Origin of the sequence: Vibrio hepatarius (assembly GCF_001274785.1) — a bacterium.
In the GTDB taxonomy this organism is placed as follows: domain Bacteria; phylum Pseudomonadota; class Gammaproteobacteria; order Enterobacterales; family Vibrionaceae; genus Vibrio; species Vibrio hepatarius.
The window spans coordinates 115,344-173,014 of the sequence record NZ_LHPI01000016.1; the positions used below are offsets into that span (position 1 = coordinate 115,344).

Here is a 57,671-nt window from a genome sequence, read left to right on the forward strand (position 1 = left end):
GGTCGCATCACTGACCCCAGTTGTTTCTCACCGAGTCCCGCTTGTTGCAGCTTAAACAGCTCTAAACGGTGTACAAAGCCAACAATGTTGTCATTGGATTGGCTGTAGACTAATGGTCTTGAGAACGGCGTATCCTTATGATCACGCAAAAACTCGTTGATACTCATTTCAGCGTTAACGCGAAACACAACAGGACGCGGTGTCATGACTTGTGTTACCGGAACATCTTGAATTCCGAGTAAGTTATCGAGAATCTTGGATTCACCCTCGGCAAACTCACCACTCTCTTTCGCCAGCACCGCCATTGCAGACAGTTCATCTCGCATCTTTGGCGCTTCGTGGCCGCGCGCTAGTCGCTTGGTGATCTGTTCTGAGAACCAAACAAACGGCGTCAATGCCCACACCATCCAACGTAGCACAACTGCTGAAGTCGGTGCCAACTGTCGCCAGTACGTCGCACCTATGGTTTTTGGCACAATTTCCGAAAGCACCAAGATCGCCAATGTTAATACCGCAGAAAATACCCCTAGCCATTGGCTACCAAACACAACTGCGGCTTGTGCACCGGCACTTGCAGCGCCAATCGTATGAGCAATCGTGTTGAGTGTCAGAATAGACGCTAACGGTCTATCAATATCTGACTTCAGCGCTGATAGCTTCTCAGCTGACGGATGGTTTTGTTGGCGCATCTGCGCTAAATAACTTGGGGTAATACTCAGTAATACCGCTTCTAAAACCGAACAAATAAACGATACGCCAATAGAAATACTGACGTACAAAGTTAGCAGCAACATAAAGCTCCCATTGAGTTGAGTTCATCGCTTATATCAACAGCGTAGTGTTTGATACAGCAATCACAATTGTATTGCCGTTGATATAAACTTCACAACCGAACTTTGCATGTTACCTATTGGAACGTGTCATTCCTGTTAGGTTCAATCATACCTGGGCATTATTGGTGTGATAATTTTTTAACGTAACATTCCTGCAATATCAGGCTTCGCAGGCCGTTATCGGCTAAATAAATAAGGTCAGAGCAAGATAAAAACAAGCGCTTTCTGATGTTCAGATAGTAACAAATTGTGAGTTAATACTCAGATTATGGTTAAAAGTACGTCATGAAAGCCAAAGATCGCCTACAAACCTTTGCCAGATAGGGCATTTTTGTTTTAGAGTGAGCTGAATTCGATAACCTATGAGAAGGGAAACCTAATGAACAAGACCCAATTAATCGACTTTATCGCAGAGAAAGCAGACCTATCTAAAGCACAAGCGAAAACTGCTCTTGAAGCTACTCTTGAAGGCGTAACTGGCGCACTTAAAGAGGGTGACCAAGTTCAACTAATTGGTTTTGGTACATTTAAAGTTAACCACCGTGCAGCACGTACTGGTCGCAACCCTAAGACTGGCGCTGAAATCCAAATCGCTGCAGCAAACGTTCCTGCATTCGTTTCAGGTAAAGCACTGAAAGACGCAGTAAAATAATCTAAATAAGCAAATCCAGCGTTTTTCTCTGGAATAGTTTAAAATACGCCAAGGTAGCTCACTATCTTGGCGTATATTTTTATTATGAAAAAAATTTTATTACCGTCACTGCTGGTCACTTTACTGGTCGGTTGTTCTTCAGGTCCATCTAACTCTAAGCTAGAGCAGTTTACCGAGTACACCGGCGGCCAAACGATGGGCGACACCACGAGCCTTTACTGGTACACAGAGAAACTTGTTTCACCATACACCGCAGCCGATTATGTAGCGGCTGGGGATTACGGCTGGTATCAAACCGACTACCGTTGGGCGGACGGTGAGCTACGTGAGCTTATCCGCGAGGGTGAGCAAATCAAAGACAACCAAAAGCTTGTGCCTTACCGAATCCACGTTCGATTCAGTAAAGAGGGCGATGCGGTATACCAGCAATATCGTCTTGATGGCAAAGTGCTCCCACTGACTCAGAACAAGCTCAGCTGGTTGAAGCAAGAAGCAACTGATATTACTAGACTCACCAAAGAACAAGACGATCAGGATTTAAGACTGGTTCAGGGCTATTGGGATGGTAGCGAGTTTGAAACCTGCGCGGGCAGAACATTTGACCAGGTTGAGTTTAACCAGACGTTACCAAGCTTTGTTGTGAATCGCTTAGCGCTGGTAGACAGCTATGTGGCTTTTCTTGGTGCAGAATACAGCGATAAAGTGGTGGTTGAAGAACTGCTAATGTTGGCCGAAGATGACCATGACTGCATCGAGCGTCCGAGTTTGATTGAAGAATAACGCTATCCGTTGATATATCCCCAATGTAAAATAAAAAAGGCGCTCACTGGAGCGCCTTTTTACTCATCACGATACACGTTACTTTTGTTGCTCGCGCTCAATCGCACGGTAACCGATGTCGTTGCGGTGGAACATACCATCCCAACTAATTTGTTTTGCAAGCGCGTATGCACGTTGCTGGGCTTCAAAAACGGTGTTGCCAAGCGCTGTTGCACAAAGTACGCGGCCACCGTTTGTCACGATATCGCCATCTTTGTTGTCAGTGCCTGCGTGGAAGACTTTCTCGCCTGCCACTTCTTGCTGAGGAAGGCCAGAAATCACGTCACCTTTATTGTACGCCGCTGGATAGCCACCCGCAGCCAGTACGATACCGATTGACGCTTGTGGTGCCCACTTTGACTCTACTTGGTCTAGCTTCTTGTCGATGGCGGCCAAGCATAGTTCCACAAGGTCAGATTCCATACGCATCATGATAGGTTGCGTTTCTGGATCACCGAAGCGGCAGTTGTACTCGATGACTTTTGGTGTGCCGTCTTGGTCGATCATCAGACCTGCGTATAGGAAACCCGTGTAAGGATGCCCTTCTGCTGCCATTCCTTCTACCGTTGGGTAGATCACTTCCTGCATGATGCGGTCGTGAATCTCAGGTGTGACTACAGGAGCTGGGGAGTAAGCACCCATGCCGCCCGTGTTTGGACCCGTATCTTTATCGCCGACGCGTTTGTGGTCTTGGCTAGTTGCCATTGGCAGAACATTCTTGCCATCCACCATCACAATAAAGCTTGCTTCTTCGCCGTCTAGGAACTCTTCGATCACTACTCGGCTACCCGCATCGCCAAATGCGTTACCTGCTAGCATATCTTTGATCGCGTCTTCTGCTTCTTGCAGTGTCATTGCCACGATAACGCCTTTACCCGCGGCTAGGCCGTCTGCTTTCACTACGATCGGCGCGCCTTGTTCACGAACGTAAGCCAATGCAGGCTCGATTTCAGTGAAGTTCGCGTAAGCAGCCGTTGGGATATTATGGCGTGCTAGGAAGTCTTTAGTGAACGCTTTAGAGCCTTCTAGCTGAGCCGCTGCTTCGGTTGGGCCGAAAATAGGTAAGCCAGCCGCTTGGAATGCATCAACCACACCGATAACCAATGGCGCTTCAGGGCCAACGATCGTTAGCTCGATGGCTTTCTCTTGAGCGAATGCAACTAGGCCTTTGACGTCTTCAACGTCGATGTTTACGTTTTCTAACTTTGGCTCTAGAGCCGTACCAGCGTTACCTGGCGCAACAAAGATGGTTTCAACATTTGGGTTTTGTGCCACTTTCCAACCAAGAGCGTGCTCACGACCACCAGAACCAATAATTAAAACTCGCATAGTAAAATCCTTAATTTCTAAATTCGGTTGCTCAAACTCAGATATTTCTCAAAGACCTGAGTATGGTCTCTCTAATTCAGTGGGACGAGGACAAGGCGACAAGTGACCTTATTCCTATGAGCATAGTGCGCTATGTGATTAGGATAAGTGAACGCCGTCAACGCAGTTATCGTCCCAGTGAAGACGAGAGGATTAGTGGCGGAAGTGACGCATACCGGTAAAGATCATCGCCATACCATGTTCATCTGCTGCAGCGATAACTTCGTCATCACGCATAGAGCCACCTGGTTGAATCACACATTTGATACCAGCCTCTGCAGCGGCATCGATACCGTCACGGAATGGGAAGAATGCATCCGATGCCATCACGCTACCTGCAACTTCAAGGTTCTCGTCTGCCGCTTTGATGCCAGCAATTTTCGCTGAGTAAACACGGCTCATTTGGCCTGCACCCACACCGATAGTCATATCACCCTTTGCGTACACAATCGCGTTAGACTTCACGTACTTCGCGACTTTCCAACAGAATAGTGCGTCTTTTAGTTCTTCGTCAGTTGGTTGGCGTTTAGACACGACTTTCAGGTCGTCTAGGCTTACCATGCCTTGGTCACGGTCTTGAACCAGTAGACCGCCATTCACGCGTTTCACGTCAAAGCCTGTTGTCTTAGTTGACCACTCGCCACACTCAAGTAGGCGAACGTTCTTCTTCGCGGCAACCACTTCAATCGCTTCTGCCGACACTTTAGGGGCAATGATAACTTCTACAAACTGGCGCTCAACGATAGCCGTTGCTGTTTCTGCATCTAACTCTTTGTTGAAAGCGATGATGCCGCCGAAAGCGGACGTTGGGTCTGTCTGGTAAGCGCGGTTGTATGCTTCTAGGATGTCTTTACCTAGTGCCACACCACATGGATTAGCATGCTTAACAATCACACACGCAGGCTCAACAAACTCTTTCACACACTCAAGTGCTGCGTCAGTATCTGCGATATTGTTGTAAGAAAGCGCTTTACCTTGGATTTGTTTCGCTGTTGAAACAGACGCTTCTTGTGGGTTTTCTTCCACATAGAAAGCTGCGTCTTGGTGGCTGTTCTCACCGTAGCGCATGTCTTGTTTCTTGATGAACTGTTGGTTGAACGTGCGAGGGAACTTCGATTCTTCGTCACCTTCTTTGTTCTCGCCGTAGCTAGGAACCATAGTGCCGAAGTAGTTAGCAATCATGCCATCGTAAGCCGCAGTGTGCTCAAATGCCGCGATAGCTAGGTCAAAGCGAGTTTCTAACGTAAGAGACTTAGCGTTTGCATCCATTTCTGCAATCACACGGTCGTAATCGTGAGCATTCACGACGATAGTCACATCTTTGTGGTTTTTCGCTGCTGAGCGAACCATTGTTGGACCACCGATATCGATGTTTTCTACCGCGTCTGCCAATGTGCAGCCTTCTTTCGCAACGGTTGCTGCGAACGGATAAAGGTTTACCACGACCATATCGATAGGGTTGATGCCGTGTTTTTCCATCACGTCATCATCTTGGCCGCGACGACCAAGCACACCACCGTGAACTTTCGGGTGAAGCGTTTTTACACGACCATCCATCATTTCCGGGAAACCCGTGTAGTCAGATACTTCCGTTACAGAAATGCCTTGCTCAGCCAGCAGGCGAGCGGTACCACCAGTAGATAGGATATCAACACCGCGATCAGCCAGAGCTTTTGCAAACTCAACAATACCTGTTTTGTCTGATACGCTGATTAGGGCGCGGCGAATAGGGCGAGCGTTACTCATGCTTCCATTTCCTCTAAGTCACAGAGTTAGATTAAGATAAAGATATTTGCCAAAAATGAACTTGTTCTTACAGCGAGTAGTAAGATATTGGCCAGTTTTGGTAAAGACCTTTTGACCGACTAAATTTGCTCAATTAGTCGCCTCTGAACTTGACGGGGTGCATTCTAACCAATTTATTACAAAAAAGCTCGCGCAATCGTTTGGCATCGCAAAAATATTTGCAAAAAACTCTATTTTTACCTTTAAAAGTAACGAGATGGTTAATAAGGAAGGTTATGTTCCAAATCGGTGAACTAGCAAAGCGTTGTGGTGTGACGGCAGACACGCTGCGCTTCTATGAGAAAAACCAGCTAATTCGTCCTGCTGGTCGCAGTAAGTCTGGCTATCGGCTCTATGATGAAAACAACCAAAAGCAGGTCGGTTTTATCCTAAAAGCTAAAGACCTTGGGCTCAGTTTAGAAGAAATCAAAGAGCTACTAGAAATCAAATTGGAGGCGACAGAACACAGCTGCGCGGAGGTAAAAGCCATTACTTCGGCCAAGTTAGAGCTAATAGACGAGAAAATTCTCGAATTGACCCGAATTCGCAATGCGTTAAGAAAAATCAATGACGCTTGCTGCGGACATGTGGATGACGATGCCAGTCATTGCTCCATTCTTGGTGCTCTGGCCAATGAGTGAGGCAAAGCATTAGATAAAGAAAAAGCCGAGTCCAAATTGAACTCGGCTTTTTCACAACAGAATGTACGTATGAACGTATTAGTTCATGCCGTATTTCTTAAGTTTTTTGCGAAGAGTACCGCGGTTGATACCCATCATAGTTGCTGCGCGAGTTTGGTTACCGCGAGTGTACTGCATGATAGTATCTAGTAGTGGTTGTTCAACTTCAGCTAGAACTAATTCGTATAGCTCTGTGACTTCCTGGCCGTTCAATTGAGCAAGGTAGTTTTTAAGAGATGCTTTAACAGAGTCACGTAAAGGCTTCTGAGTGATTTGGTCTTGTGACGTTACTGTCGTTACTGTTAATGCTTCTGAAGTCAGATTTTGTTCGAACATATTCGGTCTAGCTCTTCTCTTAATTATGATGCAACGTTATCAAAATAACCCTCTAGCGCCTCGAGTTGCAGTTCTGCCACATCGATAGCGTTGAAGGTACGGCGAAACTCACTCGCTTGCTCATGCTCTTTTAGGTACCAACCCACGTGCTTACGCGCGATTCGTGGACCTAGATACTCACCATAGAAACTATGCAGAGCATTCACATGGCCAAGCATAATGCTTTTTACTTCCTCAGCGGGAAGCTCAGGCATTGTGGTGCCGTTTTCCAAAAAGTGGTGGATTTCCTGGAAAATCCACGGACGACCTTGGGCAGGACGTCCAATCATCAAAGCGTCTGCACCGGTATACTCCAGTACAAATTTGGCTTTCTCCGGGCTATCGATATCACCGTTTGCGATAACCGGAATGGATACGGCCTGTTTTGCCGCTTTAATGCTGTCATATTCGGCCTCACCTTTGTACATACAGGCTTTTGTTCTACCGTGTAGCGCAAGAGCTTGTATGCCGCAGTCTTCGGCTAATTTAGCGATTTGGACGCAGTTCTTATTGTCTGTGTCCCAGCCAGTACGGGTTTTCAACGTCACGGGAACGTCTACTGCATTTACTACCGCTTTCAGAATATCTTCGATAAGTTCTGGGTACTGAAGTAAAGCAGATCCGGCTAGCTTCTTATTCACTTTTTTTGCTGGACAGCCCATGTTGATATCGATGATTTGAGCACCGTTCTCAACACTAAACTGAGCAGCGTCGGCCATCAGCTGTGGATCGGAACCCGCAATTTGTACAGAACGAATGCCCGATTCGCCTTCATGTACCATGCGTTGTTTCGACTTAGACGTTTTCCATAGCTTAGGATTTGAGGACATCATTTCACTGACGGCCATACCCGCACCATAGCGGAGGCACAACTCTCGGAACGGTCTATCGGTCACACCTGCCATAGGGGCAACGATGAGATTATTCTTAAGTTGGTAGTTTCCAATTTTCAAAACGTCTTCACAGTTCTGTACCAGCAAGGGCGCGCATTTTACGCATTTTTTCACTGCGTGAAAAGACTAATATTTGAGCATTTACAATTTGTTTCTGTAAATAGTATGAAATTCAGTCAATTAGAGCTGAAAGTCTTATCTAGCCTTGCTTGCGACCCGAGATGCGACACCATTCGTTCTGTTCAACGATAGGGTCAATTTGAACTTCGTCACGGTAATAGTTAGCGACATCTTCTGCTTGAGTATCCAAAACGCCAGACATCGCAAGCTCGCCATTTGGCTTAACCAGAGACTTAATAATGCCTGAAAGCTCACGTAGTGGACCTGCAAGAATGTTAGCAACAACCACGTCCGCCACCAATCCTTCAGGTTGGTCTTGAGGAAGGTATACTTCTAGTTGATCCGCCACTCCATTACGCTGTGCGTTGTCTTTTGACGCTAGTAGCGCTTGAGGATCGATATCGATCCCGATCACTTTCTCTGCGCCCAGTTTGATCGCGGCGATCGCCAAGATGCCAGAGCCACAACCGAAGTCGATAACGGTTTTGCCTGACAGATCTAGACTTTCTAGCCACTCTAAACACAGTGATGTGGTTGGGTGAGTACCGGTACCAAATGCTAAGCCAGGGTCAAGCATTACGTTGATCGCGTCAGGTTCTGGTACTTCACGCCAGCTAGGGCAAATCCATAAGCGCTCGCCAAACTTCATTGGGTGGAAGTTTTCCATCCATTCGCGTTCCCAGTCTTTGTCTTCAAGTTGCTCGACTTTGTAAGCGAAACCTTCCGCCAGCATGTTGCTCGCTTTGATTTGCTCGATAACTCGGTTGCTGTCGGTTTCAGCGTCATACAGTGCCAGAATGTCAGTATCACCCCATAAACGAGTTTCGCCCGGTAGAGGCTCGAATACAGGGGTATCTTGCGCGTCTAGAAAGGTAACAGACAGTGCACCAGTCTCTTCCATGAGCATATCGCCGATTGGTTCAGCGTTTTCATTGGTCGCGTTAAGTTTGATTTGAATCCAAGGCATGAGTATGTGCTCTCTTAGATGGTGAAATATTGATTGGCGGTGAGTGTAGCAGAACTCGTCACGTTATTTGAGTGTAGTCTCTGTTCAAAACAAAAAATGCTCACCGAAGTGAGCATTTTGATTCGAACATTGGGTCGATTATTGCAGACCGAGTTTCTTCTCAAGGTAATGAATGTTTGTACCACCGTGCTGGAAGTTCTCATCATTCATAATAGAAACTTGTAGAGGTACGTTGGTCTTAATACCTTCAACAATCATCTCACCAAGTGCATTCTTCATTCGTGCAATCGCTACGTCGCGGTTTTCACCGAAAGTGATCAGTTTACCGATCATTGAATCGTAGTGAGGCGGTACTGTGTAGCCTGAGTAGATGTGCGATTCCCAACGAACGCCCATACCACCTGGAGCATGGAAACGTTCAATCTTACCTGGTGAAGGTAGGAAACGCTCAGGGTCTTCTGCGTTGATACGACATTCGATTGCATGGCCGCGAATCTTGATATCGTCTTGAGTGAACGACAGAGGCTGACCTGCTGCTACGCGTAGCTGTTCCTTGATTAGGTCAACGCCAGTCACCATTTCTGTTACTGGGTGTTCAACCTGAATACGAGTGTTCATTTCGATGAAGTAGAACTCACCGTTTTCGTATAGGAACTCGAACGTACCTGCGCCGCGGTAACCAATCTCTAGACATGCACGAGTACAACGTTCACCGATGTACTTACGCATCTCTTCAGTAATGCCCGGAGCTGGAGCTTCTTCCACAACTTTTTGGTGACGACGCTGCATTGAACAGTCACGCTCACCTAGGTGGATTGCTCCGCCTTGGCCATCTGCGATTACCTGTACTTCAACGTGGCGTGGGTTCTCAAGGAATTTCTCCATGTATACCATGTCGTTGTTGAACGCTGCTTTCGCTTCAGCACGAGTCATTGCGATAGCTTGAACTAGTTCGGCTTCGCTACGAACGACGCGCATACCACGACCGCCGCCGCCGCCAGACGCTTTGATGATTACTGGGTAGCCGATGCGCTTAGCATGAGCTTTGTTTTTTACGTCATCATTGTCTAGTGGGCCGTCAGAACCCGGTACACATGGCACGCCCGCTTTTTTCATTGCGGTGATCGCTGACACTTTGTCACCCATCATGCGGATAGTGTCCGCTTTAGGGCCAACAAAGATAAAGCCGCTGCGTTCTACCTGTTCTGCGAAGTCTGCGTTCTCAGACAGGAAGCCGTAACCTGGGTGGATAGCCACAGCACCAGTCACTTCTGCTGCAGAAATGATGCGTGGAATGTTTAGGTAGCTGTCGATACCACGAGCAGGACCAATACAAATTGATTCGTCTGCTAGTAGTACGTGCTTAAGATCGCGGTCAGCAGTTGAGTGCACTGCCACGGTCTTAATGCCCAATTCTTTACAAGCGCGAAGGATTCGAAGTGCAATTTCACCTCGGTTCGCGATGACTATTTTATCTAGCATAAGAGAAGGCCTCTATTATTCGATAACAACAAGTGGTTGGTCGAATTCAACTGGTTGACCATCTTCAACTAGGATTGCAGTTACCACGCCAGACTTGTCAGCTTCGATTTGGTTCATCATCTTCATTGCTTCAACGATACATAGTGTTTCGCCAGCTTTAACAGATTGACCTACTTCTACGAACGCTTTTGCGTCTGGGCTTGGAGAACGGTAGAAAGTACCTACCATTGGAGAAAGAACTTGGTGACCAGCTGGAACTGCTGGAGCCGCTTCAGCTGCTGGAGCAGGTGCTGCTGCCGGAGCCGCTGGAGCAGCAGCTACAGGTGCTGGCGCCGCTGCGTAATGAACAGGAGCAGGTGCTACAGCAGGGCCACTACGACTGATGCGTACCGATTCTTCACCTTCAGAGATCTCTAGCTCAGCAATGCCAGACTCTTCAACTAATTCGATAAGCTTCTTGATTTTACGGATATCCATCTTGTCTTTCTCTTTTATCTTGTGAATAAGACAGCCCTCAAGGGCTGCAGAGTGTATGTGTTACTTTGCCTGTAGCTTTTTAATCGCAGCAGACAGAGCGAATTCGTAGCCTTGTGCACCTAAGCCGCAGATCACGCCTTCTGCTTTATCAGAAAGGTAAGAGTGATGACGGAAAGGTTCACGGGCGTGTACATTTGAAAGATGCACTTCGATAAATGGGATCGCGACACCCAAAAGAGCATCACGCAGAGCGACACTCGTGTGAGTAAACGCTGCTGGATTAATAATGATAAAATCCACGTTGCCATAGGCTGCGTGGATCTTCTCGATCAGTTCGTACTCGCGATTCGATTGTAAATGCTCTAGTTCTACGCCAGCGTGCTGGGCTTGTACCGCGAGTGAATCGATAATCTGTGTCAGAGTCTGAGAACCGTAATGTGCTGGTTCACGAAGACCTAACAGGTTGAGATTAGGACCATTTAAGACAAGAATGCGTAATTTTGTTGTCATTGTGTCGCTATCTTCCTATTTCATGATACGAACTAAAATATTCCCATATTATCGCTGATTCAGCATGGTTTCTTTGTGAAATTTAGACTGAATCTTTGAAATAGACCAAGATTATAGCTAATTCAGCGCATTTAGCAGCAATTTACTGGTCTTATCACTTTTATTTTGTGAAAAAAGCGTACAAGAAATGGGAGCAAGGGCACAGTGTCGATCTCCCTGTCACCATTTTCATCGCTCGAAAACTACTCAAAGGTCAGAATTTGCTGATATTGATGAATATTTGCGCTAAGTAGAGTGTGAAGTAAGCGGTGCTCCACTATAGTGACGCGCAATATTGCCGCTTATCTTATCGCCACTTTTCCCAAACGGCTTAAAAGTTGAGTCAGGCACAATCCACGCTTTCTAATTTAGGTGCCTGTATATGAAGGTAGCGACCTTAATCACTATCGCTTCTCTCTCTGTGACTTGTTCAGCAATAGCCGCGAAACCTGCCGTGCAAGCTAATCATGAAAAACTGGCTGACGACCCGACCAAGGTGATTACCAAAACTGGTATCTCTTACGCCAACAACTATGACTTTGATGATGCTAATGTGTCATTTTCTGGCTCTTTAGCGTTAGACGCGGCGAGAAAAATCAACGTGCGCCTGAATGAAGACGCCAGTGAATGGCGTGTCGGCGGCTCTTGGTTGTTTCCAATCGGGATCCTAAATTTCAACTTTGGCAAGAATGAATACACCAATGGCGCCAATCAGACCAACTACAGCGTTGGGACCTTTATGCCACTCAGCTACTTTGGTATTGAGCCTGCAGGAATTCAGCTGTTTCCCATGGCGGGCTATACCTACAATGATGGTGAGTCTCCACGCTGTGCTAAAGGCTCAAAGTGCGACGATATTGCTTTCCAAGGAGTTCCGAGTGCAGAAAACGGTTTCTACATGGCGGAATCGGCTGGCAGTAGCGGCTATTTGGGTACATTTGGCTTGAAGTCGCTGACGCCAGAGTTGACGATGATGGGTTTTGCCGCGGCCACTTACGGTTCAGAAAACGATGAGGGAGAGAATTACAAAGGCTTCTTCGCCGGGTTAGGTGCAGGATACCTGGTGAACAAAAGCCATTCGTTTAATTTGATGACCTTTATGATGGATAACAACACCTATCTCGACGACCCAGATAAGCGTGTAATTGCTTCGTATACCTATCAATTTCACGGATAGAAAAACGCCCCTGACTTCAGGGGCGTTTGTTTGCTTAAACCAATTCTGCTTTTTCCGCGATGAGCTTATCAACTACGCTTGGATCTGCCAGCGTTGATGTATCACCTAGGTTGCTCGTATCGCCAGTGGCAATCTTACGTAGGATACGACGCATGATCTTGCCTGAACGTGTCTTCGGTAGAGAGTCTGTCCAGTGCAGTACGTCTGGCGTTGCGATTGGACCAATCTCTTTGCGCACCCAGTCTTTCACTTCTTTGTGCAGCTCAGCGGATGGGAACTCGCCATCGTTTAGCGTGATGTACGCGTAGATCGCTTGGCCTTTGATGTCATGTGGAATACCGACAATCGCCGCTTCCGCAATCTTATGGTGTGCAACCAGTGCTGATTCGATTTCTGCGGTACCCATACGGTGACCCGAAACGTTTAGTACGTCATCGACACGACCTGTGATCCAGTAGTAACCATCTTCATCACGACGAGCACCGTCACCAGTAAAGTACATGCCTTTAAAGGTTGAGAAGTAAGTTTGCTCGAAGCGGTCATGGTCGCCGTAAACTGTACGCATCTGACCAGGCCAAGAATCGAGAATAACCAAGTTGCCTTCGGTTGCGCCCTCAACAACGTTACCCATGTTGTCGACTAGAGCCGGCTGTACACCAAAGAATGGGCGAGTCGCTGAACCTGGTTTTAGGTCTGTCGCGCCTGGTAGTGGCGTGATTAGGATGCCGCCAGTTTCGGTTTGCCACCAAGTGTCAACGATAGGTGATTTCTCGTCACCGATGGTTTTGTAGTACCACTCCCAAGCTTCTGGGTTGATTGGCTCACCCACCGAGCCCATGATGCGTAGACTGTCACGAGACGTCCCTTCAATCGCTTCATTACCTTTTGCCATCAGCGCGCGAATCGCTGTTGGTGCTGTGTATAGAATGCTTACTTGGTGCTTGTCTACCACTTCGCTCATACGCGCTGTGGTTGGGTAAGTCGGTACGCCTTCAAACAGGATAGTTTTCGCGCCGTTAGATAGCGGACCGTAAACTAAGTAAGTGTGACCGGTAATCCAGCCCACGTCCGCGGTACACCAGAAGGTATCGCCTGGCTGGTAGTCGAAGACGTATTTAAACGTCATGGTCGCGTACACTAGGTAGCCACCTGTGGTGTGAAGTACGCCTTTAGGTTTGCCGGTTGAGCCTGAAGTGTAAAGAATGAACAGTGGGTCTTCTGCTTTCATCTCTTCTGGTGGGCAAACATCAGACACTTTTGCTGTTGCTTCGTGCCACCAAACGTCACGGTGTTCGTGCCATTCGATGTCGCCGCCAGTGCGTTTCAGTACTACTACTTTATTAATGGTTTTCACTTCTGGGTTCGTCAGTGCTTCGTCGACGTTTTTCTTCAGTGGCACTGCGCGGCCGCCACGAACGCCTTCGTCTGCAGTGATAACCACTTTTGCGTCTGAGTCGATAATACGACCCGATAGTGCTTCAGGTGAGAAACCACCAAATACCACAGTGTGAACCGCACCGATACGGGTACACGCCAGCATAGCGACTGCCGCTTCCGGAACCATTGGCATGTAAAGACACACAACGTCGCCTTTACGCACGCCTTGTTCTTTTAGTGCGTTTGAGAAACGACAGACTTCTTTGTGCAGTTCGTTAAACGTCAGTGTTTTATCGTCTGCTGGGTCATCACCTTCCCAGATGATGGCGACTTCGTCACCGCGCTCTGCTAGGTGGCGGTCGATACAGTTTTCAGAAACGTTGAGTGTGCCGTCTTCGAACCAGCGAATATCTACGTGGCCAGTATCAAAAGAGGTGCTTTTCACTTTAGTGAAAGGCTTAATCCAATCGACAATCTTTCCGTGCTCGCCCCAAAATGTTTCTGGGTCTTTCACCGATTGCTCGTACATCGCTAGGTAGGTGTCATTATCCGCATGCGTATTCGTTTTGATGTTTTCTTTTACCGGATAAATATGGGCTTCACTCATTGCTTTTCTCCTTGTGCCTAATTCCGTTGTTATGGGGTCGGAATTAGCAGTGTCCGTTTAAAACAACCGACGTTGTACAAAATCCCTATGCCTATAACTTTCAAGCACAGGGCTGGATTCGACAATTAGACTTTAGGATGAGAGGGAAGCTTCTGCTTAAAAATTAGATTGTTATGTTTGAAATTGAGAGTTAGATCAGCACTTATGCTAGCGGGTATAAGGCAGATTTAGACTAGGTAGATCACCTTTTGTCAGTCTAACGAACACCAAGGCGGCGGCGATCGCGTCTTGCAGAGCGTCGTGTTTGTTGCGGATAGGGATGTCGAGATGCTTGCAGATCGCGTCTAAGCTCAGGTCAAAATAGGCGTTGGGTAAGTGCTGCTCGAGTTTGTCATGGTAGATCTGACTGACTTCAATCAGCGGGTTGGGCAGCGGAAAACCTAAGTGACGACGACACGCTAAGTCGAGAATCTTCTTATCATAACGAATATGGTAGCCAACCAGAGGTCGGTTACCAGCAAACTCAAGCAACTGGATCAGTGCCTGCTTTTCATCGATGCCATCGATCAAATCCTGATGACGAATCTGGTGGATTTTGACTGAATTTGAGTCAAGCGATTGTGGCGCTCTCAACCTGACTTCAAACGGTTTACTGGTAATGATGCGGTTGTCGATGATTTTGGTCGCTGCGATGGTCACCAATTCAGCGCGATTCGGGTCAAGGCTGGTGGTCTCGCAGTCGAGAGAGACGTACTCATCCTTTTTCACCCCAGCAAATAATGCTTGGTAAGGTGAACCTTTGAGTTTATGGAACCAGTAAAGCCTTTGAATCCAGTTCATACTCGTGGCCTTAATCGCGGATCTGATAGTGGTAGCCGAGGAACTGCTTAAACTTCTTCACCACATGTAAGCTGTGACGAAGTAAGTCGCGTTCGGTGCGCTCCAATAGTTTCAGGTCGATTCGGTTGTGACTGTGTTGGTTAGCCAATTGCTGGGCGAGTCGCAGCTTAAAGAAAAGCTTGAGCGCTTCGCTTAAATTGTCCGCGGTATCGGGTTCTAAGATGCGTTTTTTACGCAGTAGCTCAATGCGTTCAAAGGTGTTGTTTTCATCAACGCCGTACTCTAGGGCGAGAGTGCGGATACCGTGCACGATTGGGAAGATGCCGCCACTTTTCAAATCCACGCCTTGCTTATCTTGTTTGACATTACCAAACAGCGTCAATGGCAGACTAAATTGCAGCGCAGGGCGACAAAAATCTTGTAGCGCCAGCATGTTGTTTAGCATGTGGCTGTAGAGATGTTGTCTGACTGGCTCGAGCAATTCTTTGTTGCCAGCCACGGCATGGGCGTCGGTGAAAATCGCCAAATCCATCACCTGTTCAGACGAGGTCGCTTTTGCCCAGTGGGTGATGGTTTTCTTCCAATCGGTTTGTGACTTGACCCATTTCGGGTTGTTGACCATCACGTTGCCCGGGCAGAGTGGATAGCCCAACTGCTGCAACGTATGGGTGAGTTGATTCATCACTTGCTCGCATTGGTGCCAGTGCAAACCATCTTTAATGATCAATGCGTTATCTTGGTCGGTCTTAAGAATTTGTTCGCCACGCCCTTCTGAGCCGAGCACGACTAAACAGCAGTGATCGTGCAGCGCGGGTGGCACGACTAATTCAAACGCTTTCTCGATGATCTGTTCGTTAACCGCTGAAATCAGTTCCATGATAAAGCGGGTACGAATACCGTTACTCAACAGGCTATCGACCAACTGACGCTGACGGTTAGAGGCTAATGCCAGCTCTTCGATGCTCGAGGCACGCGCAATACTCAAAGTGAGTACATGGGAATGTGTTGAGAAGGCGCTGAGGATTTGTGTCATGTCGAGCATGCCGACCGCTTGCTTGCCATCAGCGACCATCACGCGTTTCATGCGATTTCGCGTCATCTTTATCATCGCATTGAACAAGAAATCACCGTCTTCCACATGAATGACTGGGAAGGTTGCGATCTGACCGACAGGCGTATCGAGTGGGTGGTCATCCAGCATCACCGCATGAAGCATATTGGTTCGAGTGATAATGCCGTAGGGAAGCTCGTGGTGTTGGCTGAGCAGTCGCGGGTCATCGTCGTTTAACTTGACCAGTGCCGAGTCAATGCCGTTTTCTTTCAGCGTTCGAGTCACTTCATTCAATGGCTGATCAGGCTGAAGGATCATCGGTGGGTGGTAGATGTCGCTGTCCACTTTGGTTAGGATAAATTCGGCAAGGTTTTGCTGTTGCTGTGCCGCTTCGATTAGCTCTTGCCTTTTGGCGAGGTTGTTATCGAAGTACGTGGCGAACTGACCGTTCTCATTATAGAGTTCGAGGAAAACGTCTTTTGGCAGCAAGTAGGCGAGGGTATCTTCTAGCGCGACATAGTGGTGGCGGAGCTTGTCCTCAAACAAAGCGCGTACATCAAATAGATCGTCATTAGCGTAATGAGCAAAAATCTCACTGCCGTTTTCCGATCGCTCTTCCACCGCTCCCTTGATCAGAATATGTAGATACTTGGCCTCAGAGCCAGTCGACAAAATGGTTTCTTTACCTCTGAAGTAGGCGACGTCGAGTGAAGAACGCAGCTTTTTCTGCTGGCTTTCATCTAGGCGATCGAAAGGGGGAGAGTGCATGTTAAATTTATCAGGCATGAATCACCTACAAGTACAAAGAGACCATAGTGCTAGTGTGACAAATTCTTTGGGAAGTGCCAGACGACTTTGGTCGAACGGTTACCAAACACTGGATGCGTATCAATAGGGAAACATTGTGGTGAAGAATATTCCCTTTTTATGCAGCGTAAAAAAGTAGATACTAGGCGCGCTTTTTCATATGCATTCGAGGTTTTTATGCTTACCCCATCTCCTTATGGGTGGATTTCCCAGTATTTTGGCGGCTTTTTCTTTGCATACGGCGTTTATCTTCCGTTTTGGGCGTTATGGTTCGAAGAACAAGGCGTTTCGCCGACCGATATCGGTTTACTGGTGGGGATTGGTTTTGCTACGCGCTGCGTCGCGAACATGACGTTAACGCCTCGAATTCATAAAGTGGAACACCTGATGCCAGCACTACGTTGGTTGAGTTTCGCTGCTCTGGTGTTTGTGGCTTTCCACTTCTTTACTGGCGGCAGCTTTTGGTTAATGGCGATCGCGACCATTCTGTTTAACTTGTGTTGTGGGCCGATTGTGCCGCTTTCCGATGCCATGGCGAACTACTACGCACGTTTAAAAATGTTGGATTACGGCCGCACACGACTATGGGGTTCGATTGCGTTCATCGCAGGTTCTACCGTGGTGGGCTTTTTGGTCGCGAAATTCGGTTCTGACATGATCATCTATACCGCGCTGGCGGGTGTGTTTGCCTCGTTACTATTCAGTCTTCGCCGCACGACGCCAATGCCTGTGACCACCGAAGAAGAACACGCAGAGCGCCCTAAACTCTCTGAGTTATTGCGTGAATTGTCTGTCGTGAAGTTCTTGGTGTTGGTTGCGCTGATTCAAGGGAGCCACGCGGCGTACTACAGTTTTAGTTCGATTTACTGGAAAGAAGCGGGCTACTCAGAAGACATCATTGGTTACTTGTGGAGCTTGGGTGTGGTCGCTGAAGTGGCGGTGTTTGCTTTCAGTAAGCGTTTGTTTTCTGGCTGGACACTGCGCACTCTGTTTGTCGTTGCCTCTTTAGGTGTCGTAGCGCGTTGGGGCTTGACCGCTTCGACGACGGCACTCGTCGCATTGGTGATGATCCAACTGCTGCACGGCGTGACGTTTGCGATGGCGCACATTGCAGCGATCCAATACATCCAAAACTCAGAGCAGCGTAAGATGGTGGCGTTACAAGCGCTATACAACGCGATTCCTCTAGGCGCGTTTATTGCGTTAATGACTGCATTAAGTGGTTGGGGTTACGAGAACTGGGGCGCGAATGTGTTCTGGGCGATGGCCGCGATGGGCGTATTGGCGTTGTTTATTCGTGTTGAGCCTAAACGTCAGTCGAAAGAACAGGTTATGAAAGCTGAACCACAGAATTAAACCGAACGCATTGAGATAAGTGATTATCCTTAGTTAAATGAAGCCTCTCCAAATGGAGAGGCTTTTTTATGGACGCGACTCAAGATAAGGATATCTGATGCAAGGTTGGCTGGTAATCGTGGTGCTGCTGATGTACCTCGGGCTGCTGTTTCTCATCGCATGGCACGGCGACAAACACCCAAAATGGTTGGCGAAATGGCGTTCGTGGATTTATAGCCTGTCGATTGCGGTTTACTGTACCTCATGGACGTTTTACGGCACGGTCGGACAAGCGAGCGATAATCCTTGGTCTTTTTTGCCGATCTATCTTGCTCCGATTTTGGTCTTTACGTTTGGCTGGCGCATTCTCGCGCGCTTAATCATTACTGCCAAACGGGAACACATCACGTCGATCGCCGACTTTATTGCCGCGCGTTACGGTAAGTCACAAGGGTTGGCGGTGGTCGTTACGCTGATCGCGGTTGCGGGTATCTTGCCTTACATCGCTTTGCAGCTGCGCGGGATCACCATGGGCTTAGAAATCATCGCCCCAGACCTGTCGCAGAGTTTTGCCAATAACGGTTCAGATGTGTCGTGGTTTGTCGTTGGTGCACTGGCGGTGTTTACCATGCTGTTTGGTACGCGTCATATCGATAATACCGAGCACCACCGCGGCATGATGATGGCGATTGCGTTTGAATCCTTGATCAAGCTGGTCGCTTTTTTGGTTGTCGGCTGTTTTATCCTTTATCTCGCGCTGGGTAGCCGCGATATCGAGCTAGTCGAGATCGCCGCACAAACCTATGAATCTCCCAATTTACCCACGCTCGCGATTCACACCTTGTTGACCATGATGGCGATTGTCTGTCTGCCACGTCAATTCCATACCATGGTGGTGGAGAACGAACGCGCGCAAGACTTGCACACCGCACGTTGGCTATTTCCGATTTATCTGGTGTTGATGGGGATTTTTGTCCTTCCGATCGCGTGGGTGGGGCAAAGCCTACTCACCGACGTGAGCCCAGATACCTTTGTGATCAGCTTGCCGATGGCGGTCGGTGCGACCGATATTGCGTTGCTGGCGTTCTTAGGCGGCACATCGGCGGCGAGTGGCATGGTCATCGTTTCGACTATTGCGTTAGCGATCATGGTCTCGAACGACTTGGTGATGCCGCTTATCTTGCGCCGGATGCGTTTATCTCATCGTAACCATCGTCACTTTTCTGGTTTATTGCTGATCATTCGCCGCGCGCTGATCCTGTTGCTACTGTTTGGCGCTTGGGGTTTTTATCAAGCATTGGGCTCGATTCATTCGCTCTCGGCGATTGGCTTTTTATCTTTTGCCGCGATCACCCAGTTTGCGCCAGCGATTCTTGGCGGGATGTATTGGCGTCAAGGCAACCGCAAAGGCGCGTATGTCGGCTTGGCGTTCGGTTTTACCATCTGGTTGATTACCTTAATGAGCCAGACCGATATGCTGGCGGGCGATGCGAGCAACAACTTCCTGTTGTGGATTGTCACGCCGCCAGACTACTTAGAAGCGGCCGGTATCTCAGGTTCAGACTGGGGCATTGTGCTGAGTATTGTCGGTAACGCGATTTGTTATGTGCTGGTCTCTATGCTGACTCGAGCCAGCCTGAGTGAGCGCTTACAGTCGGCGTCATTTATTGGTACGCCGCTGCCAGAAAACGAAAACATGAGCCTGTACCAAAGCCGCGTGACCGTAGGTGAGTTGGAAATGCTGGCGTCTCGTTTTGTCGGCAGGCCACGAGTTCGCACTGCATTTAAGCAGTATTGGGCGCAGCAACACGAAACCATGATGCCAAACCAGCAGGCGCCGTCGACGTTAATTCGACATACCGAGCGCGTGTTGGCGGGTGTGTTTGGTGCCTCTTCGGCGAAGTTAGTGCTAACGTCGGCGCTGCAAGGGCGCAATATGCAGCTTGAAGAAGTGGCAACCATTGTCGACGAAGCATCGGAGCTGTACGACTTCAGCCGCGGCCTACTCCAAGGGGCGATTGAGCACATTGGCCAAGGTATCGCGGTAGTGGATAAACAGCTCAGGCTGGTGGCATGGAACCAACGTTATCTAGAACTGTTTACTTTCCCGACTGGATTGATTCAGGTCGGCCGTCCAATCGCCGATGTGATTCGTCACAACGCGCAGCAAGGCTTATGTGGGCTCGGTGACCCGGAAGACCATGTACGCCGTCGTATTTACCACTTAGAGCAAGGGACGCGCCATACCTCTTCTCGCGTTCGCCCAGACGGACGAGTGATCGAAGTGCAGGGTAACCCGATGCCAGGTGGTGGCTTCGTGATGAGTTTTACCGATATCACCGTGTTCCGTGAGGCGGAGCAGGCGTTGAAAGAGGCCAATGAAACGCTGGAAGAACGTGTACACGCGCGAACCGAAGAGCTGGAAAAGCTCAATAAGAAACTGGTGTCGGCGACCCAACGTTCAGAGCGCGAATCTCAGTCTAAATCTCGCTTCTTGGCCGCTGTCAGCCACGATTTAATGCAGCCACTCAATGCGGCACGCTTGTTTGCTTCGTCATTATCGGAAGTGGCAAAAGACGATGAAACCAAAAAGCTTTCGCACCATATCGAAAGTGCGCTTGGCGCCGCAGAAGACCTTATCGGTGATTTGCTGGATATCTCGCGTCTCGAGTCAGGTAAGTTGGACGTCAACATTCATAGCTTTGAAGTCAATGATGTCTTGTCGAACCTTAATGCCGAGTTTAGTGCATTAGCCAAGCAGCAAGGTGTGCAGTTTGAAATGGTGCCGAGTAGCTTGATCGTCCAGTCTGACCCGAAACTGCTGCGTCGCGTGGTGCAAAACTTCCTGACCAATGCGTTTCGTTATAACCCGAACGGCAAAGTGGTGTTGGGTGTTCGTCGGGTGAGAGGGCAGGTACGCATCGAAGTGTGGGATAACGGTACTGGCATTGATGAAGATAAGCAGCAAGAGATTTTTGAAGAGTTCACCCGAGGCAGCCAAGTACGCTCCGATCAGGGGCTCGGGCTTGGTTTGGCGATCTCTAAAGGAATTGCGAATGTCTTAGGGCATCAAATCTCGATGCGATCTTGGCCGGGAGATGGCAGTGTCTTCTCAATTACCCTTGAACGCAGCTCAGAAGCGCAGGCTAAGCCGCAAGTCGAGTCAGCAAGCGCGGCATCTGACTTAAGCCATTTGCGTGTGCTGTGCGTTGATAACGAACCGGATATTTTGGTCGGGATGGAAAACCTACTGGCGCGTTGGGGCTGCGATGTGCGTACCGCGACCGATATTATCGGCAGTTTGAAATCCATCGATGAAGAGTGGCTACCGGATGTGATTTTATCTGACTATCGTTTGGATAACGGACGTACGGGATTAGAAGTGCTGCAACAATGTCGCTTAAGGCTCGGTGATAGCTTTAAAGGTGTCATTATCAGCGCTGACCGTACCAACGACATGATGGCGGGGATCACTTCCAACGGCTTTAGCTTTATTCCTAAGCCCGTTAAACCGCTTAAGCTTAGAGCGATTCTCAACGGGTTATAGCCAGTATCAGAGAAATAAAAAAGCCTGCATTGTGCAGGCTTTTTTCATTTGACTGTCGCGCCTTAAATAAGGTTGTATCACTGCTCAGTAAACAGCGTTTCGTACTTCACAAATGCGGTTTGTGTTTCACCGTAGTAAAGCGTGCCATTGGATTGAATCGCAACACGCAACCAGCTTTCAGGTGAGCTTGGTGTTGGTAAGCTGATGTACCAGTTTTTACCTTCACTCCCTGCTGCCGTCATATCGAGCGGTTTGCCAGTTTTGTCTTGGTCGTCAACCAAAGAGAGTTTTACTCCCTCAAGAGCAAAGTCAGATTCTAGAGATAATTCTAGCGCTGACTTTGTGAGGTTTTTAGAGCGAAACAGCACTTTAAACTCACCGTTCTCCATGCCACACAAACCGCTGGTGTAACGACAGTTGGACTTGGACACGAGCTTGTAGGTTTCACCTTCTTGTGCAGCATGCGGCTTTTCACTTATCGCCATGTCAGTACCGAAGTAAGCGATGATAGATAAGATGGGTGCTATGAGTAGGGCGATGATTAAGTGCTTGTTTTTAAACATTTGGGCTTCCTTGCTACAACGTTATTTGGCCTAAATTACCTCAATCAAGGGTAATAAAAAAGCCCCCTGACGGGTAGTCCAAAAGGGGGCTTAGAGTGTTTTATTTAACGATTAGTGATCGACTGCGTCACTTGCACCTGCTGGTACACGTACGTGTTCAACCAGATCTTTAACTTCTTGTGGTGTTTCCGCTGTTACTTTAGATACACCGTACGCTACTGCGAAGTTAAATACCGCACCTACCGCACCAAATGCGTTTGGCTCGATACCTAGGAACCAGTTGCTGCCCCAGCTTTGTAGGTAAGTCCAATCTGAGATGAATAGGATACCTTTGTGCTGGAATACGTAGAACAGAGTAATACTGATACCAGTGATCATACCTGCGATAGCACCTTCTTTGTTGATGTTCTTACTGAAGATACCCATCATCAGTGCAGGGAAGATGGAGGACGCCGCCAGACCAAAGGCCAGTGCAACCGTACCTGCTGCGAAGCCTGGTGGATGGAGACCTAAGTAACCCGCCACCGCAATGGCTACCGCCATCGAGATTCGACTCGCCAATAGTTCTTTCTTCTCGGATATATTCGGGTTTATCACGCCTTTGATTAAGTCGTGCGATATCGCCGAAGATATTGCCAATAGGAGACCTGCTGCGGTTGATAGTGCTGCTGCCAGACCACCTGCCGCGACGAGTGCGATTACCCAGTTAGGTAGTTTCGCGATCTCTGGGTTAGCCAGTACCATGATGTCGTTATCAACGCGAAGTTCGTTGGTTTCAGCATTTGACGTGTACTGGATGTTGCCATCGCCGTTCTTATCATCAAAGCCTAGCAGACCTGTCTTCTCCCAGTTTTTGAACCAGTCAGGACGTTCGTCATACGCTAGGTGCTGACCTGGAGCTGGGTTTACAGTATCCATTAGGTTTAGACGAGCCATCGCAGATACTGCTGGTGCAGTTGTGTATAGGATAGCGATGAACACAAGTGCCCAACCTGCTGACGTACGTGCGTCACGTACTTTTGGTACCGTGAAGAAACGAATGATTACGTGTGGCAGACCTGCTGTACCGATCATTAGCGACATAGTGTAAGCGAACATGTTTAGTGTATCGCCACGCACCTGGGTGGTGTATTCACTAAAGCCGAGTTCGGTCACCACTTGGTCGAGCCTATCGAGTAGATAGACATCGGTGCCGGAAATGGTGCTCCCTAGCCCAATCTGCGGGAATGGGTTACCAGTAAGCTGCAGAGAGATAAAGATTGCTGGGATAGTGTAAGCAAGAATGAGTACGCAATATTGAGCAATCTGCGTGTATGTGATGCCTTTCATGCCGCCAAGAACCGCGTACAGAAATACGATACACATACCGATTAGTAGACCTGTAGAGTAGTCAACCTCTAGGAAGCGACCAAACGCAACACCCACACCTTTCATCTGACCGATAACGTAAGTTACCGACGCGATGATTAGACAAACAACCGCTACAATACGTGCTGCGTTTGAGTAGAAACGTTCACCTACAAACTCTGGTACTGTGAATTTGCCGAACTTACGTAGGTAAGGTGCAAGAAGTAGCGCGAGAAGTACGTAACCACCAGTCCAACCCATTAGGAATACAGAGCCGCCGTAACCCATGAAGGCGATAAGACCTGCCATAGAGATAAATGACGCCGCTGACATCCAGTCTGCTGCTGTTGCCATACCGTTAGCGATAGGGTTTACACCACCGCCTGCAACGTAGAACTCTTTAGTTGATCCAGCACGTGCCCAAATCGCGATACCGATGTAAAGGATAAAGGTCGCACCAACAACGAGGTAAGTGATTGTTTTCAAATCCATCTGAGTGACTCCTTACTCGTCCACGTTAAATTCGCGGTCAATTTTGCGCATTTTCCACGCGTAGTAGAAAATAATGCCGAGGAACGCATAGATGGAACCTTGTTGAGCAAACCAGAAACCTAGCTTGTATCCACCTAATTGAAATTGATTCAGTACGTCGACAAACAAAATGCCACAGCCAAATGAAACGACAAACCAAATGATCATCAAGTTGATCATCAGTTTTACGTTTTTGTCCCAGTAGGCTTTGGCTTTATCCTGACTTTCAAACGCCATTGCCGCCTCCTTACGATTGCTTATGTTGTTAAGAAAATGTTTCACCATCTACATTAGCAAGGTGTTGGCAAGAACTCTTTTCAACTTTAGTCGTGGGGGTATATAAAAAAAGCGCCTTTAAAATAGGCGCTTACAGATGGGTGGGGTTATTTTTGTGATGTTAACGATGTGTTAATTTAGCCAAAGGTCTAATAATTCATCGCTTTGAGTCGTATTTATTTTCAAACATAGAAGTCTTTTATACCCATTAAAAGATTGTTTAATGCGACGGCGGCCAAAATTAACCCCATAACACGACTGATGATCGCGGCGCCGACGTTGCCAATCCATTTTTGGATATGCGTCGCACCAAGCAGCAACAGCAAGGTGATAAGCAACACTAGAATCATCACGCCCGCCGTCATCCCTTGATCCAGAAAAGAGTTACGGTGATTGTCGGTTAACATCACAATTGCCATCATCGCACCCGGTGAAGCAATCGATGGGATCGCCAACGGATACACCGCCAGGTTTGCCAAATCAGATTTACTGAGATCTTGAGACAGCTTGGTTTCTTGGTCGGGTTTGGATTCACCAAAGATCATGCTGAGTGCAAACAGCAGCAATACTAAACCGCCTGCGGCTTGAAACGCAGGCAATGGAATTTGCATCGCTTCTAGCAGTAACTGACCAGCTATGAGGAAAAATAGCAGTACGCCCGTGGCGATGCCGACCGCTTTCAGAGCCACCAACCGACGCTGTTTAGCCGTCAGGTGATGAGTTTGTGAAAGGTAGACAGGTACAGTACCAACAGGGTCGATCACTGCCCACAGAACAACGAATTGAGTAATTAAGATACTAAGCAAGCTTTTGGCTCCCAGAGTTAGTGAAACAGAGGGATAACATACTTGGCGACGGGATGAGGGAGTGCTCAGGAGCCCCGTTAGCCTGAGTTAGTCACAATAGCTTAAATTGGGCTCAATTGCGTTAAATTACAGTGAATTAAGACTCGGATTCGAGTTGTTGCAGCAAGATAACGGCTTGGGTGCGGTTTTTCACCCCAAGTTTGCGGAAGATCGCGGTCATGTGCGCTTTGATGGTCGCTTCAGATACATTGAGTTCATAGGCGATTTGCTTGTTAAGTAGGCCATCTGACAACATGCCTAATACTTTGTATTGCTGTGGTGTTAGGGTCGAGATCTTTTCAGCAAGGTCGCTACACGCAGCGTTGTTCGTAATCAAGCCTTCAGGGAAAAACGGTTCGCCATTTAATACTTGGTTCAACGCACTTACCAACTCACGCATATCGCTCGATTTCGGAATAAAACCAAACGCACCGTGGCTCTTTACTTGCGTGACAACCGACGACTCTTCGCTGGCAGAGACAACCACGATCGGCAGATCAGGGTATTCTGCGCGCAGGTGTATTAAGCCCGACATTCCGTTCGCGCCCGGCATTTTTAAATCAAGCAGCAGTAAATCTGGCTCTTCTTCTTTGGCCAAAACTGCGAGTAGCGCTTCAAGCGAGTCGGCTTCCAGCAAGTTGGCGCCACTTACCGCCATGTGGACGGATTGGAAAAGCGCGTTGCGGAAAAGGGGATGATCGTCGGCGATGATTATGTTGTATGTCGAATCCATGACGTTAAACACTTATAACAAACTAGTTAAATGATTATTGTCACCTTTGCGTTACGGGACAATGTTTATTCACTAAAAGTCTGAACTAAATCGGGTTTTATTAGAAAAATTGCATATAAATGTTTGTTCCCTTGTCACCAATAGAACCGGTGTCATCCCAAACGCCAATCTCGATTTAAACTAGCACGGATTCGAATTGGCAAGGTTATTGATTTTTCAGACAAAACAACGCCGCCTCAAACAGTGAAGGCAGCGCTGGTTAGCATGGTTTCTTGCGGCGTTTAAAACACCGATGAGCTTAAAGACTATGGGTGGTCAAATGCTCTAAGAACGGCTCAGCTGGCATAAATCCGGTAATACGGGCGTTAGGGATATGTTCGCCTTTCGCGTTCCAAAATTCGATGGTTGGCAAACCGAGAACGTTCATTTGTTTTAACAATTCAATGTCTTGTGGGGTGTTTTTCGTCACATCCGCTTGGAGTAAGACAAAGTTCTTCAATTTACCTTCGACATTGGTTTCGTGAAAAGTGTACTTTTCAAACTCTTTACACGCGACACACCAGTCGGCGTAGAAATCGAGCATGACGGGTTTGCCGGCAAGCTTGGCTTGCTCAAGCTGAGTTTCTAGTTCTGACGCCGTTGAGATACGGATAAATTCAATGCTCGCCTGCTGTTTCGCCGCTGGTGGATTAAACCAATAGTTCAGTGCAGGCTGTGCTGAGGCGAATAACCCGAGTACGGCAATAATACCGATGGTGCTTTGCTTCCAGCCGCCAAAGGTGAGTGAATTCTTGACATGGTAAAGCCAACCAAACGCGGCGATACCGAGTGCTGACCACAGGCCAGTTGACCATGCTTCTGGCAGGATACGTTCGAGTAAGAAGATTGGCGCAGCCAGCAAGATAAAGCCAAACAGTGTTTTTACTCTGTCCATCCAGTTACCTGCTTTTGGTAGCAGTTTATTGCCGAATACCGCAACCAACATCAGCGGAATTCCCATACCGATTGCTAAGGCGTAGAGTGCAACACCACCAGTCAGCAGGTCGCCACTTTGCGCGACATACAGCAGTGCACCAGACAGCGGTGCGGTTGTACACGGAGAGCAGACCAATCCTGAAATGGCACCCATGGCGAAGACGCCCAGTGAGCTACCACCTTGTTGCTTGTTGCTAAGGCTATTCAGCCAGGTTTGTACGCCACTTGGCAGCTGTAGGTTATAAACGCCAAACATTGACAGCGCCAAGGTGACGAACAATACGCTCAGACCGATCAGGACATACGGGTGCTGCATTGCCGCTTGAAATTGCATGCCTGCGGATGCAACCACTAAACCGAGCAGGGTATAGGTCAGCGCCATCCCTTGAACGTAGACAAAAGATAGACCTAGTGCGCGGCGATGGCTTAACTGACCGTTGCCAAGCACGATACTGGTCAAAATCGGGTACATCGGCAGTACGCAAGGCGTGAACGCTAAGCCCACTCCCAACGCTAAAAACAGGAGCGGTGTCCACCAGTTATCGCTGAGCTTCGACGCTAGGTTGGAATCTTGTGACGCTGGTGTCGATGGTGTTTGTGCTGAGTTACTTGGCGCGGAGTCAACTTGCGCAGGTGTTTGCGTCACACTGTTGCTGTCCGAAAACGCAAAGCTGGTGACATCGATAACACGTGTTTCAGGCGGATAACAGAAGCCAGCTTTCGCACAGCCTTGGTATTGAACGATTAAGCGAGCGCCTTCTTGATAGTCTGACAAAGAGACTTCAACAAACAGCGGTGTGGTATAGATGTTTACCTCACCAAAAAACTCGTCTTTGTACGGTTCGCCGTCGCGCATGCTGACTTCGTTGACGGTAACATTTTCGCCGCTGACCGCAATGCGGTGTTGATAAAGGTAGTACTCAGGTTTGACCTGCCAGTCGATCAGGACGCGATTACCTTGTTGGAAATAATTCAACGGAAAAGCTTCGTCTACAGGAACAAATCGGTCCTTGTTATCAAAACTGAGCGTAGAGTTGTTGTTGCCAAAAACCGCCAGAGCTGGCGTTGAAAGCATGGAAAAACAAAGAATTATCAGCGTAAAGGCAAAGCGCATAAAGTCAGTCACTTGAGTTAATTTTGTTCATTTTAACTCATTAGGACAGAAGAAAGGACGAAGAAGTTTCAAGCCAAAGAAAATAATCTCACCGCGCGGGTTAATAGAAAAGTATGAGAAGGGGTAAAGTCGCTGAGAAACCCTGATGATTCAGGCTACAGAGTTTCTCAGCTTTGACTGTTTTGCTCTCGCTTTACGCGACGCCTAAACGCGCTCGAACAACACGTTCACAAGCGTCAATGTTGTTGGTGTCTTTTGGTATCACCAACACGGTGTCGTTACCACCGACCGTTCCCAAGATCTCGGTGTGCGGGTCGATATCGACTAGGCGAGCGACAAGTTGCGCACTGCCGGGGTGCGTTTTTACCACCACCATCGATTGGTTGTGGGTAATGAATTCAATCTGCGATGAAATCGAAGATTCAACGCGTACCGGTGCGGTTTCTACGGTAATGCAGTACACCTTTTTACCACACGCGTTCTGCACTTTGACGACACCGAGTTGAGAAAGCAGACGAGAAACCGTGGATTGGCTAATGCCTTCAAAGCCGATATTAACCAGCGCTTCGCGAAGGTCATTTTGCGTCGCAAAACTTTGCTGTTGAAGCAGGCGTTTGCAGGCAGCGGTAAGCGTTTTATCTTCTGAGTAATCTACTGTAATAGGGTTTAGAGTTTCACTCATGGGAACTCCTTAACGTGACGTACGAATAAACCGTCCATGTAAACTAAGGCACTTTTTTCTCCTTGCTGTGCCCCTCGGCCAATCTCTAAGAAAATTGGTTTGTTGCTTGAGCAATCACTTCTTTGGCGATCTTATATTTATTGTGAGAAATGAGTTTACCACCAAACAAAGTGTGGCTTTGTGAATGGGATCGCCAAACAAAAATAATGCATAAAGCGGGGATTTGAAGGAATATTCTGATAGAAAGTGGATATTTATTCCGTGTAAGGAATAAATATCCAGTACGATTTACGCTATCGACGTCAAGGGATTGAAGCGATTGGTTAACGAGCTTCTGTCATGATTTCGCGTGAGAATACTTTTTCACAGTAGTGGCACTTCAGATGCACATTGTCCTGTTTTTGTTGAACTTTAAATTTACTTTCAACAGGTTCACCGTGCGAAATACAGTTGCTGTTTGGACACTCAAATACGCTTTCAATGTGCTCTGGAAGAGCCAGGTTTAGCTTGTTGACGACCTTGTATTCTTCGATCTGGTTGACTGTTGCTTTTGGTGCATAAAGTGCCAGTTGGTTCGCCTGCTCTTTAGTGAGATAAACGTTCTCAATTTTGATCAGATCTTTTGCGCCTAGCGCTGAAGAAGGTAGGTTAAGACCGATTGTGATGCGCTCATTAGTTTTGTGCATCTTGAACAGTTTTAGAATTTTGATCCCGATGTTAGCAGGGATGTGGTCGATCACTGAACCGTTGCGAATCGCTTCTACTTGTAGTTGAGTTTCTTTCACCATGATATCTCTCCTGCTAATTAAATGGTTTCGTTAAGAACTAGAGCCAGTAGCGCTTCGCGAGCGTAAACGCCGTTTTCTGCCTGCTCAAAGTAGTAAGCGTGTTTGGTCTTATCTACGTCAGTGGTGATTTCATCCACACGTGGTAGTGGGTGTAGCACTTTCATGTTGTCGCGTGCTTCTTTTAGGGTTTCAGCGGTGAGGATAAACGCTGATTTGAAGTGCGCATACTCAGACTCGTCAAAGCGCTCTTTCTGTACGCGTGTCATGTAAAGCACGTCTAGCTCTGGCACCACTTCTTCAATGTTGCTGTGCATGCTGAACTGGATGCCCGCATCTTCAAGCTCTTCACAAATGTAGTCTGGCATCGCCAACGCTTCCGGTGCGATAAAGAAGAAGCGCACGTTGTTGAACTTCGCTAGTGCTTGAGTCAAAGAGTGAACAGTACGGCCATATTTTAGGTCACCGACAAACGCAACGTTGAGGTTGTCTAACGTGCCTTGCGTCTCGTAGATCGAGAACAGGTCAAGCAGAGTCTGCGTTGGGTGTTGGTTTGCACCGTCACCACCGTTAACTACAGGTACGCCGTTTGAGAACTCAGACGCTAAACGCGCTGCACCTTCTTGCGGGTGGCGCATCACAAATGCATCAACGTACGATGAAATCACTTGTACTGAGTCTGCCAGTGTTTCACCTTTTTTCGCCAGTGACGTGTTACCGCCGTTATCAAAGCCAATCACGGTGCCGCCCAAGCGCTGTACTGCGGTTTCGAAAGACAAGCGAGTACGAGTGGATGGCTCAAAGAAGCAGCTTGCTACAACCTTGTTTTTTAGCAGTTCAGGATTTGGCTCGGCTTTGAGTCTTGCCGCGGTATCAACGATAAGCTCTAGCTCTTCACGGCTAAGCTCTGGGATAGAGATAATGTGCTTTTTAAATAACGAATGCGCCATTGCTGATTTTCCTCGTCTCGTAAATGACAGACAAAAAAAAGCCCCCTAAAAATAGGAGGCTTCAAATAGGATCGATGGAGAAAAAGAAACAGCGAACGTCCCTGAACCAGGGTGCGAAAAATTGTCGCGATACGTTGTAAGTGGCTGTTTCATTTTGTGCTCCGTAGACAAATTGCGGAGGATTATACGTACAAAAAAACGCCTTGCAAGCGTTTGTGAAAAGTATCCAGAAATTGGATTTTTATGCGAAGATGGCATCTTTTCGACTCTTGTTCTCAGGTGTTGTGAGAACTTGCTTGGTGGCGTTTTTGTTGCTGTTTTATTTGTCTTTCGCTGAAAAAAAATGCGGGCTTTATTCAGGGTAAATTGAGGGTCTCCCTTCCTGCCGCCCGCATTTCCCTGCAGAAATACTCGTTCTCGATGAAGTTGTAGCTGGATAATTCTGTTTCCTTGACGGGGTATCTATCGGGAAACAACCCCTGCTACAACCTCAATCTCCTGAGTATTCAGGCTGCTAATATCGGCGTGATATTAGTCGCCTAGTGTTGCTACCATGATAGCTTTGATAGTGTGCATGCGGTTTTCCGCTTCGTCGAAGACGATAGAGTGTTTAGACTCAACCACTTCGTCTGTTACTTCCACACCATCTTTTAGCTGAGGGTATTCTTGAGCAAGCTCTTTACCAACTGTTGTGTCTTCACCGTGGAATGCTGGTAGGCAGTGCATGAATTTCACATGTGGGTTGCCTGTTGCTTTTAGCATCTCCATGTTCACTTGGTAAGGCATCATTAGGTTGATACGCTCAGCCCAAGCTTCTTTCGCTTCGCCCATTGATACCCATACGTCAGTGTATAGGAAGTCACAACCTTGAACGCCTTCTTGAACGTCTTCAGTCAGTGTGATTTTCGCGCCAGTTTCTTCTGCGATTTCACGACATTGTGCCACTAGTGCTTCTTCTGGCCAGTACGCTTTAGGTGCTACTAGACGGATGTCCATGCCCATTTTCGCTGCGCCAACCATTAGAGAGTTACCCATGTTGTTGCGAGCGTCGCCTAGGTAAGCAAACTTGATTTCGTGTAGTTGTTTGCCACGGCCGTGTTCTAGCATAGTTAGGAAGTCAGCTAGAATTTGAGTTGGGTGGAATTCATCTGTTAGACCGTTCCATACTGGCACACCAGCGTAAGCGCCTAGCTCTTCTACGATCTCTTGACCGAAACCACGGTATTCGATGCCATCGTACATACGGCCAAGAACGCGCGCTGTATCTTTCATTGATTCTTTGTGACCGATTTGAGAACCAGATGGGCCTAAGTAAGAAACTTGTGCGCCTTGGTCAAACGCCGCAACTTCAAATGCACAACGTGTACGAGTTGATGTTTTCTCGAAAATTAGCGCAATGTTTTTGCCTTTTAGACGAGGTTGCTCATAGCCGTTGTATTTTGCTTTTTTAAGCTCCGCAGAAAGGTCTAGCAGGTGCTGAATTTCACGTGGAGTAAAGTCTAGTAGTTTTAGGAAGTTACGGTTACGTAGATTGAAAGCCATGATGTTTTCCTTCTTGTGTTTAGCGCTTTCCCATTTATGCAGGGTAAAGAAGTAAGAAAGCGCATAAAAATTGACAGTTAATTCAGTTGTTTTTTTACTCGGTCATCCGTTTTGGCAGTGGATGAGAGAGGGTTAACCTTTAGTGATGTTGGTGCCCGCTGTGCCTTGCAGAATGCGTAGGCCATCTTCTAGTGCACCAATGCCGACCACTTTGCCGCCTTGCTTGATAAATTCGCACGACGCTTCAATTTTTGGTCCCATTGAGCCAGCATCAAATTGGTATTGAGCCAGTTCTGTTGGGGTAGTGCTGCGCAGAGCGTGTTGTGTTGGTTTGCCCCAGTCTAGGTAAACCGCGTCTGCGTCAGTCAGGATCAGTAGCGCATCTGCGTCGAGTTGTTTCGCCAGGAACGCAGCTGACATGTCTTTGTCGATTACCGCTTCTACGCCAACCAGTTTGCCGTTTTCACGTTTCACTGGGATACCGCCGCCACCGGTACAGATCACTAGGTGACCTTCATCGATGAGCTTAGTAATCGCGTCGTTTTCGATGATGCCAGTTGGTTGTGGGCTAGGAACAACACGACGGAAGTGTTTGCCGTCTGGTTTGATGATCCAGTTGTACTTCTCAGCCATTTCACGCGCTTCAGCTTCTTCGTAGATCGGGCCAATTGGCTTAGTTGGATCTGCGAACGCTGGGTCATTTGGGTCAACGGTCATTTGCGTTAACATGCAAGTCACGTTGATGTCTGGCAGTTGGTTTTTGAATTCTTGCATCAGCATGTAGCCGATCATGCCTTGAGTTTCGCTGCCCAATACATCCAATGGGTATGGTGCAACTTTTTTGTATTCCAGGCCTTGAAGGGCTAGAAGACCGACTTGTGGACCGTTTCCGTGAACCAGTACCACGTTGTATTCTTTAGCGATTTCAGAAATCGTTTTGACAGCAATTTCAATGTTGTGGCGCTGAACGTCTGCCTCTAAAGGCTCACCGCGACGAAGTAGGGCGTTACCGCCAAGTGCTACAACTACAGTTTGTTTGCTCATTGTTTTATCTCTCTGCAGGGGGCAGAAGCGCAGTGCACTTCTGCCTTTATCATCACGACTTAGATGCCATCACGCTCGATTGGGCAGCTCATGCAGCGAGCACCGCCACGACCACGACCTAGTTCGTCACCTGGGATTGGTAGAACTGTGATGCCTGCTTTGTCGTATTTCTCGTTGGTGTAAGTGTTGCCTTCGTAGCCGATAACTACGCCAGGTTTCACAGTTAGAACGTTGTTCGCGTCGTTCCACTGTTCACGTTCAGCGTGGAAGCTGTCACCACCTGTAGTGATTAGGTTTAGCTTGTCTACACCTAGTGCTTTCTCGATAGCGTGTACGAAGTAACCTTCTTCTTTCACGTTCACTGCGCCAGACTCATCGCCAGTTAGGCTCCAGCATTTCACGTCTTTGCGAACCACTTCTGGGTATACAGAGAAAGTGTCTTCACGCATGTGAGTCATTACTGTATCCAAGTGCATGCAAGAGCGGTGTTTAGGTAGCTCCATTGCGATAACTTGTTTCGCTTGACCGTGTTTGAATAGGTTAGACGCCAGGTGTTCAACACCTTGAGCCGTTGTACGCTCAGACATACCGATAAGAACTGCGCCTTTACCGATAACCAGTACGTCGCCGCCTTCGATAGTTGAGTTGTCGTAGTTAATGCTTTCTTCGTCGCCGAAGTACTTGATGAAGTCTTGGCCTGCGAAGGTTGGGTGCCAACGGTAGATAGCACGAACATGGTTAGTTTCACGTTGACGAGCTGGTTTAGCCATTGGGTTGATAGAAACACCGCCGTAAACCCAGCAAGATGTATCACGAGTAAATAGATGGTTTGGTAGTGGCTCGATGATGAAGTCAGCAGGAGAGTGCATGCCTTGCATCATAGAAGACGATTTCATTGGCATTTCGCCGTAAGCCAAACCACCAGTTAGGATTTTCGCTAACTCTAGGTTAGGTAGGTCACTTAGGTAGCAGCGAACGTCATTCGCGAAAGTTTTGCCTAGACGGTAATCAGAAACCTGACGGCTTAGTAGCCAATCTTTTGCTTCAGGAACCGCTAGTGTGTCAGCCAATAGGTCAGTCAGTAGCAACACTTCAACGCCTTGGTCACGTAGAGTTTGCGTGAACACGTCGTGTTCTTTACCCGCACGTTCTACAGCAAGTACATCATCAAATAGCAAGTCATGGCAGTTAGATGGTGTTAAGTGAGTGAGAGCGCGTCTTGGACGATGAACTAGCACGCGACGTAATTGACCGATTTCAGAACCTACATATAACTTACTCATGATCGTATCTCTCTTATATTTTTATTTAGTCTTAATATAAAACTAATAATTAATTTCGTAAGGGAAGAGGTGTGAATTTAAATATTCACTTCTTTGCTCTGGAATTAAATATACGCCTCTCTGAATAGGAAACTTAGAGGTCAATCACAGTTCATTTTTTATGCCTCAGCCCAGTGTTTTCAAGGGTTTTAACAATATCTATGCACTTGTTATTTGCTTGTGAACACCCTAATTAGGTACTTGTTTGGGAAGTTTATGCACAATTTATTCGTATGCATCAGATATCTGGATTTTTATGGAAAATGTATTCAATAAAAAAGAGGTGATAAAAAAGTGAATTAAATTAATTTATGCATTCAAACTTTCTAGATAATTGCTTTTTAGCGCTAATTTAATGCTCTGATAACAAAACTTTTGATAATAAATTTAATCTTGCTCACATTTTTGAACTGGTACTTTTAATTTATTTAATCGAATCAAGGTCACTATTTCTTCCTTGATTAAAAATATCGACCATTTAGAACACCTTATGTAATAAAAAATAATTAAATGGCATGATTTGATGTGTGTGCCGAACGCTATTTTTTATCAATACATGATTATTTTATTTGGCGCGTTCCAGCTGCGTCTAAAGGACGAAGGGAGAAAAGGGAGGGTTGATCGACAGGCAATAAAAAAGCCGCACAAGGCGGCTTTTGGAACGTATGGGGGCTAGGGTTAGATAAGCGCACCCACACTTAGAACAACAATGCAGAACAGGGTAAGGATCGCGAGCAGTGGAGCTACCCATTTCACGTAACGAACGTACGGTACGCGTGCGATTGCCAGACCACCCATCACCACCGCAGAGGTTGGTGTCACTAGGTTGACTAAGCCAGAAGCCGATTGGTATGCAGTCACTACTAGGTCACGGCCTACGCCTGCAAAGTCAGCCAATGGCGCCATGATAGGCATGGTCAGTACCGCTAGGCCTGAGCTTGAAGGCACTAGGAACGAAAGCAGTACTTCCAGGAAGAACATCACGTTGATGAACACCACAGACGATAGACCGGTAACCATTTGCTCTGCAGAGTACAAGATGGTGTCAGTGATCATGCCGCGGTCCATGACCACAACGATACCACGGGCGATACCGATAATGAGCGCTACGCCAAGTAGGTCACGGGCACCGTCGATAAAGCTCGAAGTGAATTCTTCTTCGCTCATACGAGCCACAATACCGATGATGATGGTTGACGCTAGGAACATTGCTGAGATCTCAGCCATCCACCAACCTGCAACCGATACACCGTAAATCATGACAGCGAAAGACGCACCGAAGATAGAAAGAATCAACTTGCGAGTGCCGGTGAACTCTAGGCTTTCACCTGATTGGTTACCCAAGAAATGCGCTTTGTTTTCTTCGTATTTGTCGTAAACGATAGATTTAGTTTGGTCTTGGCGAACCATGCGCGCATAACGCATCACGTAAGCCACACAGATAACCCAACCGATAAGCAGTGCGACAACACGTAGGATGATGCCGTCTGTGAATGGGATGCCCGCTGCGTTTGCCGCGATTACGGTTGCAAATGGGTTGATGGTCGAACCTAGCGTACCGATACCCGCGCCCAATAGTACGGTTGCCGCTGCAACGAGAGGGTCAAAGCGCGCTGCCATCATTACAGGGACGAGTAGGGTGTAGAATGGTAGCGATTCTTCCGCCATGCCGTAAACCGTACCGCCTGCAGCAAAGAGCGCCATCAGTATCGGTATCATCATTTCTTCACGGCCTTCCAAGCGATGAGTGACTCGCTCGATACCCGCGTCGATTGCGCCTGTCTTAGTCACTAGGCCAAGGAAACCACCGATAACAAGGATAAACAAAGAAACGTCGATAGCGGCTGCTTCGTAGCTATTGTGGTCGTAGAAACCGTCAATAGGCGCGAGCAGAACGTCAACCACGCCTTGTGGGTTGCCATCTACAGCTTTGTAGGTGCCAGTTACAGGAACTTCACGACCCAAATCTTCGTTCATCGCACGGTCGTATTGACCAGCTGGAACAATCCAAGTCAGTAGCGCAACCAGCGCGATAAGAATAAACAAAATGGTATAGGCAGAAGGGAACTTAAAGTTGGCAAGGAAGCCGCCTTTTTTCTCTTCGGTAGGTACAGTTTGCGTTGTCATGGTGATCTCCTTACTTTTATTTATTCACCAATAAATAAAAGTGAATCAGCGACTAATAGTTATGATTTAAAAAACTTATATGGATTAAAGTTCTAGGGAAAAATTTATATTTGAGCGTTATTCTTATTTGCTCTTTGCACCTATTCTAAAAGCAGATAAATCAACGGACTTTGCCGATCTTCACAAATTTAAATGCCCTTTATATTCCCCATTTTTTCAGAAATTTTTTCTAAGGGTAATTGGTTGATAAAATCGGATTTCTATTCCCTTGTTATTGGCTAAGTTTAATAAAGTAAGGTTTTGTTATGCAGGGTTGGTAAAAACTGGGAATTTTATGCATTAAGCTAGATTTTAATTCACAGTCAAATTTTCGAACTTATTTTGATTTAAGTCAAAATCGTATTTTGTACTGCTTATCTTTGTTGGAACAATAAAAAAGAGAGCCGAAGCTCTCTTTTGAATGAAGTTGATGATCTTTTCTTCTACTTGATCAATAAACCACCGAAAGTAAAACCTAACGCGACCGCTGAAGCGATGGTGACGACACCCGGAATAAAGAATGGGTGGTTAAACACATACTTACCAATACGCGTTGAACCTGTATCGTCCATTTCAACCGCTGCAAGCAGGGTTGGGTAGGTTGGTAGTACAAACAGCGCACTAACTGCGGCAAAAGAGGCAACCGCTGTTAGTGGTGCGACACCAATGGCCAATGCTGCTGGCATTAGCGCGACCGTGGTTGCACCTTGTGAGTAAAGCAGCATCGAAGCGAAGAACAATACCATGGCTAGCATCCATGGGTAGTCAGACAGCAGTGCGCCCGCCACTTCTTTGATGCCGTCAACGTGCGCGTTAACGAAGGTTGAACCTAGCCATGCTACACCCAGCACGCAGACACACGCTGTCATACCAGAGCGGAATGTTGATGCTGATGGGATTTTCGCTGCGTCGATCTTAGTGATTAAGACGATAACCGCCGCTGCGGCTAGCATTACTGTCATGATCGCTTCGTTACGACCGAGCGCAGGGTCAACGATAAGACCAACTGATTTAGAAATCGCCGCCGCGTAGCAGACAACAAAGCCAATCGCCGCTAGGAAGATGTAAGTAGCGGTTTTTGCGGTTGGCAGGATTTCGCGTTGAGTTGTGCTCGACAGTTTCACCAAACCTTTCTCTAGACGCTCTTGATAAATAGGATCGTCTTTAAGCTCGCCGCCCATAAAGTTCGCAACAAACGCGCCAATCATACAAGCAAGGAACGTGGTTGGAATACACACCGCAAGCAGAGTTAGGTAGTCCACGCCTTTTGGTGCCAGCATCGCTGCAAAAGCGACAACTGCGGCTGAGATTGGTGAAGCCGTGATCGCGATTTGTGAAGCGACAACGGCAATAGACAGTGGGCGTGAAGGACGAACGCCTTGACCTTTTGCTACTTCCGCAATCACAGGTAGGGTTGAGAACGCCGTGTGGCCAGTACCCGCCATCAGTGTCATTAAGAATGTCACGATTGGCGCGTAAAAGGTGATGCGTTCAGGGTGTTTGCGCAAAAAGTTCTCTGCTACTTGTACCAACCAGTCCATACCACCGGCGACTTGCATTGCTGCAATCGCGGTAATGACCGACATGATGATCAAGATTACGTCAACAGGGATAAATGCTTGGCTAGTTGGAACACCTAAGATCAACGAAAGGGCGATAACACCTGCGCCACCCGCTAAACCAATGCCAATGCCACCAATTCGTGCTCCCAAGAAAATGAAGAGCAGAACGGTAAAGAGTTCGACTGCTATCATGAGAATACCTCGTAAAGTTAATTATTAATTTTGTTTATCTAAAAACTCTGGTGCGGAATGCTTAGATAAGCAGATTTAAGGAGATGCTGGTACGTAAAGCGTAAAAACGAGCAAAAAGGGCCCCGTTAGGGACCCTTTAAATCAACGTTTATTCGTAGCGTTTCGCTTTATACTTAGGATGCATAAAGTTATCAACTGAAAGAATGTCGTCTAACTCTTCAGAAGTTAGTAGACCACGCTCTAGTACGACTTCGCGTACGCTCTTACCTGTTTCTGCACAAATTTTACCAACGATGTCGCCTTCGTGGTGGCCGATGTATGGGTTTAGGTAAGTCACGATACCGATAGAGTTGTATACGTAGTTTTCACAGATTTCTTTGTTCACTGTGATGCCATCAATACACTTGTCGCGTAGGTTGACACACGCATTAGCCAGTAGAGAGATAGACTCAAACATGCTTTGCGCGATAACCGGTTCCATAACGTTCAACTGTAGCTGACCGCCTTCTGCTGCGAATGAAACCGTGTTGTCGTTACCAAGTACTTTAAAGCAAACTTGGTTTACGACTTCTGGCACTACTGGGTTTACTTTCGCTGGCATGATTGAAGAACCTGCTTGAAGCTCAGGTAGGTTCAATTCGTTCAGACCCGCACGTGGACCAGAAGAAAGCAGACGTAGGTCGTTACAAATCTTAGACAGTTTAACCGCAAGGCGTTTTAGCGCGCCGTGAGTCATTACGTAAGCACCACAGTCTGACGTTGCTTCGATCAGGTCTTCTGCAGGCACCACTTCTAGGCCAGTTACTTCAGCAAGGTGTTTCACCGCTAGTGCTTGGTAACCTTGAGGTGTGTTAAGACCAGTACCGATTGCCGTTGCACCTAGGTTGATTTCAAGCAGTAGCTTAGAAGTGTACTCAAGCGCACGGATTTCTTCGTTTAGTGTGACTGCCCAAGCGTGGAACTCTTGACCAACTGTCATTGGCACAGCGTCTTGTAGCTGAGTACGACCCATCTTCAAGATGTCTTTGAATTCTTGGCTCTTAAGCTCGAATGCACCTTTTAGGTATTCAATCGCTTCAATCAGTTTTTGCACGCTGTTGTATACCGCGATACGGAAACCCGTAGGGTACGCACAGTTAGTTGATTGGCTCTTGTTTACGTGGTCGTTCGGGTTGATGAACTCGTATTGGCCTTTTTCCTTGCCCATTAGTTCAAGTGCCACGTTCGCGATCACTTCGTTGGTGTTCATGTTGACAGAAGTGCCCGCACCACCTTGGAATACGTCTGAAGGGAATTGATCCATGCACTTACCTGTTTCAAGAATCAAATCACACGCTTCGATGATGTAGTTAGCAACGTCTTTTGGAATCGCGCCCAACTCTTTGTTGGCAAGAGCGGCTGCTTTCTTCGTCATGATCATGCCGCGAACGAATTCAGGCACGTCAGAGATAGTTACGTTGGAGATATTGAAGTTTTCAATCGCACGTAGGGTGTGGATACCGTAGTAAGCGTCAGCAGGAACGTGGCGTTCACCTAGTAAGTCTTCTTCGATACGTGTAGCTGGGGCTGCTGTTTTTGGAGCATCAGTAAGAGTAGCCATCACAGGATCCTTAGATAATTATTCTGATAATAAAGTAATTTACTAGCCAATCTGCAATTTAAGAATCCATTCGTCAGAGTTTTAGGCTGTCAAATCTGTCCTGACTTATGGGGCTCATCATACTGTACTTGCCGCATAAAAATAGTAACTGGATCACCTTTTTCGCTTTTGATCAGTCAAAGTTTTGCAAGATATGAACAGGGTATAAATAGACTGCTATTTCTTCGCCAACATCGGGCGTAGGAACTGCGCTGACACGATTTTTTACCGCTTAGATTTGAGCTAAACCAGCTGAGCACGTACACTGAATTCAACAAAGGAGGGCGTGTGTTTCCTATCTTATTATTACTGTTTATTTTTGTTCCTATTATCGAAATAGGCCTGTTTATTTCGGTGGGCGGTTACTTAGGTTTGTGGCCGACTATCGCTTTGGTGTTGATCACCGCGTTTGTTGGTGCCTCTTTAGTACGTAGCCAAGGGCTACAGACGCTAATGTCGGTACAAAACAAACTTCAGCAAGGTGAGTTGCCAGCGCAGCAGATTTTTGAAGGCGTAATGCTAGCGTTCGCCGGGGTGTTGTTGTTAACCCCAGGGTTTATGACCGATGCTCTCGGTATGTTAGTCCTGTTACCAGCCCCTCGTGCGGCCATCGCCAAATATCTGATGAGTAAAATGGTGGTTAAGTCGGTCGGTGGCGGTTTTCAAGGTGGCTTTCAGCAAGGTCCATTTAACCAAGGACCATTTGATAACGACCCATTCCATCGTGACCCATTCGACTCTCAACGTGGTGACCCATTTGACTCTCAACGTGGTGATACGTTTGAAGGGGAATACGAGCGCAAAGATGACGACGATCGTAACAAGCTGAATTAAGCCGCTCGTTAGTCCAAACACTCAGAACAATAGAGACGCTCTTCGGAGCGTCTTTTTTTGTTTTTGCAATCGAGTAATTGTTCTATTTATTAGTTATTTATTAATTAACTCAATGGATTAATCTCAGTTTTGAAACAAACATTTTCTAGTGGTGTGTAAAATTTGATAAGGGTTCAAATATTCATTAAATCTATGAGATCTACATCTCGATGTAATGGAACTTTGTTTTTTTGTTTCATAAAAAAGGTCAACACTGGTCGAGATTTATCAGTCAAATTTCGTACTTGTAGTGACATGGAACGCACTTTCTTTCTCGGTGGTGGAAGGAAGTGATTTTAAGGTGGACATAATGAAACAAAAACTTACCCCAACCCTGATCGCAGCGGTGGTCGCAAGCACGCTTTCGGTTCAAGCACAGGCCGATATTATTATCTCTCAATACGTTGAGGGGAGTAGCTTCAACAAAGCGATCGAAATCGCCAACACTGGCGATAGCGCGGTGACGCTCACTGGTTATCAACTCGCTAAATCAATAGATGGTAAAGGAAACTGGGACGAAAAATACGACCTCAGCAACGTAACGTTAGAAGCGGAGAGTGTGTTTGTACTTGCTAATAGCGGTGCGAATAGCGCCATTAAAGCGCTTAGTAATGATACAGACAATTCGGTAACAAGTTTTAACGGCGATGATCCTATTGCGTTACTCAAAGATGGTGCTGTCCATGATTTATTGGGCGAGATGGGTGATAAGGATTTTGCTAAAGACGTAACTTTAGTGCGCAATACCAATGCGATGAAGCCATCTGCGACGTACTTTGCTTCTCAGTGGACAACGCTAGAACAAAACGACATCACGGGGTTGGGTGAACTGGATGGCGGCACGGCACTACAACCATTTGCTTGTACGCAAGACGGCCTAGAGCCTGAGTTTACTGCGATTCAAACCATTCAAGGTTCAGGCAAAACGTCACCATTTATTGACGGTTACCCATACATTACTAACGAAGAATTTTTCGTGAAAGGCGTCGTCAGTGCGGTCACCACTGGATTGACCAAAGGCTTCTATCTACAAGCGCTAGACGATGACAACGACCCACAGACGTCAGACGGCTTGTTCGTTTACACCAATCAATCCAGCTCTGAACTTCAGCCTGGTGACGTTGTGTGCGTGAAAGGTAAAGTGCAGGAATACTACAACCTGACTCAGCTTAAAGCAGAGAACAACGATTGGGTGAAGCAAGGTGAAACCAGCGCGCCAGACGCTACGGAAGTGGTGATTCTGCCTGGCGACGAAACGTTTGAAGACACGTTAGAACGTTACGAAGGCATGCTGGTGAAAACCACCGAAGCGTTAGATATGCGTGTGACGCGTACCTTTGGTTACGATTACGCGGCGCGCCGCAATAATATGGTATTGGCACAAGGACGGATTAACATGCATCCAAACCAAGTGCATCCAGCCGGATCTGAGGAAGCCAAACAACAAAGCGCGGAAAACGCTGAGCGCCGTCTGTTTGTTGAATCGGATGCCAAAGCCGCTGACGGCCAAATCCCGTATTACCCAGAATTCGGCCGTACCGACGCTGACCAAAATGGTTCGACTGAAGACTACATTCGTATCGACGATAGTGTCGTTGGCCTAGAGGGTGTACTGAGCTACAGCTACAACGATTATCGTCTGATCGTCACCAACCAACTGAGTGCCGAGAACTTCGTTCACAACGATCCGCGTACCGATTCGGTGGATATGAAAGAAGGTGACTTGCGCATCGCGACGTTCAACGTACTTAACTACTTTAACTCCCCATTTGGTGGTGACAGCAACCCACATGGCGATAACCGTGGCGCGGACAACTACGAAGAGTTCGAAGTCCAACAAGAGAAAATCGTTAACGCCATTCTTCGTTTAGACGCTGATATTGTTGGCTTGATGGAAATCGAGAACAATGGGTTTGGTGATGCAGGTGCTGTGCGTCAACTTGTTGAGCAGTTAAATCAGCGTATCGATGACAAAAAACTGCGTTACGATTTTGTTGCGATGGACAGCAATGGCGATAAGCGAATCGACGAGAACGACTATGTCGGTAGCGATGCAATCACCACTGGCGTGATCTACCGTCCTAAAGTTGTGAAACTGAAAACGCCACGCGTGATCCCAATGCCAAGTCAACAAGCCCCAGCGGTGCTAGATGACAACGGTAAAGTGATTGAAGACGGAAAAAACTACCAGCGCGATACATTAGCGCCGACGTTTAAAGTTAAAGGCTCAAAAGAGAGTTTAACCGTCGCGATTAACCACTTTAAATCGAAAGGCTCGAAATGTTGGGAAGACGCTGCGCCAGTTGAGCAAGGTGGCCAGGGCGGAAAAGACTTAGACCAACAAGGTTCTTGTGAGAACTTTCGTGTCGCCGCTGCGGTTGCGTTGGGTGAAGCGCTGAAAGAGATCAAAGGACACAAAGTTATCCTCGGTGATATGAACTCGTACGGCATGGAAGACCCAATGCTAGTGCTGACTGACTACAGTGCCGAGAAATACGGCAAAGAGATCAAAGCAGCGCGTAACACTTACATCGCCGACGAGCCTCAGTTTGGTGATGCGGGAGCGGTGATCGAGCAGAGCTATGGTTACATTAACGCGGTTGCGATGAAACACCCTGATAGCTGGAGCTACTCATACAACGACGAAGTGGGCGCGCTTGACCATCTATTGATCAGCCCAAGCCTGAAAGCGCATTTTGTTGACGCGACCGACTGGCATATCAATGGCGGTGAATCGACGCTGTTTGACTACAACGACGAGTACAAAGGTGACATGCCGAAGTATAACGACCACTTCCGTTCTTCAGACCACGACCCTGCGGTTCTGGAACTGAAAATGGCTGGTTCATTCGGTATTGGCGGACTGATGGCGATGCTAGGTTTGGTCGCGTGGCGACGCCGCGGCTAACTCGCTTGTAGTTTCACGGTAATCAACGCCAGCCGAATTCGGCTGGCGTTTTTATTGCGATGACGAATCAATGTGAGGACAAACACACCCCGTTATTGTTGCAGGCGCTTAGTGATAGTTGAATCGGTATACTGTGTTGGTAATTGTTACAGCAACGGATAACGCCGGATATGGACATCAGCTATCGTCAGCTCAAAGCTTTTATCGCTTTGGCTGAGGAACAAAATTTTACTTATGCCGCTGAAAAGGTGCACATCACCCAGTCTGCGTTGAGCCAGATGATGAAAAAGCTAACCCAGCAACTTGCCAGCGAACTCTATCAGCGCCAAGGCAGAAAAATCATCCTCACTGAAGCGGGCGAGCAGTTGTATCAGGAAGCGCGATTTATCGTCAATCGCTTGGATAAACTGGTGCAGCAGAACAAAGACCGCCAACACGGCTACAACAAATCGCTGGTGGTATCGTCGCTCTACACACTGTGTGCATCCTTAGCGCCGAAAACCCTCAATGACCTGAAAAAGCGCCATCCAGATTTTACTTTTCGCTTAATTGAAGAACGGGTTGATGACATTACCCATTCAGTACTGCAAGGGCAGGCAGACATCGGCATCAACACCAATCCGAATCACCCAGAATTGAACTTTGATTTACTGTTTCGCGATTACCTGTGCTTTGTTTGCCGGCAAGACCATCCGCTCGCCGAGCATAAGCAAGTCAGCTGGGAACAAGCGCATCAATACGCGTCGATTGGTGTCAGCCCCGGGAACAGTTTACGCACCCTTGCCGACGAAGCGTTTCAACGCATTGGTTTAACCTATGATCCGGAGTTGAGCGCTTCGCATACCTCAACGTTATTAGGGATGATTTCCAGCGGACTAGGTTCGACGATTCTGTCGTCCACCATCGGCGAGTTGAACAACAACGCGGAAATTCGCTTTATCCCGATTATTCAGCCGGTTCAGTACCGCTCGGTTGGGCTTATCACACGTAAAGAAACTCATCGAGAGTTAGTTGATGAGTTCAGTTTGATTTTGAAAAAGCATGTCAGCGACTGGGGCTTTGCTGAGTTCATCCCCAGTCGTTAAGCGGGGTTACATTGGTCCGACAGGTAAACCCGTCAGCATGTAAATCAGGAATAGCCCGCCCCAAACACTAAACAGCACCAGAGCGTATGGCACCATCATCGCGAGGAAAGTACCAAATTTCACTTGCGGGTTATATTTGGCTATCAGTGCTAGCACCATCGGAATATATGGGTTGGTCGGCGAAATGATGTTAGTGGTTGAGTCGGCAATACGGTAGCCCATTTGCGTAACTTGCGGGTCCACGCCAAGCAACATAAACAGTGGGATAAATACCGGAGCCATGATCGCCCATTGCGCCGAGCCACTAAACACAATCATGTTCATCAGGCCAGCAAGAATCATAAACAGCGCCATCATCGCCAGCTTTGGCATCTCGACAGACGAAATCCACTCCGCACCGTTGACCGCGATAAAGATGGCTAAGTTGGACCACTTAAACCAAGCAATGAACTGGGCAATCACAAATACCAAGACAATGTAGCCGCCAACGCCTTTGAGCGCTTTGGACATCAAATCAGGGATATCACTGGCTTGTTTTATCGTACCTGCTTTGACGCCGTAAACCACCGCATTCATAAAGAAGAACGCCATAATGATCGGGATAATCCCTTTTAGGAAAGGTGAAGGCACCAAACCGCCGTCTGCATTACGCAGCGGTGAATCGGCTGGCAGCAGGACGGCCAAAAGCAAAGCGATAAACACCAAAGACGCTGCTCCAGCCCATTTCAACGCACTCTTTTGCTGAGCAGTAATTTCAAAGGACTGTTCACTATCGGCGTGGGTAGTCGCCATTTTATGCGCGAATTTAGGCTCGATGTATTTGTCGGTGATGAGCGTCCCTGTGACGACTAAAATCGGAACGGAAAGCAACATAAAGTACCAGTTTGCTGCCGGGCTGACTTCGACATGTTCGACGATGGCAGACGCTTCGGTTGAAATACCGGAAAGCAACACATCGGTGCCGGCAATAAATAGGTTAGCGGTAAACCCAGCGGCGACCGCGACAAAACCTGCGGCGATACCGACGATTGGGTTGCGGTTGGTTGCCGCAAAAATCAGACCTGCGAGAGGGGGAACCAAAATGAATGCGGCGTCTGAGGCGAGGTTACCGATGATACCAGTGACAAAAATCGACGCGGTGACAAACTGACGCGGCGCGTTGAGCAATGATTGCTTGATTGCGCTGTCGGCCAAGCCCACTTCTTGCAATAGCCCCACCGCTAGCATCATACATAAGACCAATCCGAGCGGTTTAAATGAGACAAAGTTGTTCACTGTCGATTGTAGGATGTAAACCAGACCTTCACCGCTGATCAGGCTTTTAACGTGCACCACTTCACCCGTAGACGGATGGGTCACGCCGCCGCCAATAAACGAGAATAGCCAAGAGAGCAGCATGACGCCGAGGCAGAGGAAGATAAATAGATAGAAGGGATGAGGGACTTTATCGCCCAGTCGCTCAATGCGGTCGATCATCGACGAGCCTGAACTCGATTTTTGCGTAATTGCAGTCGACATTGTTAGAACACTCCTTTGTGTAAAGAGGGGAGTCACTTCCCCTCATTTGTTGTTATTGCTGTTCAATCAAATTGATAAAGTAAGCGGCGCCAATCGGCAGCAGCCGGTCGTTAAAGTCGTAGGCTTTGTTGTGCAGGCCAACGCTGCATCCTTGCTCCTCAGTGCCGTTGCCGATAAAGCCGTAGCAACCCGGTACTTTGTTGAGGAAAAAGGCGAAGTCTTCACTGGTCAGCATCGCTTCGCAGCTTGGGTTAACGTGCTCAGCACCAACGGTTTGAGCCGCTGCGGTGATCGCCCGTTGAGTTTCGTTTTCGGTGTTGACCGTTGGTGGGTGAGAAATGGGTCCGAGTTTAAATTCCGCTTGCATCCCGTGCGCTTTGGCGCTGTGAACCACCAGTTGCTCGAGTCGTTCAACCAAGCTGTCTCGTGTTTGTTGCGACAAAGTACGGAACGTACCGCTCATATGGGCCTGGTCGGCGATGGCGTTGGTGGTTTCTCCACAATGCAGCTGTGTGACCGAAACCACCAGTGGGTCAAACGGATCGTAGCTGCGGCTGACCATGCCCTGAATACCTTGGTAAATATGGGTTGCGACCAGTAATGGATCTTGGGTTGTGTGGGGTAAGCCAGCATGACCGCTTTTACCGTCGACAGTGACAAACAGACGGTCAGAGCTCGCCATGATTGGGCCCGTCTTAAACGCAAAATGCCCTTCAGGAATCCCCGGCATATTGTGCAGTGCGTAGCATTCGTCGATCGGGAAGCGCTCTAACACGCCGTCGGCGATCATGGTCTCGGCGCCACCGCGACCTTCTTCTGCCGGTTGGAATATCAGCACCGCTTTGCCAGCAAAGTTACGCGATTGGGCCAAGTAACGCGCCGCGAGTAGTAACATAGTGGTGTGGCCGTCGTGGCCACAAGCGTGCATTTTACCGTCGTGGCACGAGCGGTGGGCAAATGTGTTGGCTTCATGGATGGGTAGCGCGTCCATGTCGGCGCGCAGACCGATGCTTTTCCCGTCCCCGAGCGAGCCGTGAATCACACCCACTACGCCCGTTTTGGCGAAATCAGTACAGATTTCATCGACGCCGTACTTTTCGAGCTCGGCAACCACTAGCGCTTGGGTGTTATTTTCTTCAAAACCTAATTCTGGTTGCTTATGAATGGCATGACGGATACTAATCGCGTCGGCTAACCAAGGTTCTAAGACTTCAATAATGTTCATACATCTCCCCTTTAATTGAGAGTGATTTAACACTATTGAAACAATTCAAACAAACCGGATTACTACTGAAACTATTAGCGTTGCTAATAGTTACTTGGAGAGAGGCTAAACTAAAAGCCGCCCAATACTGAGCGGCTTAAATGACGATTACATCCCATAGGTAAATGGTTTACCGAGCGGCAACATGTCCTGATGCACTGGTGCTAATGCGCTCGCGTAGCAGCTGAGCAGTTTCAAAGTGTATTGGGTGCGAGCGACAAAGTCACTGTCATCGCTGTGCGCATCTTGATCGATGAGTTTATCGCTGTTGCGTACAATGAGGTGGTCAGGCAAAAAGCACACGTGGTTATTTTTGCTGCCAGTCATGCGTAATTCGCTGATCGGGTAAACACCGTTGATACTCACGCTGACACTCACCAATAGTGCTGGTTTATGTGCCAGCTCGTTTGCTGTTGTCAGCAATAGGAAGTTTTTCAGCACTGGGGTCGCCATCCCGTGCCATTCCGGCGTGATAAAGACAAACGCGTCAGACTCTTTCAGTTTTTGCGCAATTGGTGTCCAAACATCCCACTCTTGGCTACCTTGCCAGACGCCTTCATTCCAAAATGGCAGGTTCAGTTCATGCAGGTCGAGGATCTCCACTTGGTCGAACTCTTGCAAAGCGTGCTGTTTGAGAAAACGAGCTACGTTGAGACTTTGTGAATTTGCCCTTTGGCTGCCAGAGACAATCGTTAGTTTCATAATCATTTCCTTTTGAATTTAATATCTTGTTTATTGGTGTTATGCATTTGCAGTTTTAGGACTATGGGAGGCCAAGAAGATCGAAACCAGTATTGCTCCTGCACCTAACAATTGCAGTGGTGTGAGTATTTCATCTAAAAATACGTAACCCAACACGCTTGCCGAGACGCTACTCAGAAATCCTAGAAACGCGACGTTTGTTGCGGGAAGGCGCTCGATTCCTTTAAACCACAGTGCGTAAGCGAGTACGGCGCCCACAATGGTTAGGTAGCTGTATCCGGCCAAGTTTTTTAGCGAAATGGTCTCCGGTAGACCTTCAAACCATAGCGCGGCAGGTAATAGAAGGATGCCTCCGACGAGGAGTTGCCAGCCAGTGAACGCCAATGTCGACATATTCTCCGGACGTCCCCAGTATTTGGTGAGCACCACGCCACTTGCCATGCTTAATGTGCCTAGTACGGCCAGAACAATCCCTTGCGCGCTGATTTGCACCGTTTCATTGATGACGATAAGCGCCACTCCAAGCACACCGAAGATTGCTGCGATGCAGTGGCTCAAAGCGATCTTACTTTTTAATACCAGCCCACTGAGCAACATCACAATGATCGGTTGGCTCGACATGACCAGTGCCGCGGTTCCTCCAGGTAGGTAGCTCGCCGCAAAAAACAGGCAGTAAAAGAACAGTCCAATGTTGAGCACGCCAAGGCAAGCGAGTTTTCCCCACCATTGTTGACTCGGAAAGCAACGCGTATAAGCGATGAGCAACAATCCCGCCGGCAGCGCACGTATCGCAGACGCGAGTAGGGGACTGTCTGCGGGTAGCAACTCAGTAGTGACGATGTAGGTGCTGCCCCAAACGATGGGAGCAATCGCGGTGAGCAGTATTGCTTGAATCCTTTCTGCGCTGGTCATAATGACTCCTATAAAAGTATCTTTTTTGAAAGATTGTTTTTTAAAAGTAATGGCGTTTTTTCTTTTGGTCAAGTATCTTTTTGAAAAGATTTTAAGTTAGTAATGATCGTGAGGATGATGTAATGGACGGTGTAGATAAGATTCTTCAGCAGTGGCAGCAAGCACGACCTGACTTAGATTGTTCTTCGATGGGCGTGGTTGGGCGCATTCGTCGCGCGGCAAACTTCTGGGAACAGATCCATGGTCAAGTGTGCGGTGATGCTGGGATCAGTGCAATCGAGTTCGATATTCTGGCCACGCTAAGACGTAGCATCGAACCTGTCACGCCGACAACGCTGTACAAAACGTTGATGATTTCGTCTGGTGCGGTGAGTACGCGCTTAGAAGGGTTGGTACAAAAAGGTTGGGTGCACCGTGTAGCGAGCGAAAGCGACCGCAGAAGTAATCGAGTGACATTGACGGAAGACGGTGTTGCCTTTTTAGATCAGGTGCTTGAAGCGCATGTCGCGAGCATGGAACAACACTTAACTTGTCTAGACTCTGAAGAGAGGAGCGCGCTGGAAAGCCTGCTGAGTAAGTTCCTGCAAGCCGAAGTGGAATAACTGATCGTACTTGCGTTTAGACAAAAAGGCGGCACAATACTCGCTTTCAGGTTTCCACGATGTATTCCAATGCTGTTAATTATCGATAATTACGATTCATTTACTTACAACCTCTACCAATACTTCTGCGAGTTAGGGGCACAGGTGAAAGTCGTACGTAATGACGAAATTGATATAGCGGGTATTGAAGCGCTCAAGCCAAGTCATTTGGTGATCTCTCCTGGGCCGTGTACGCCTAACGAAGCAGGGATCTCGCTGCAAGCGATCGAATACTTTGCGGGTAAACTGCCGATCCTTGGTGTGTGTCTCGGTCATCAGGCGATTGCGCAAGTGTTTGGCGGTGAAGTGGTCCGTGCGCGACAAGTCATGCATGGCAAAACATCACCAATTCGCCACACCGACCAGAGCGTGTTTTCTGGTTTAAATAACCCACTGACGGTGACGCGCTATCACTCTTTGGTGGTTAAAAATGGCACCTTACCAGAGTGTTTCGAGTTGACGGCTTGGACAGAACTCGCGGATGGCTCAATGGATGAAATCATGGGCTATCAACACAAGACGCTGCCTATCGAGGCGGTACAATTTCACCCTGAATCGATCAAAACAGAGCAAGGCCACGAGCTTTTAGCGAACTTTCTGCGCCGCTAAATCCTGACAGGGATCACTTTTCTTAACATTTTCTTCATATTCTCCGCTGTGGATATTTCTTGAAATAATATTCGCAGCCTTTGTCGCGCCTACCGTTTAGCCCTTGTTATATCTATGCTTAACCAGAGCTTATCTTTGCTATAAGAATATATTGCTTCATAAAAGTAGTGGCTTGATGCATAAATACTCACACCTTATGAAGGTTGGTCTGATTTGATGCCTTCAAAAAGAACAAATCACTATTGAAATGGTTAATTAATTGTAAATACAATGCCGTAATTGCTTAAATGCAAAACAATGTGTGCTTTCATATTTTTGAAAGCAAGGATGCAAGAATTACCTGGCATGCGGTATCGAGAGGGAATGTGCAATGACAATTGAAAATAAAGTAGAACGCGGTCTGTTTGATGAGGTAATGGTACCTTGTTACAACCCAATGGAAATGATTCCAGTAAAAGGCGAAGGCGCGCGTGTATGGGATCAGGAAGGCAAAGAGTATATCGACTTTGCTGGTGGTATTGCCGTGAGCTGCTTAGGTCATTGTCATCCTGCAATGGTTAACGCATTGACGGAGCAAGGCAACAAGCTTTGGCACCTAAGTAACGTAATGACTAACGAGCCTGCACTACGTCTAGCGAAAAAGCTAACGGAAGTGAGCTTTGCAGAAAAAGTTTTCTTCGCTAACTCAGGCGCAGAAGCAAACGAAGCGGCGCTTAAACTTGCGCGTCGTTACGCAGCAGACCAATTTGGTCCAGAAAAATCAGAAATCATCGCATTTAAACAAGGTTTCCACGGTCGTACATTCTTTACGGTAACCGTTGGTGGCCAAGCAGCTTACTCTGACGGTTTTGGGCCTAAGCCAGGTGATGTCACTCACCTGCCGTACAACGATGTCGACGCACTTCGCGAGCACATCTCGGATCGCACCTGTGCGATCATGATGGAGCCACTACAAGGCGAGGGCGGCATCATCGCACCAACAGATGAGTTCATTCAGACCGTACGTGAACTGTGTGACAAGTACAACGCCCTGCTTATCTTTGATGAAGTACAAACAGGTAACGGTCGTACTGGTCACTTCTACGCGTACCAAGGTCTAGGTGTGACACCTGATATTCTAAGCACCGCGAAATCACTGGGTGGTGGCTTCCCTATCGGTGCAATGCTGACAACAACGGAACTTGCCCAGCACCTGAAAGTAGGTACACACGGTTCAACTTACGGTGGTAACCCACTGGCGTGTGCGGTTGCTGAAGCGGTGGTTGATGTTGTGAGCCAACCTGAAACACTGGCAGGCGTAGCGGAGCGTGAAGCACTATTCCGTGAAGGTCTAGCTAAACTCAATGATAAATACCAAATCTTTGCAGAAGTACGCGGTAAAGGCTTACTTCTGGGCGCTGCTCTGAATGATGAGTGGCAAGGCCGCGCTCGCGACGTACTGGTTGCAGCGGGTAAAGAAGGTTTGATGGTGTTGGTTGCTGGCGCGAACGTGGTTCGTTTCACTCCATCACTAGTCATCACTAAAGAAGAAATCCAAGAAGGATTATCTCGACTAGATAAAGCTCTAGCGACACTAACAAAATAACTATAACACCTAGGAAGATCGCTTATTCAAGTGATCTTCCATACCATTGCCACTGGGCATGTGTTCAAAATATTGCTTAGGGAAAATCACTTAGAACAAGGCGTAGATTGCAGCGAGCTAGCGGGTCTAACTTCAAAATCTACAACGCAGTTATTAGTGATTTAAGCAAGCAAGGATGAATAGATGACCGGTGGCAGTGGTATCAAGCATCAGGAGGGAGTATCGATGCTGGTTGTCCGCCCTATCGCAATGTCGGATTACGATGCACTGCACACGTGCGCAGTGGAATCGGGTCACGGATTTACATCATTACCGGTTAACGAAGAACTGTTAACTAACCGCATTACACACTCAGAATACAGCTTCTCAAAACCAGAGGTCACAGAACCAGGTGATGAGGGTTACCTAATGGTTGGCTTTGACAGTGATACTGGTGAAGTGGCTGGCTGTACGGGTATCGAAGCCTCGATTGGCTGGGATGTACCGTTTTACTCATACCACATCAGTACCGTTGTGCATTCATCAAGAAAGCTTGGCGTGAACAACACGGTTAAGCTGCTGACATTCGGTAACAACTACACAGGTTGTAGTGAAATTTGTACGCTGTTTTTGCGTCCGACCTTCCGCCAAGGACTGAATGGTCGTTTGATGTCGAAATGTCGTTTCTTGATGATGGCTGAACACCCGCACCGTTTTTCTAAAACCATCTTTGCTGAAATGCGTGGTGTGTCTGATGACGACGGTAACTCGCCATTCTGGCAATGGCTGCAAGAGCACTTCTTCTCGATTGATTTCACCATGGCAGATTACCTAACGGGTATCGGTGCGAAAGGTTTCATCGCCGACCTGATGCCAAAACTGCCTATCTACATCAACTTACTGAGCAAAGAAGCACAAGAAGTGATCGGTAAAGTGCACGAGAACACCAAACCTGCACTACGTCTGTTAGAGAAAGAAGGTTTTACCTGCCGTAACTACGTCGATATTTTCGATGGCGGTCCGACTGTCGAATGTGACCTGCGCAATATCGAATCAGTGCGTCATTCATTCCGTGCGAAAGTGACGATTGCTGAGCATTCAAGCTCGCAGGATTACTTAATCTCGAACACTTCATTTGAAAACTTCCGTGCAACCGCAGCGAAAGCGGCGTACGACAAAGAATCTGATTCAGTGATTCTTTCACCAGCGGTAGCAGAAGCGCTACAGGTTAACGATGGTGAATACGTTCGTATGTTGCCTCAGTAAATTAAGGAAAGAGTAATGACACATTGGATTGCAGGAGAATGGGTCGCTGGACAAGGCGAACCAATGAATTCACTAAGCCCATACAACAATGAAGTGGTATGGGAAGGCGACAGTGCGACTCCGGCTCAAGTAGATGCGGCGGTGAGCGCTGCGCGTGAAGCGTTTCAGAGCTGGAAAAAACTCAGCTTTGCAGAGCGTGAAGCGATTGTGCTGGCGTTTGCCGAGCAAGTAAAAGAACACAGCGAGCAAATCGCAGAAGTGATCGCGAAAGAAACCGGTAAGCCGATTTGGGAAACGCGTACCGAAGCGGGCGCAATGGCGGGTAAGATTGCGATCTCTATTCGCGCGTACCACGACCGCACAGGTGAGTCGACACGCGAAGCGGCGGGTAACCAAATTGTTTTACGCCACCGTCCATTGGGCGTGATGGCGGTATTTGGCCCGTACAACTTCCCAGGTCACTTGCCTAACGGTCACATTGTTCCAGCGCTTTTAGCGGGTAATACCGTGGTATTCAAACCGTCTGAGCAAACCCCAATGACGGGTGAGCTGGCGATGAAACTTTGGGAAAAAGCAGGTCTGCCAAAAGGCGTGATCAACTTAGTCCAAGGGGCGAAAGAGACAGGTATTGCTCTGGCTGACTCAAAAGGTATCGATGGACTGCTGTTCACCGGGAGCGCAAACACCGGTCATATCCTACACCGTCAGTTTGCTGGCCAACCGGATAAGATGCTGGCGCTAGAAATGGGTGGTAATAACCCAATGGTGATCACTGATAACTACGGTGACTTAGACGCAACGGTTTACACCATCATTCAATCTGCCTTTATCAGTGCGGGTCAACGTTGTACGTGTGCGCGTCGCCTGTATGTCCCTGTGGGTGAGAAGGGCGATGTGTTGGTTGAGAAACTCGTCGCGGCAACCAAGAAGATCCGTGTCGACCAGCCATTTGCTGAACCTGCACCGTTTATGGGGCCACAAATCTCAGAAGCGGCAGCGAAATTCATCCTTGATGCACAAGCGAATCTACAAAACTTGGGTGGCGTGAGCTTACTCGAAGCCAAAGGCGGCCAAGCGGCATTTGTCACACCAGCTATCATCGATGTGACACCGATTGCCGAGCTTCCGGACGAAGAATATTTCGGTCCATTGCTGCAAGTGGTGCGTTACCAAGGTCTAGAGAAAGCGGTAGAGCTGGCGAACGATACTCGCTTTGGTCTATCTGCAGGTCTAGTCTCAACCAATGACAGTGAGTGGGACTACTTTGTTGACCATATCCGCGCGGGTATCGTTAACCGTAACCGTCAATTGACGGGGGCGAGTGGTGATGCACCGTTTGGTGGTCCGGGCGCGTCAGGTAACCTACGTCCAAGTGCTTACTACGCAGCTGACTACTGTGCTTACCCAATGGCTTCAATGGAAGGTGGCGAAACCTTGCTACCCGCTACGCTAAGCCCGGGTGTAGAGCTATAAGAATTTAATAATAGAACGTCACAGGTTGAAGGCTATCTGATTGATTCTCTGGACAAGTCGATTAGGTGGCCTTTTTTATAATCCAATCACCGTAAACAACCCTTAAACAAGGAGGCGTTATGACGCCAGATGTTTTATTCCAGTCGTTATGGAATGACTATATTCAACGCTTATGTCCCTCTGCAGAAAAAGTTCATCAACTGCTTCAGGAAGATGAGCCACTGATCAACGACCACATTGCGCTGCGTACGTTTAACGTCGCCCCTTTGGGAATTGCGACGCTTGCTCAACCTTTCCTCGATGCGGGCTACAAGCCTTGCGGCGACTACGAGTTTGAGAGCAAGAAGCTGGTGGCAAAACACTTTGAACACCCAGACCCAAAACAGCCAAAAGTGTTCATCAGTGAGTTGAAAGTTAACGAGTGTTCTGACGAGCTGCAATCGATCGTTGCTAAGCTTGTCGAGCAATTGGACACCGATAAGCTAAAAGGTCATGAGTTCCTATACGGTGGCCGTTTGTGGGATTTGAGCTTTGCTGACTACCAAGTACTGGCGAAAGAGAGTGAGTACGCGTCATGGCTAGCGGCGCACGGTTACGGTGCGAACCACTTTACCGTGAGCGTTAACCAACTCAGTGCCTTTACGGAAGTGAAAGGTGTGAATGACCACTTACGCCAAGCAGGCTTTGCAATCAATGAGTTTGGTGGCGAAGTGAAAGGCTCGCCTGAGGTTCTATTAGAGCAGTCTTCAACCATGGCGGATAAAGTGCCAGTGCAGTTTAGCGAAGGCACAGAAATCGTACCGGGTGGTTTCTACGAGTTTGCTAAGCGTTACCCGATGAGTAACGGTGAGCTTTACCCAGGATTTGTCGCAGCATCAGCGGACAAGATCTTCGAAAGCACCAACGGATAATATCGAGTTCTTAGACGCCATAGCTATTATCGAGCCTTAGCTATGGCGTCGCCTTCTCGCTAGAAAGCCAATAAAGAAAAAGCCACCAAACTTGCGTTTGGTGGCTTTTGTATTCTTGCTCGGTTAATCAGAGATTAACGAGTACCGTAAACCACGATTGTCTTACCGTGTGCAGAAATTAGGTTCTGCTCTTCAAGCATCTTAAGGATACGACCTACTGTCTCACGAGAACAGCCAACGATTTGACCGATTTCCTGACGAGTGATCTTGATTTGCATACCGTCTGGGTGAGTCATCGCATCAGGTTGTTTCGCTAGGTTAAGTAGCGTTTGCGCGATACGACCGGTTACGTCTAGGAACGCTAGGTCACCAACTTTTTGGCTAGTTACCTGAAGACGACTTGCCATTTGCGCAGAAAGACGCATTAGGATGTCTGGGTTTACTTGGATTAGCTGACGGAATTTCTTGAAAGAAATCTCTGCAACTTCACAAGGAGATTTAGCACGAACCCAAGCTGTGCGCTCTTGATCTTCTTCGAACAGACCAAGTTCACCGATAAAGTCACCTTGGTTTAGGTAAGAAAGGATCATTTCCTTACCTTCTTCGTCTTTAATAAGTACTGCCACAGAACCTTTAACGATGTAGTACAACGTCTCTGCTTTCTCGCCCGCGTGGATCAGCGTGCTTTTTGATGGGTACTTATGAATATGACAGTGTGAAAGGAACCACTCTAATGTTGGGTCGGTTTGAGGTTTACCTAGAACCATAATATCTCACTTCCTCTGCAGGGTACGCTTGCCGCTTTCCATATTTTAGCTAAGCCTTAAGTTTGGCTTACTAGGATAAGAGCACTTTATAAATGCTGCAAGCTATCTTGTGTTTCGGTTACAAATAGTATCCTTTTTCGAAACCGATTTCTTGATTTTAATCGGGTCCGCATGCTAATTCTCTAAGCAAAAATGTGCACATGATCACGGTATGAAAAGTAATCGCACATTGGACACTAGCCTTAGCCAATTTTTCCCGTTTCGATGAGTTGCTGGAGAATCGGTCTTACGATCAGCTCCATGGCGAAACTCATTTTTCCGCCCGGTACAACTAATGTGTTATGGCGAGACATGAATGAGCCATCGATCATTGCAAGCAGGTACGGGAAATCGACATTCTTAATCCCACGCAGACGAATGACAACAAAACTTTCGTCTAAGCTCGGGATACCTTTCGCGTTTAACGGGTTTGACGTATCCACGGTCGGAACACGCTGAAAGTTGATATGGGTACGCGAAAATTGTGGGGTGATGTAGTTGAGGTAATCGTCCATTGAACGCACGATTGAGTCCATCACGGCTTCACGTGAGTGACCACGGTCTCGGGTATCACGGACGAACTTTTGGATCCACTCCAAGTTGACAATCGGCACCATGCCAATCAAGAAATCAACGTGCTGCGCAACATTGACCTCACCGTCAACCACGCCACCGTGCAGCCCTTCATAAAAGAGTACGTCGGTGTTTTCTGGCAGATCTTGCCATGGAGTAAAAGTGCCCGGCATTTGGTTGTACGGCACGGCTTCGTCAAACGTGTGCAGGTAGCGACGCACCTGACCGGTGCCGTCGAAGCCGAATTGACGGAAAAACTCTGCAAGGCCAGCAAAGTCATTCGCTTGCGGGCCAAAATAGCTAATGTGGCGACCTTGGTCGCGTGCTTTACGGATTTCCACGTCCATTTCTGGGCGCGTGAATCGGTGAAAGCTGTCGCCTTCTACCCACGCAGGTTTAATGTCCATCATATTGAACATCTTGCGGAAGGCTTCAGACGTCGTTGTTGTTCCCGCACCGGACGAACCGGTGACGGCGATAATCGGGTGTTTTGCTGACATGACAAACCTTGTCTGTTAGTTACTTACCTTGTATTTCAGCCACACTATAACATGCTT

General features: G+C 47.7%; 48 protein-coding genes (1 of these 48 only partly in view). 15 read left to right on the forward strand and 33 right to left on the reverse strand.

What is annotated here, in order from left to right; translation table 11 throughout:
* A protein-coding gene (locus tag AKJ31_RS15650) for a CNNM domain-containing protein (protein ID WP_053410042.1) crosses the window boundary here: on the reverse strand, window positions 1-794 show its 5' portion. Its footprint begins 286 nt before the window's first position; the window shows 794 of its 1,080 coding nt (coding positions 1-794); it begins with the start codon at window positions 792-794; the stop codon falls past the left edge of the window.
* A 418-nt stretch (window positions 795-1,212) separates the two neighbouring features.
* Between AKJ31_RS15650 and hupA the strand changes: the two genes are divergently transcribed.
* Both hupA and AKJ31_RS15660 read left to right on the forward strand, forming a co-directional pair.
* Window positions 1,213-1,485, forward strand: coding sequence for a nucleoid-associated protein HU-alpha (hupA, locus tag AKJ31_RS15655; protein ID WP_053410043.1), 273 nt, complete (start codon window positions 1,213-1,215; stop codon window positions 1,483-1,485).
* Between the two features lie 81 nt (window positions 1,486-1,566).
* Window positions 1,567-2,265: a DUF1481 domain-containing protein gene (locus AKJ31_RS15660; RefSeq protein WP_211263065.1), complete on the forward strand. Its 699-nt coding sequence runs from the start codon at window positions 1,567-1,569 to the stop codon at window positions 2,263-2,265.
* 78 nt (window positions 2,266-2,343) lie between these two features.
* On the opposite strand, the gene purD is transcribed toward AKJ31_RS15660, so the two are convergent.
* Both purD and purH read right to left on the reverse strand, forming a co-directional pair.
* Complete coding sequence (purD, locus tag AKJ31_RS15665; RefSeq protein WP_053410045.1) at window positions 2,344-3,633, reverse strand: phosphoribosylamine--glycine ligase; 1,290 nt, start codon at window positions 3,631-3,633, stop codon at window positions 2,344-2,346.
* Window positions 3,634-3,825: 192 nt separating this feature from the next.
* Window positions 3,826-5,418, reverse strand: a complete 1,593-nt coding sequence (gene purH / locus AKJ31_RS15670; protein ID WP_053410046.1) for a bifunctional phosphoribosylaminoimidazolecarboxamide formyltransferase/IMP cyclohydrolase — start codon at window positions 5,416-5,418, stop codon at window positions 3,826-3,828.
* Window positions 5,419-5,693: 275 nt separating this feature from the next.
* Here purH and zntR point away from each other — a divergent pair, with 275 nt between their 5' ends.
* On the forward strand, window positions 5,694-6,098 hold the full coding sequence (gene zntR, locus AKJ31_RS15675) for a Zn(2+)-responsive transcriptional regulator (RefSeq protein ID WP_053410047.1): 405 nt from the start codon (window positions 5,694-5,696) through the stop codon (window positions 6,096-6,098).
* 78 nt (window positions 6,099-6,176) lie between these two features.
* On the opposite strand, the gene fis is transcribed toward zntR, so the two are convergent.
* From fis to aroQ, 6 genes are all read right to left on the reverse strand, one after another.
* On the reverse strand, window positions 6,177-6,473 hold the full coding sequence (gene fis / locus AKJ31_RS15680) for a DNA-binding transcriptional regulator Fis (protein WP_000462885.1): 297 nt from the start codon (window positions 6,471-6,473) through the stop codon (window positions 6,177-6,179).
* A gap of 23 nt (window positions 6,474-6,496) precedes the next feature.
* Window positions 6,497-7,465 (reverse strand): tRNA dihydrouridine synthase DusB, encoded by a 969-nt coding sequence (gene dusB, locus AKJ31_RS15685; RefSeq protein ID WP_053410130.1) that lies wholly within the window; start codon window positions 7,463-7,465, stop codon window positions 6,497-6,499.
* A 139-nt stretch (window positions 7,466-7,604) separates the two neighbouring features.
* On the reverse strand, window positions 7,605-8,492 hold the full coding sequence (gene prmA / locus AKJ31_RS15690; RefSeq protein ID WP_053410048.1) for a 50S ribosomal protein L11 methyltransferase: 888 nt from the start codon (window positions 8,490-8,492) through the stop codon (window positions 7,605-7,607).
* A 138-nt stretch (window positions 8,493-8,630) separates the two neighbouring features.
* Window positions 8,631-9,974 carry an acetyl-CoA carboxylase biotin carboxylase subunit gene (gene accC, locus AKJ31_RS15695; protein WP_053410049.1) on the reverse strand — a complete coding sequence of 448 codons (1,344 nt, stop codon included), beginning with the start codon at window positions 9,972-9,974 and terminating at the stop codon, window positions 8,631-8,633.
* 15 nt (window positions 9,975-9,989) lie between these two features.
* Complete coding sequence (gene accB, locus AKJ31_RS15700; RefSeq protein ID WP_053410050.1) at window positions 9,990-10,451, reverse strand: acetyl-CoA carboxylase biotin carboxyl carrier protein; 462 nt, start codon at window positions 10,449-10,451, stop codon at window positions 9,990-9,992.
* Window positions 10,452-10,511: 60 nt separating this feature from the next.
* Complete coding sequence (gene aroQ, locus AKJ31_RS15705; protein WP_053410051.1) at window positions 10,512-10,961, reverse strand: type II 3-dehydroquinate dehydratase; 450 nt, start codon at window positions 10,959-10,961, stop codon at window positions 10,512-10,514.
* A 421-nt stretch (window positions 10,962-11,382) separates the two neighbouring features.
* Here aroQ and AKJ31_RS15710 point away from each other — a divergent pair, with 421 nt between their 5' ends.
* On the forward strand, window positions 11,383-12,177 hold the full coding sequence (locus AKJ31_RS15710; RefSeq protein ID WP_053410052.1) for a hypothetical protein: 795 nt from the start codon (window positions 11,383-11,385) through the stop codon (window positions 12,175-12,177).
* Window positions 12,178-12,211: 34 nt separating this feature from the next.
* On the opposite strand, the gene acs is transcribed toward AKJ31_RS15710, so the two are convergent.
* The 3 genes from acs to AKJ31_RS15725 form a co-directional block, all read right to left on the reverse strand.
* Window positions 12,212-14,161: an acetate--CoA ligase gene (gene acs, locus AKJ31_RS15715; RefSeq protein ID WP_053410053.1), complete on the reverse strand. Its 1,950-nt coding sequence runs from the start codon at window positions 14,159-14,161 to the stop codon at window positions 12,212-12,214.
* A 207-nt stretch (window positions 14,162-14,368) separates the two neighbouring features.
* Window positions 14,369-15,001: a 3'-5' exonuclease gene (locus AKJ31_RS15720; RefSeq protein ID WP_053410054.1), complete on the reverse strand. Its 633-nt coding sequence runs from the start codon at window positions 14,999-15,001 to the stop codon at window positions 14,369-14,371.
* A 10-nt stretch (window positions 15,002-15,011) separates the two neighbouring features.
* Window positions 15,012-16,838 carry a DUF294 nucleotidyltransferase-like domain-containing protein gene (locus AKJ31_RS15725; RefSeq protein WP_053410055.1) on the reverse strand — a complete coding sequence of 609 codons (1,827 nt, stop codon included), beginning with the start codon at window positions 16,836-16,838 and terminating at the stop codon, window positions 15,012-15,014.
* A gap of 198 nt (window positions 16,839-17,036) precedes the next feature.
* Here AKJ31_RS15725 and AKJ31_RS15730 point away from each other — a divergent pair, with 198 nt between their 5' ends.
* A complete protein-coding gene (locus tag AKJ31_RS15730) occupies window positions 17,037-18,215 on the forward strand; it encodes a 3-phenylpropionate MFS transporter (protein WP_053410131.1) in 1,179 nt (392 codons plus the stop codon).
* A 97-nt stretch (window positions 18,216-18,312) separates the two neighbouring features.
* Complete coding sequence (locus tag AKJ31_RS15735; protein WP_053410056.1) at window positions 18,313-21,741, forward strand: hybrid sensor histidine kinase/response regulator; 3,429 nt, start codon at window positions 18,313-18,315, stop codon at window positions 21,739-21,741.
* A 77-nt stretch (window positions 21,742-21,818) separates the two neighbouring features.
* Here the strand turns inward: AKJ31_RS15735 and AKJ31_RS15740 are convergent, their stop codons facing one another.
* The 15 genes from AKJ31_RS15740 to aspA all read right to left on the reverse strand — a co-directional run bounded on the left by AKJ31_RS15740 (window position 21,819) and on the right by aspA (window position 39,970).
* Complete coding sequence (locus AKJ31_RS15740) at window positions 21,819-22,304, reverse strand: hypothetical protein (RefSeq protein WP_053410057.1); 486 nt, start codon at window positions 22,302-22,304, stop codon at window positions 21,819-21,821.
* Between the two features lie 111 nt (window positions 22,305-22,415).
* Window positions 22,416-24,143 carry a sodium:solute symporter family protein gene (locus AKJ31_RS15745; RefSeq protein WP_053410058.1) on the reverse strand — a complete coding sequence of 576 codons (1,728 nt, stop codon included), beginning with the start codon at window positions 24,141-24,143 and terminating at the stop codon, window positions 22,416-22,418.
* Window positions 24,144-24,155: 12 nt separating this feature from the next.
* The gene (locus tag AKJ31_RS15750) at window positions 24,156-24,419 is read right to left on the reverse strand and encodes a DUF4212 domain-containing protein (protein ID WP_053410059.1); all 264 of its coding nucleotides are present in this window, start codon (window positions 24,417-24,419) and stop codon (window positions 24,156-24,158) included.
* A gap of 221 nt (window positions 24,420-24,640) precedes the next feature.
* Window positions 24,641-25,264, reverse strand: coding sequence for a MarC family protein (locus AKJ31_RS15755; protein ID WP_053410060.1), 624 nt, complete (start codon window positions 25,262-25,264; stop codon window positions 24,641-24,643).
* A gap of 136 nt (window positions 25,265-25,400) precedes the next feature.
* Entirely contained in the window at window positions 25,401-26,036 is a 636-nt protein-coding gene (locus AKJ31_RS15760; RefSeq protein ID WP_053410061.1) for a response regulator, read from the reverse strand.
* Window positions 26,037-26,334: 298 nt separating this feature from the next.
* The gene (locus tag AKJ31_RS15765) at window positions 26,335-28,125 is read right to left on the reverse strand and encodes a protein-disulfide reductase DsbD (protein ID WP_053410062.1); all 1,791 of its coding nucleotides are present in this window, start codon (window positions 28,123-28,125) and stop codon (window positions 26,335-26,337) included.
* 193 nt (window positions 28,126-28,318) lie between these two features.
* The gene (locus AKJ31_RS15770) at window positions 28,319-28,807 is read right to left on the reverse strand and encodes an arginine repressor (protein WP_053410063.1); all 489 of its coding nucleotides are present in this window, start codon (window positions 28,805-28,807) and stop codon (window positions 28,319-28,321) included.
* 323 nt (window positions 28,808-29,130) lie between these two features.
* Window positions 29,131-29,595, reverse strand: a complete 465-nt coding sequence (gene pyrI, locus AKJ31_RS15775) for an aspartate carbamoyltransferase regulatory subunit (RefSeq protein ID WP_053410064.1) — start codon at window positions 29,593-29,595, stop codon at window positions 29,131-29,133.
* Between the two features lie 17 nt (window positions 29,596-29,612).
* Window positions 29,613-30,542, reverse strand: a complete 930-nt coding sequence (pyrB, locus tag AKJ31_RS15780; protein WP_053410065.1) for an aspartate carbamoyltransferase — start codon at window positions 30,540-30,542, stop codon at window positions 29,613-29,615.
* 531 nt (window positions 30,543-31,073) lie between these two features.
* On the reverse strand, window positions 31,074-32,084 hold the full coding sequence (locus tag AKJ31_RS15785) for an ornithine carbamoyltransferase (RefSeq protein WP_053410066.1): 1,011 nt from the start codon (window positions 32,082-32,084) through the stop codon (window positions 31,074-31,076).
* A gap of 132 nt (window positions 32,085-32,216) precedes the next feature.
* Window positions 32,217-33,128, reverse strand: coding sequence for a carbamate kinase (gene arcC / locus AKJ31_RS15790; RefSeq protein WP_053410067.1), 912 nt, complete (start codon window positions 33,126-33,128; stop codon window positions 32,217-32,219).
* Between the two features lie 59 nt (window positions 33,129-33,187).
* A complete protein-coding gene (gene arcA, locus AKJ31_RS15795; protein WP_053410068.1) occupies window positions 33,188-34,411 on the reverse strand; it encodes an arginine deiminase in 1,224 nt (407 codons plus the stop codon).
* Between the two features lie 717 nt (window positions 34,412-35,128).
* Complete coding sequence (locus AKJ31_RS15800) at window positions 35,129-36,577, reverse strand: YfcC family protein (RefSeq protein WP_053410069.1); 1,449 nt, start codon at window positions 36,575-36,577, stop codon at window positions 35,129-35,131.
* A gap of 482 nt (window positions 36,578-37,059) precedes the next feature.
* Window positions 37,060-38,370, reverse strand: a complete 1,311-nt coding sequence (locus tag AKJ31_RS15805; protein ID WP_053410070.1) for an anaerobic C4-dicarboxylate transporter — start codon at window positions 38,368-38,370, stop codon at window positions 37,060-37,062.
* 148 nt (window positions 38,371-38,518) lie between these two features.
* Window positions 38,519-39,970, reverse strand: a complete 1,452-nt coding sequence (gene aspA / locus AKJ31_RS15810) for an aspartate ammonia-lyase (RefSeq protein WP_053410071.1) — start codon at window positions 39,968-39,970, stop codon at window positions 38,519-38,521.
* Between the two features lie 327 nt (window positions 39,971-40,297).
* On the opposite strand from aspA, the gene AKJ31_RS15815 reads away from it, so the two are divergent.
* The 3 genes from AKJ31_RS15815 (at window position 40,298) to AKJ31_RS15825 (ending at window position 44,875) form a co-directional block, all read left to right on the forward strand.
* Window positions 40,298-40,843, forward strand: coding sequence for an FxsA family protein (locus tag AKJ31_RS15815; RefSeq protein ID WP_053410072.1), 546 nt, complete (start codon window positions 40,298-40,300; stop codon window positions 40,841-40,843).
* A 349-nt stretch (window positions 40,844-41,192) separates the two neighbouring features.
* The gene (locus AKJ31_RS15820) at window positions 41,193-43,790 is read left to right on the forward strand and encodes an ExeM/NucH family extracellular endonuclease (RefSeq protein WP_053410073.1); all 2,598 of its coding nucleotides are present in this window, start codon (window positions 41,193-41,195) and stop codon (window positions 43,788-43,790) included.
* Window positions 43,791-43,960: 170 nt separating this feature from the next.
* On the forward strand, window positions 43,961-44,875 hold the full coding sequence (locus AKJ31_RS15825; protein WP_053410074.1) for a LysR family transcriptional regulator: 915 nt from the start codon (window positions 43,961-43,963) through the stop codon (window positions 44,873-44,875).
* 6 nt (window positions 44,876-44,881) lie between these two features.
* Here AKJ31_RS15825 and AKJ31_RS15830 read toward each other — a convergent pair whose 3' ends face one another.
* From AKJ31_RS15830 to AKJ31_RS15845, 4 genes are all read right to left on the reverse strand, one after another.
* Complete coding sequence (locus AKJ31_RS15830; RefSeq protein WP_053410075.1) at window positions 44,882-46,393, reverse strand: AbgT family transporter; 1,512 nt, start codon at window positions 46,391-46,393, stop codon at window positions 44,882-44,884.
* A 52-nt stretch (window positions 46,394-46,445) separates the two neighbouring features.
* Complete coding sequence (locus AKJ31_RS15835; protein WP_053410076.1) at window positions 46,446-47,618, reverse strand: M20 aminoacylase family protein; 1,173 nt, start codon at window positions 47,616-47,618, stop codon at window positions 46,446-46,448.
* 147 nt (window positions 47,619-47,765) lie between these two features.
* A complete protein-coding gene (locus AKJ31_RS15840) occupies window positions 47,766-48,359 on the reverse strand; it encodes an NADPH-dependent FMN reductase (RefSeq protein WP_053410077.1) in 594 nt (197 codons plus the stop codon).
* 39 nt (window positions 48,360-48,398) lie between these two features.
* Window positions 48,399-49,271 carry an EamA family transporter gene (locus AKJ31_RS15845; RefSeq protein ID WP_053410078.1) on the reverse strand — a complete coding sequence of 291 codons (873 nt, stop codon included), beginning with the start codon at window positions 49,269-49,271 and terminating at the stop codon, window positions 48,399-48,401.
* Window positions 49,272-49,393: 122 nt separating this feature from the next.
* On the opposite strand from AKJ31_RS15845, the gene AKJ31_RS15850 reads away from it, so the two are divergent.
* From AKJ31_RS15850 to AKJ31_RS15875, 6 genes are all read left to right on the forward strand, one after another.
* The gene (locus tag AKJ31_RS15850; protein ID WP_053410079.1) at window positions 49,394-49,873 is read left to right on the forward strand and encodes a MarR family winged helix-turn-helix transcriptional regulator; all 480 of its coding nucleotides are present in this window, start codon (window positions 49,394-49,396) and stop codon (window positions 49,871-49,873) included.
* A gap of 69 nt (window positions 49,874-49,942) precedes the next feature.
* Complete coding sequence (locus AKJ31_RS15855; RefSeq protein ID WP_053410080.1) at window positions 49,943-50,521, forward strand: aminodeoxychorismate/anthranilate synthase component II; 579 nt, start codon at window positions 49,943-49,945, stop codon at window positions 50,519-50,521.
* 370 nt (window positions 50,522-50,891) lie between these two features.
* Window positions 50,892-52,106, forward strand: a complete 1,215-nt coding sequence (locus tag AKJ31_RS15860; protein ID WP_053410081.1) for an aspartate aminotransferase family protein — start codon at window positions 50,892-50,894, stop codon at window positions 52,104-52,106.
* 225 nt (window positions 52,107-52,331) lie between these two features.
* Entirely contained in the window at window positions 52,332-53,351 is a 1,020-nt protein-coding gene (gene astA, locus AKJ31_RS15865; RefSeq protein WP_053410132.1) for an arginine N-succinyltransferase, read from the forward strand.
* A 15-nt stretch (window positions 53,352-53,366) separates the two neighbouring features.
* Window positions 53,367-54,824, forward strand: a complete 1,458-nt coding sequence (gene astD / locus AKJ31_RS15870) for a succinylglutamate-semialdehyde dehydrogenase (RefSeq protein WP_053410082.1) — start codon at window positions 53,367-53,369, stop codon at window positions 54,822-54,824.
* Between the two features lie 119 nt (window positions 54,825-54,943).
* Entirely contained in the window at window positions 54,944-55,735 is a 792-nt protein-coding gene (locus AKJ31_RS15875; RefSeq protein ID WP_053410083.1) for a DUF1338 domain-containing protein, read from the forward strand.
* Window positions 55,736-55,869: 134 nt separating this feature from the next.
* Here AKJ31_RS15875 and crp read toward each other — a convergent pair whose 3' ends face one another.
* Together crp and AKJ31_RS15885 are read right to left on the reverse strand one after the other, a co-directional pair.
* Window positions 55,870-56,502, reverse strand: a complete 633-nt coding sequence (gene crp / locus AKJ31_RS15880) for a cAMP-activated global transcriptional regulator CRP (RefSeq protein ID WP_004410522.1) — start codon at window positions 56,500-56,502, stop codon at window positions 55,870-55,872.
* 242 nt (window positions 56,503-56,744) lie between these two features.
* On the reverse strand, window positions 56,745-57,614 hold the full coding sequence (locus AKJ31_RS15885) for a phosphoribulokinase (RefSeq protein WP_053410084.1): 870 nt from the start codon (window positions 57,612-57,614) through the stop codon (window positions 56,745-56,747).
* Between the last annotated feature and the right edge of the window lie 57 nt (window positions 57,615-57,671).

Bases quoted from the DNA above. Each gene is read 5' to 3' on its own strand.
- acs (WP_053410053.1), bottom strand. From the start codon at position 14,161: ATGAGTGAAGCCCATATTTATCCGGTAAAAGAAAACATCAAAACGAAT.
- prmA (WP_053410048.1), bottom strand. From the start codon at position 8,492: ATGCCTTGGATTCAAATCAAACTTAACGCGACCAATGAAAACGCTGAA.
- accB (WP_053410050.1), bottom strand. From the start codon at position 10,451: ATGGATATCCGTAAAATCAAGAAGCTTATCGAATTAGTTGAAGAGTCT.
- AKJ31_RS15725 (WP_053410055.1), bottom strand. From the start codon at position 16,838: ATGCCTGATAAATTTAACATGCACTCTCCCCCTTTCGATCGCCTAGAT.
- AKJ31_RS15800 (WP_053410069.1), bottom strand. From the start codon at position 36,577: ATGACAACGCAAACTGTACCTACCGAAGAGAAAAAAGGCGGCTTCCTT.
- arcA (WP_053410068.1), bottom strand. From the start codon at position 34,411: ATGAGTAAGTTATATGTAGGTTCTGAAATCGGTCAATTACGTCGCGTG.
- purH (WP_053410046.1), bottom strand. From the start codon at position 5,418: ATGAGTAACGCTCGCCCTATTCGCCGCGCCCTAATCAGCGTATCAGAC.
- AKJ31_RS15750 (WP_053410059.1), bottom strand. From the start codon at position 24,419: ATGGCGTTTGAAAGTCAGGATAAAGCCAAAGCCTACTGGGACAAAAAC.
- pyrI (WP_053410064.1), bottom strand. From the start codon at position 29,595: ATGGTGAAAGAAACTCAACTACAAGTAGAAGCGATTCGCAACGGTTCA.
- zntR (WP_053410047.1), top strand. From the start codon at position 5,694: ATGTTCCAAATCGGTGAACTAGCAAAGCGTTGTGGTGTGACGGCAGAC.
- AKJ31_RS15875 (WP_053410083.1), top strand. From the start codon at position 54,944: ATGACGCCAGATGTTTTATTCCAGTCGTTATGGAATGACTATATTCAA.
- aspA (WP_053410071.1), bottom strand. From the start codon at position 39,970: ATGGCTACTCTTACTGATGCTCCAAAAACAGCAGCCCCAGCTACACGT.
- AKJ31_RS15770 (WP_053410063.1), bottom strand. From the start codon at position 28,807: ATGAGTGAAACTCTAAACCCTATTACAGTAGATTACTCAGAAGATAAA.
- AKJ31_RS15860 (WP_053410081.1), top strand. From the start codon at position 50,892: ATGACAATTGAAAATAAAGTAGAACGCGGTCTGTTTGATGAGGTAATG.
- pyrB (WP_053410065.1), bottom strand. From the start codon at position 30,542: ATGGCGCATTCGTTATTTAAAAAGCACATTATCTCTATCCCAGAGCTT.
- AKJ31_RS15850 (WP_053410079.1), top strand. From the start codon at position 49,394: ATGGACGGTGTAGATAAGATTCTTCAGCAGTGGCAGCAAGCACGACCT.
- astD (WP_053410082.1), top strand. From the start codon at position 53,367: ATGACACATTGGATTGCAGGAGAATGGGTCGCTGGACAAGGCGAACCA.
- AKJ31_RS15885 (WP_053410084.1), bottom strand. From the start codon at position 57,614: ATGTCAGCAAAACACCCGATTATCGCCGTCACCGGTTCGTCCGGTGCG.
- AKJ31_RS15805 (WP_053410070.1), bottom strand. From the start codon at position 38,370: ATGATAGCAGTCGAACTCTTTACCGTTCTGCTCTTCATTTTCTTGGGA.
- AKJ31_RS15840 (WP_053410077.1), bottom strand. From the start codon at position 48,359: ATGAAACTAACGATTGTCTCTGGCAGCCAAAGGGCAAATTCACAAAGT.
- AKJ31_RS15830 (WP_053410075.1), bottom strand. From the start codon at position 46,393: ATGTCGACTGCAATTACGCAAAAATCGAGTTCAGGCTCGTCGATGATC.
- AKJ31_RS15720 (WP_053410054.1), bottom strand. From the start codon at position 15,001: ATGAACTGGATTCAAAGGCTTTACTGGTTCCATAAACTCAAAGGTTCA.
- AKJ31_RS15765 (WP_053410062.1), bottom strand. From the start codon at position 28,125: ATGCGCTTTGCCTTTACGCTGATAATTCTTTGTTTTTCCATGCTTTCA.
- AKJ31_RS15835 (WP_053410076.1), bottom strand. From the start codon at position 47,618: ATGAACATTATTGAAGTCTTAGAACCTTGGTTAGCCGACGCGATTAGT.
- aroQ (WP_053410051.1), bottom strand. From the start codon at position 10,961: ATGACAACAAAATTACGCATTCTTGTCTTAAATGGTCCTAATCTCAAC.
- AKJ31_RS15845 (WP_053410078.1), bottom strand. From the start codon at position 49,271: ATGACCAGCGCAGAAAGGATTCAAGCAATACTGCTCACCGCGATTGCT.
- purD (WP_053410045.1), bottom strand. From the start codon at position 3,633: ATGCGAGTTTTAATTATTGGTTCTGGTGGTCGTGAGCACGCTCTTGGT.
- AKJ31_RS15760 (WP_053410061.1), bottom strand. From the start codon at position 26,036: ATGGATTCGACATACAACATAATCATCGCCGACGATCATCCCCTTTTC.
- fis (WP_000462885.1), bottom strand. From the start codon at position 6,473: ATGTTCGAACAAAATCTGACTTCAGAAGCATTAACAGTAACGACAGTA.
- AKJ31_RS15825 (WP_053410074.1), top strand. From the start codon at position 43,961: ATGGACATCAGCTATCGTCAGCTCAAAGCTTTTATCGCTTTGGCTGAG.
- AKJ31_RS15855 (WP_053410080.1), top strand. From the start codon at position 49,943: ATGCTGTTAATTATCGATAATTACGATTCATTTACTTACAACCTCTAC.
- arcC (WP_053410067.1), bottom strand. From the start codon at position 33,128: ATGAGCAAACAAACTGTAGTTGTAGCACTTGGCGGTAACGCCCTACTT.
- AKJ31_RS15710 (WP_053410052.1), top strand. From the start codon at position 11,383: ATGAAGGTAGCGACCTTAATCACTATCGCTTCTCTCTCTGTGACTTGT.
- accC (WP_053410049.1), bottom strand. From the start codon at position 9,974: ATGCTAGATAAAATAGTCATCGCGAACCGAGGTGAAATTGCACTTCGA.
- AKJ31_RS15740 (WP_053410057.1), bottom strand. From the start codon at position 22,304: ATGTTTAAAAACAAGCACTTAATCATCGCCCTACTCATAGCACCCATC.
- AKJ31_RS15820 (WP_053410073.1), top strand. From the start codon at position 41,193: ATGAAACAAAAACTTACCCCAACCCTGATCGCAGCGGTGGTCGCAAGC.
- astA (WP_053410132.1), top strand. From the start codon at position 52,332: ATGCTGGTTGTCCGCCCTATCGCAATGTCGGATTACGATGCACTGCAC.
- AKJ31_RS15730 (WP_053410131.1), top strand. From the start codon at position 17,037: ATGCTTACCCCATCTCCTTATGGGTGGATTTCCCAGTATTTTGGCGGC.
- hupA (WP_053410043.1), top strand. From the start codon at position 1,213: ATGAACAAGACCCAATTAATCGACTTTATCGCAGAGAAAGCAGACCTA.
- AKJ31_RS15745 (WP_053410058.1), bottom strand. From the start codon at position 24,143: ATGGATTTGAAAACAATCACTTACCTCGTTGTTGGTGCGACCTTTATC.
- AKJ31_RS15735 (WP_053410056.1), top strand. From the start codon at position 18,313: ATGCAAGGTTGGCTGGTAATCGTGGTGCTGCTGATGTACCTCGGGCTG.
- AKJ31_RS15785 (WP_053410066.1), bottom strand. From the start codon at position 32,084: ATGGCTTTCAATCTACGTAACCGTAACTTCCTAAAACTACTAGACTTT.
- crp (WP_004410522.1), bottom strand. From the start codon at position 56,502: ATGGTTCTAGGTAAACCTCAAACCGACCCAACATTAGAGTGGTTCCTT.